Origin of the sequence: Acidocella sp. (genome assembly GCF_036489515.1) — a bacterium.
In the GTDB taxonomy this organism is placed as follows: Bacteria; Pseudomonadota; Alphaproteobacteria; order Acetobacterales; family Acetobacteraceae; genus Acidocella.
Window position 1 is genome coordinate 1 of record NZ_DASXFO010000048.1, and the last position, 57,671, is coordinate 57,671.

Annotated in this window: 47 protein-coding genes and 1 pseudogene (1 of these 48 running past the window's edge); 31 read left to right on the forward strand and 17 right to left on the reverse strand. The window is 63.0% G+C overall.

The features are described from left to right. Positions 1-241 precede the first annotated feature (241 nt). Positions 242-661 (reverse strand): DoxX family protein, encoded by a 420-nt coding sequence (locus VGG47_RS07340; RefSeq protein ID WP_331536996.1) that lies wholly within the window; start codon positions 659-661, stop codon positions 242-244. Between the two features lie 470 nt (positions 662-1,131). On the opposite strand from VGG47_RS07340, the gene VGG47_RS07345 reads away from it, so the two are divergent. From VGG47_RS07345 to VGG47_RS07355, 3 genes are read left to right on the forward strand one after another with little or no spacing between them, the layout of a single operon-like run. Then, on the forward strand, positions 1,132-1,875 hold the full coding sequence (locus VGG47_RS07345; RefSeq protein ID WP_331536998.1) for a gluconate 2-dehydrogenase subunit 3 family protein: 744 nt from the start codon (positions 1,132-1,134) through the stop codon (positions 1,873-1,875). Between the two features lie 21 nt (positions 1,876-1,896). Further along, positions 1,897-3,663 (forward strand): GMC family oxidoreductase, encoded by a 1,767-nt coding sequence (locus VGG47_RS07350; protein WP_331537000.1) that lies wholly within the window; start codon positions 1,897-1,899, stop codon positions 3,661-3,663. A gap of 11 nt (positions 3,664-3,674) precedes the next feature. Next, positions 3,675-4,457, forward strand: coding sequence for a c-type cytochrome (locus VGG47_RS07355; RefSeq protein ID WP_331537002.1), 783 nt, complete (start codon positions 3,675-3,677; stop codon positions 4,455-4,457). Between the two features lie 307 nt (positions 4,458-4,764). On the opposite strand, the gene VGG47_RS07360 is transcribed toward VGG47_RS07355, so the two are convergent. Together VGG47_RS07360 and VGG47_RS07365 are read right to left on the reverse strand one after the other, a co-directional pair. Beyond that, positions 4,765-5,109: a hypothetical protein gene (locus VGG47_RS07360; RefSeq protein ID WP_331537004.1), complete on the reverse strand. Its 345-nt coding sequence runs from the start codon at positions 5,107-5,109 to the stop codon at positions 4,765-4,767. A gap of 100 nt (positions 5,110-5,209) precedes the next feature. Next, positions 5,210-5,506: pseudogene (locus VGG47_RS07365) on the reverse strand (type II secretion system F family protein); the annotation flags it as partial. Between VGG47_RS07365 and VGG47_RS07370 the strand changes: the two are divergent. The 6 genes from VGG47_RS07370 (at position 5,468) to VGG47_RS07395 (ending at position 8,120) form a co-directional block, all read left to right on the forward strand. Further along, positions 5,468-6,160, forward strand: coding sequence for an alkaline phosphatase family protein (locus VGG47_RS07370; protein WP_331537097.1), 693 nt, complete (start codon positions 5,468-5,470; stop codon positions 6,158-6,160). The pseudogene VGG47_RS07365 and the gene VGG47_RS07370 overlap by 39 nt on opposite strands. Further along, on the forward strand, positions 6,093-6,569 hold the full coding sequence (locus VGG47_RS07375) for an alkaline phosphatase family protein (protein WP_331537006.1): 477 nt from the start codon (positions 6,093-6,095) through the stop codon (positions 6,567-6,569). Before VGG47_RS07370 ends, VGG47_RS07375 begins: the two co-directional genes overlap by 68 nt. 35 nt (positions 6,570-6,604) lie before the next feature. Then, complete coding sequence (locus VGG47_RS07380; RefSeq protein ID WP_331537007.1) at positions 6,605-7,195, forward strand: cytochrome c peroxidase; 591 nt, start codon at positions 6,605-6,607, stop codon at positions 7,193-7,195. Continuing rightward, the gene (locus VGG47_RS07385) at positions 7,183-7,347 is read left to right on the forward strand and encodes a hypothetical protein (protein WP_331537009.1); all 165 of its coding nucleotides are present in this window, start codon (positions 7,183-7,185) and stop codon (positions 7,345-7,347) included. The genes VGG47_RS07380 and VGG47_RS07385 overlap by 13 nt, the downstream gene beginning before the upstream one ends. Before the next feature lie 191 nt (positions 7,348-7,538). After that, positions 7,539-7,769: a hypothetical protein gene (locus VGG47_RS07390; protein ID WP_331537011.1), complete on the forward strand. Its 231-nt coding sequence runs from the start codon at positions 7,539-7,541 to the stop codon at positions 7,767-7,769. A gap of 27 nt (positions 7,770-7,796) precedes the next feature. Continuing rightward, on the forward strand, positions 7,797-8,120 hold the full coding sequence (locus VGG47_RS07395) for a hypothetical protein (protein ID WP_331537013.1): 324 nt from the start codon (positions 7,797-7,799) through the stop codon (positions 8,118-8,120). A 153-nt stretch (positions 8,121-8,273) separates the two neighbouring features. Here VGG47_RS07395 and VGG47_RS07400 read toward each other — a convergent pair whose 3' ends face one another. After that, on the reverse strand, positions 8,274-8,681 hold the full coding sequence (locus VGG47_RS07400; protein ID WP_331537015.1) for an OmpA family protein: 408 nt from the start codon (positions 8,679-8,681) through the stop codon (positions 8,274-8,276). 357 nt (positions 8,682-9,038) lie between these two features. Continuing rightward, on the reverse strand, positions 9,039-9,635 hold the full coding sequence (locus VGG47_RS07405) for a LysE family translocator (RefSeq protein ID WP_331537017.1): 597 nt from the start codon (positions 9,633-9,635) through the stop codon (positions 9,039-9,041). Positions 9,636-9,948: 313 nt separating this feature from the next. Here VGG47_RS07405 and VGG47_RS07410 point away from each other — a divergent pair, with 313 nt between their 5' ends. Next, positions 9,949-11,367 (forward strand): PLP-dependent aminotransferase family protein, encoded by a 1,419-nt coding sequence (locus VGG47_RS07410; protein WP_331537019.1) that lies wholly within the window; start codon positions 9,949-9,951, stop codon positions 11,365-11,367. Here the strand turns inward: VGG47_RS07410 and VGG47_RS07415 are convergent. Together VGG47_RS07415 and VGG47_RS07420 are read right to left on the reverse strand one after the other, a co-directional pair. Continuing rightward, entirely contained in the window at positions 11,351-11,599 is a 249-nt protein-coding gene (locus tag VGG47_RS07415) for a hypothetical protein (protein ID WP_331537022.1), read from the reverse strand. The two genes, VGG47_RS07410 and VGG47_RS07415, sit on opposite strands and share 17 nt — an antisense overlap. Further along, complete coding sequence (locus tag VGG47_RS07420) at positions 11,583-12,245, reverse strand: sulfatase-like hydrolase/transferase (RefSeq protein ID WP_331537099.1); 663 nt, start codon at positions 12,243-12,245, stop codon at positions 11,583-11,585. The genes VGG47_RS07415 and VGG47_RS07420 overlap by 17 nt, the downstream gene beginning before the upstream one ends. Here VGG47_RS07420 and VGG47_RS07425 point away from each other — a divergent pair. From VGG47_RS07425 to aqpZ, 3 genes are all read left to right on the forward strand, one after another. Then, positions 12,221-12,394, forward strand: coding sequence for a hypothetical protein (locus tag VGG47_RS07425; RefSeq protein ID WP_331537024.1), 174 nt, complete (start codon positions 12,221-12,223; stop codon positions 12,392-12,394). The two genes, VGG47_RS07420 and VGG47_RS07425, sit on opposite strands and share 25 nt — an antisense overlap. Before the next feature lie 380 nt (positions 12,395-12,774). Next, positions 12,775-14,037: a sulfotransferase family protein gene (locus tag VGG47_RS07430; RefSeq protein WP_331537026.1), complete on the forward strand. Its 1,263-nt coding sequence runs from the start codon at positions 12,775-12,777 to the stop codon at positions 14,035-14,037. Between the two features lie 628 nt (positions 14,038-14,665). Continuing rightward, positions 14,666-15,409 (forward strand): aquaporin Z, encoded by a 744-nt coding sequence (gene aqpZ / locus VGG47_RS07435; protein ID WP_331537028.1) that lies wholly within the window; start codon positions 14,666-14,668, stop codon positions 15,407-15,409. A gap of 68 nt (positions 15,410-15,477) precedes the next feature. On the opposite strand, the gene VGG47_RS07440 is transcribed toward aqpZ, so the two are convergent. Then, positions 15,478-16,266: a GntR family transcriptional regulator gene (locus VGG47_RS07440; protein ID WP_331537030.1), complete on the reverse strand. Its 789-nt coding sequence runs from the start codon at positions 16,264-16,266 to the stop codon at positions 15,478-15,480. A 174-nt stretch (positions 16,267-16,440) separates the two neighbouring features. On the opposite strand from VGG47_RS07440, the gene pcaB reads away from it, so the two are divergent. The 7 genes from pcaB (at position 16,441) to VGG47_RS07475 (ending at position 23,048) form a co-directional block, all read left to right on the forward strand. After that, a complete protein-coding gene (gene pcaB / locus VGG47_RS07445; RefSeq protein ID WP_331537032.1) occupies positions 16,441-17,784 on the forward strand; it encodes a 3-carboxy-cis,cis-muconate cycloisomerase in 1,344 nt (447 codons plus the stop codon). Next, entirely contained in the window at positions 17,784-18,164 is a 381-nt protein-coding gene (locus VGG47_RS07450) for a Zn-ribbon domain-containing OB-fold protein (protein WP_331537034.1), read from the forward strand. Before pcaB ends, VGG47_RS07450 begins: the two co-directional genes overlap by 1 nt. Further along, on the forward strand, positions 18,161-19,315 hold the full coding sequence (locus VGG47_RS07455) for a thiolase (RefSeq protein ID WP_331537036.1): 1,155 nt from the start codon (positions 18,161-18,163) through the stop codon (positions 19,313-19,315). Before VGG47_RS07450 ends, VGG47_RS07455 begins: the two co-directional genes overlap by 4 nt. Positions 19,316-19,418: 103 nt before the next feature. Then, complete coding sequence (locus VGG47_RS07460) at positions 19,419-20,756, forward strand: MFS transporter (RefSeq protein ID WP_331537038.1); 1,338 nt, start codon at positions 19,419-19,421, stop codon at positions 20,754-20,756. 13 nt (positions 20,757-20,769) lie between these two features. Further along, the gene (locus VGG47_RS07465; protein ID WP_331537040.1) at positions 20,770-21,681 is read left to right on the forward strand and encodes an SDR family NAD(P)-dependent oxidoreductase; all 912 of its coding nucleotides are present in this window, start codon (positions 20,770-20,772) and stop codon (positions 21,679-21,681) included. A gap of 22 nt (positions 21,682-21,703) precedes the next feature. Beyond that, positions 21,704-22,369 carry a 3-oxoacid CoA-transferase subunit A gene (locus VGG47_RS07470; protein ID WP_331537042.1) on the forward strand — a complete coding sequence of 222 codons (666 nt, stop codon included), beginning with the start codon at positions 21,704-21,706 and terminating at the stop codon, positions 22,367-22,369. A gap of 1 nt (position 22,370) precedes the next feature. After that, positions 22,371-23,048 (forward strand): 3-oxoacid CoA-transferase subunit B, encoded by a 678-nt coding sequence (locus tag VGG47_RS07475; RefSeq protein WP_331537044.1) that lies wholly within the window; start codon positions 22,371-22,373, stop codon positions 23,046-23,048. 83 nt (positions 23,049-23,131) lie between these two features. Here VGG47_RS07475 and VGG47_RS07480 read toward each other — a convergent pair whose 3' ends face one another. Together VGG47_RS07480 and VGG47_RS07485 are read right to left on the reverse strand one after the other, a co-directional pair. Further along, on the reverse strand, positions 23,132-23,821 hold the full coding sequence (locus tag VGG47_RS07480) for a helix-turn-helix domain-containing protein (RefSeq protein ID WP_331537046.1): 690 nt from the start codon (positions 23,819-23,821) through the stop codon (positions 23,132-23,134). A gap of 16 nt (positions 23,822-23,837) precedes the next feature. Next, positions 23,838-24,128 (reverse strand): hypothetical protein, encoded by a 291-nt coding sequence (locus VGG47_RS07485; RefSeq protein ID WP_331537049.1) that lies wholly within the window; start codon positions 24,126-24,128, stop codon positions 23,838-23,840. A 415-nt stretch (positions 24,129-24,543) separates the two neighbouring features. Here VGG47_RS07485 and VGG47_RS07490 point away from each other — a divergent pair, with 415 nt between their 5' ends. Both VGG47_RS07490 and VGG47_RS07495 read left to right on the forward strand, forming a co-directional pair. After that, the gene (locus VGG47_RS07490; protein WP_331537051.1) at positions 24,544-38,160 is read left to right on the forward strand and encodes a hypothetical protein; all 13,617 of its coding nucleotides are present in this window, start codon (positions 24,544-24,546) and stop codon (positions 38,158-38,160) included. A 37-nt stretch (positions 38,161-38,197) separates the two neighbouring features. Further along, positions 38,198-38,833 carry a hypothetical protein gene (locus VGG47_RS07495; RefSeq protein ID WP_331537053.1) on the forward strand — a complete coding sequence of 212 codons (636 nt, stop codon included), beginning with the start codon at positions 38,198-38,200 and terminating at the stop codon, positions 38,831-38,833. 427 nt (positions 38,834-39,260) lie between these two features. On the opposite strand, the gene VGG47_RS07500 is transcribed toward VGG47_RS07495, so the two are convergent. The 4 genes from VGG47_RS07500 to VGG47_RS07515 all read right to left on the reverse strand — a co-directional run bounded on the left by VGG47_RS07500 (position 39,261) and on the right by VGG47_RS07515 (position 47,390). After that, the gene (locus VGG47_RS07500; protein ID WP_331537055.1) at positions 39,261-40,397 is read right to left on the reverse strand and encodes a M23 family metallopeptidase; all 1,137 of its coding nucleotides are present in this window, start codon (positions 40,395-40,397) and stop codon (positions 39,261-39,263) included. A 246-nt stretch (positions 40,398-40,643) separates the two neighbouring features. Then, positions 40,644-43,280 (reverse strand): AMP-binding protein, encoded by a 2,637-nt coding sequence (locus tag VGG47_RS07505; protein ID WP_331537057.1) that lies wholly within the window; start codon positions 43,278-43,280, stop codon positions 40,644-40,646. Positions 43,281-43,369: 89 nt separating this feature from the next. Beyond that, complete coding sequence (locus VGG47_RS07510) at positions 43,370-46,084, reverse strand: hypothetical protein (protein WP_331537059.1); 2,715 nt, start codon at positions 46,082-46,084, stop codon at positions 43,370-43,372. 25 nt (positions 46,085-46,109) lie between these two features. After that, a complete protein-coding gene (locus VGG47_RS07515) occupies positions 46,110-47,390 on the reverse strand; it encodes an ATP citrate lyase citrate-binding domain-containing protein (RefSeq protein WP_331537061.1) in 1,281 nt (426 codons plus the stop codon). 182 nt (positions 47,391-47,572) lie between these two features. Between VGG47_RS07515 and VGG47_RS07520 the strand changes: the two genes are divergently transcribed. Continuing rightward, positions 47,573-48,232 (forward strand): DNA-3-methyladenine glycosylase, encoded by a 660-nt coding sequence (locus VGG47_RS07520; RefSeq protein ID WP_331537063.1) that lies wholly within the window; start codon positions 47,573-47,575, stop codon positions 48,230-48,232. Here VGG47_RS07520 and VGG47_RS07525 read toward each other — a convergent pair. Beyond that, on the reverse strand, positions 48,181-49,176 hold the full coding sequence (locus VGG47_RS07525; RefSeq protein ID WP_331537065.1) for a LysR substrate-binding domain-containing protein: 996 nt from the start codon (positions 49,174-49,176) through the stop codon (positions 48,181-48,183). The two genes, VGG47_RS07520 and VGG47_RS07525, sit on opposite strands and share 52 nt — an antisense overlap. A gap of 147 nt (positions 49,177-49,323) precedes the next feature. Between VGG47_RS07525 and VGG47_RS07530 the strand changes: the two genes are divergently transcribed. The 7 genes from VGG47_RS07530 to VGG47_RS07560 all read left to right on the forward strand — a co-directional run bounded on the left by VGG47_RS07530 (position 49,324) and on the right by VGG47_RS07560 (position 55,655). After that, positions 49,324-50,070: an SDR family NAD(P)-dependent oxidoreductase gene (locus VGG47_RS07530; RefSeq protein ID WP_331537067.1), complete on the forward strand. Its 747-nt coding sequence runs from the start codon at positions 49,324-49,326 to the stop codon at positions 50,068-50,070. Positions 50,071-50,090: 20 nt separating this feature from the next. Next, the gene (locus VGG47_RS07535; protein WP_331537069.1) at positions 50,091-50,273 is read left to right on the forward strand and encodes an alpha/beta fold hydrolase; all 183 of its coding nucleotides are present in this window, start codon (positions 50,091-50,093) and stop codon (positions 50,271-50,273) included. Positions 50,274-50,311: 38 nt separating this feature from the next. Next, positions 50,312-51,052 (forward strand): 3-oxoacyl-ACP reductase family protein, encoded by a 741-nt coding sequence (locus VGG47_RS07540; RefSeq protein WP_331537071.1) that lies wholly within the window; start codon positions 50,312-50,314, stop codon positions 51,050-51,052. Between the two features lie 11 nt (positions 51,053-51,063). Beyond that, entirely contained in the window at positions 51,064-51,810 is a 747-nt protein-coding gene (locus VGG47_RS07545) for an SDR family NAD(P)-dependent oxidoreductase (protein WP_331537073.1), read from the forward strand. Next, positions 51,807-52,298: a DUF3237 domain-containing protein gene (locus VGG47_RS07550; protein ID WP_331537075.1), complete on the forward strand. Its 492-nt coding sequence runs from the start codon at positions 51,807-51,809 to the stop codon at positions 52,296-52,298. Before VGG47_RS07545 ends, VGG47_RS07550 begins: the two co-directional genes overlap by 4 nt. A gap of 632 nt (positions 52,299-52,930) precedes the next feature. Beyond that, the gene (gene tcuC, locus VGG47_RS07555; RefSeq protein ID WP_331537077.1) at positions 52,931-54,244 is read left to right on the forward strand and encodes a tricarballylate/proton symporter TcuC; all 1,314 of its coding nucleotides are present in this window, start codon (positions 52,931-52,933) and stop codon (positions 54,242-54,244) included. Positions 54,245-54,431: 187 nt separating this feature from the next. Then, entirely contained in the window at positions 54,432-55,655 is a 1,224-nt protein-coding gene (locus VGG47_RS07560; RefSeq protein WP_331537079.1) for a serine hydrolase domain-containing protein, read from the forward strand. A gap of 5 nt (positions 55,656-55,660) precedes the next feature. Here the strand turns inward: VGG47_RS07560 and VGG47_RS07565 are convergent, their stop codons facing one another. Then, positions 55,661-56,872: an NAD(P)/FAD-dependent oxidoreductase gene (locus tag VGG47_RS07565; protein WP_331537081.1), complete on the reverse strand. Its 1,212-nt coding sequence runs from the start codon at positions 56,870-56,872 to the stop codon at positions 55,661-55,663. Positions 56,873-56,951: 79 nt separating this feature from the next. On the opposite strand from VGG47_RS07565, the gene VGG47_RS07570 reads away from it, so the two are divergent. Continuing rightward, entirely contained in the window at positions 56,952-57,272 is a 321-nt protein-coding gene (locus tag VGG47_RS07570; RefSeq protein WP_331537083.1) for a non-heme iron oxygenase ferredoxin subunit, read from the forward strand. A 79-nt stretch (positions 57,273-57,351) separates the two neighbouring features. Here the strand turns inward: VGG47_RS07570 and VGG47_RS07575 are convergent, their stop codons facing one another. Next, positions 57,352-57,671, reverse strand: partial view of a Rieske (2Fe-2S) protein gene (locus VGG47_RS07575; RefSeq protein WP_331537085.1) — the 3' portion only. It continues 94 nt past the right edge of the window; 320 of the gene's 414 nt are visible here — the last part of the coding sequence; its start codon lies off the right edge, out of view — the gene reads right to left on this strand; the stop codon is at positions 57,352-57,354.

Genomic DNA, 57,671 nt, shown 5'->3' on the forward strand with positions numbered 1-57,671 from the left:
CGCTTGGACAACGCTAACGCGTTGCCCACATACCCACAGCCACAACAGCAGCAAGCAGCTTAATTTTTATGAAAGATGGAACGGCACCGACCCCACCTTAATCCCAGTCGGAAGTGGTCCTCACTACGGGGGCCAGCTCTCGGTTCAGGGTGATCGCGAGGTCGGTCCACCCGACACCAACGAACAGTAAATCCATCATGGTCCATCTCATTCGATGTCTCCTTCGATTGCCCCGCACGGGTCATGGCGCGGCGATTCTGAACAATGCATCGATCGAATATTTTCCCGCACCAGTAATGTACAACAACAAGAAGCCTCCCATGATGCTGAGGTTTTTGTAAAAGCCCTCCATGCTGTCGAGTTGATCCGCGCCTGTCACTGTCCAATAGCGATGCTCAATAAGCGAAGTTCCCAGCGTGTATAAAACCAGGAGTACAGCCAAAGGACGTGTGAACGCGCCAACAGCGACCGCGAACGCCACCGGAAGCTCCATGAAGATCGCTGCAACAGTAGCAAGTACCGGCATCGGAACGCCATCCTGCACCATCTGACTTACCGTGCCCGAATAGTCCCTCAGCTTTCTCCAGCCGAAGATCAGAAACAGTGTCGCGAGAAAAAAACGGGCCGCGAGAATGACCACATCGTTGATGTCGTTCATCATAACGCTACCGTCGCTCCCTTTTTTGTTGTCGTTGCGCGTGTAAACCAGAAGGTGATTTAAATCTGCCCGTTAGAGCGTCTTCCATCTTATGAGCACCCCAGTGCGCTCCAACCGCCGGATTTCCTTAAGCGCTGCTACCACCTTGGCGGGAAATGGGTGTGAACTTCTTGGATCGAGAACATCCTTTGGAGAGGTGTTTACGTGAAGCTGCTGTCTTTCCATATTACCACATAGGCAATATCGGCATATAAATACGAAAAATATGGGTGTAATGATGGGCCCTGATTTTGATCCCCGCGTGTTCGTCGGTGTCGTTTCGCACAAATTCCAGGTGAGCGATAAGCAACGGTTGGCGGTAGAACCTTGCATGCTGCGGAATGTGATGTCGTTTCGAGGTGCAGATACGCGCTTGACTCTGCCGGTTCAAGAGGCGCAAAGATTCCGCGTGCATAAAATGTCGGGGGTCACGAATGGTCGGAAAACCTATCGGTCGGCGTCACCTTCTTATATCCACAGCCTCTTTCGCCTCGTTGATCGCCGTGCGGGCGTCGGCTGACACCTATAGCGGCTTCCTACCATGGCAGGCAAACAGGAATAATCTTCCTCCACAGGTGAAGCCTGGGGCGTGGATATATTTCACGCCCGAAGAAGCGGCTGCTGTCGAAGCCTTGGTTGACCGGCTTATCCCGGCCGACGAGCTTTCCCCTGGTGGCAAGGATGCGGGCATCGCCGTTTATATCGATGCACAGCTCGCGGGGGATTTTGGCAAGGATGCGGGCCTTTATATGCAGCCGCCTTTTGCGGACGGTTTGCCTGGCCAGGGGCCGCAAAGCCCGCTCACACCAGCGGAGCGTTATCGCAAAAGCCTTGCAGCGCTCGACCAGTATTGTCATTCGGCTTACCTTAACAAAGCGTTTGCCGATATTCCGGCCAGCGAGCAGGACAAGCTTATCTCCAGGATGGAGGCCGGCACTCTGCAATTCCAGGGCGGTGTGAACAGCAAGGCGTTTTTCCTGCTTCTTTGGCAGAACACCAAGGAAGGTTTTTTCGCGGACCCGATCTATGGCGGGAATCGCGATATGGTGGGCTGGAAGATGATCGGCTTCCCCGGTGCGCGCTACGACTACCGGAATTGGATCGACAAGCACGACCAGCCCTATCCTTATCCGCCCGTTGGCTTGGCGGACCATCCGAACTGGACACGTCCGGCGTAACTTACAAAGTTAGAGGAAACTATGGCACAGAAACTTCCGGGCAAGGATGTCGTGATCATTGGCCTCGGCTGGACGGGGTCGATTCTTGCGTATGAACTGACAGGCGCAGGGTTGGATGTCGTGGCGATCGAGCGTGGCGCGTGGCGCGACACGTCGACGGATTTTCCGCCCTCCACCGCGCCGGATGAATTGCGCTATGGCGTCCGGTTGGATTTGTTCCAGCGCCCGGAGCAAAGCACGCTGACGTTGAGAAATAAAATGAGCCAGACGGCGTTGCCGATCCGGCAATTCGGGTCGTTTTTACCGGGCAATGGGGTGGGCGGCGCAGGCGTGCACTGGAATGGGTATACCTATCGATTTTCTGAATCCGATTACAAAGCCTATTCACATAATGTCGCGCGGTACGGAAAATCCGTGATCCCGGAAGGCATGACCTTGCAGGATTATCCAGTGTCTTATGCCGATCTTGAACCGCATTTTGATAAGTTCGAAAAACTTCTTGGCATCTGTGGCACGGCAGGTAATCTCAACGGAAAAATCCAACCGGGCGGAGACCCTTTCGAGGGTCCGCGTATGTCGGAATATCCGAATCCACCGGATCAGATGCCCCTGGGACCAACCTTGTTTACGAAAGGGGCCAAAGAGCTAGGCTTCCACCCGTTCCCAGTGCCCTCAGCAAACATGTCGCGCGCCTATACCAACCCTCTCGGTGTTACCTTGGGCCAGTGCAGTTTCTGTGGCTTCTGTGAACGGTACGGTTGCGGGAATTATGCCAAGTCCAGCCCCCAGACTTGCGTGTTGCCGGCATTAATGCCGCGCAAAAATTTCGAGTTGCGCACGCTTTGCAATGTCACGAAGATCAATCTCGACAGCACGGGCAAAAAAGCGACCGGTGTCACCTATGTGGATGGCAAGGGAAACCAGTTCGAACAGCCGGCGAATCTCGTGCTGGTGTGTTCTTTCTCGTTCAACGTCGTTCATCTTATGTTGCTTTCCGGGATCGGCGAGCCATACGACCCGGTGAGCGGCAAAGGCGTTGTCGGACGCAATTTTGCGTATCAGTGTACATCGGGTGTCCAGGTGAAGCTGGACAACAGGATATTGAATCCATTTATAGCGAATGGCGTCGGCGGCATGGCGCTGAACGATTTCAATGGAGATAATTTCGATCATACCGGGCTGGGCTTCATCGGCGGTGCGGTTCTGCAGGCCACACAAAGCGGCGGCCGTCCGATCCAGCAGATTAACGGCTTCTCTGACGATCCAAAATGGGGCAGCGGCTGGAAGAAAGCAACGAAAGAAAACTACCAGACGATTTATGCGCTTGGGACGCAGGGCAGCGTTTACCCGTATAAAGATGCTTATCTGGATCTCGACCCGACCTATAAAGATCCTTATGGCAGCCCGCTCTTGCGGCTGACGTTTGATTGGCATGAAAACGAACTAAAAATGTCAGCTTTTGTCACGGATAAGCTGGCCAAGGTCGGCAAGGCGATGGGCGGAGCCCGCATCCAGGCTTCGCCGCGCACAGGGCCTTACACGGTGGTGCCGTACCAGACCACGCACACCACGGGTGGCGCCGTTATGGGAGACAGCCGAGAAACCAGTGTTGTGAATAAATATGGACAGAGCTGGGATGTTTCGAACGTGTTTGTGTACGGCAGTGGACTGTTTCCGCAAAATGCCGGCATGAACCCGACGGGGACAGTCGGCGCGCTGACGTATTTTTCGGTCGAAGCGGTTAAAAATCAGTATTTGAAAAACCCTGGTCCTTTGGTTCCGGTTTAGGAGGATTGCCCATGCGTCGTACCTTATCCCGAAGCCTGGCCGGCGTAACGATTATTTCGGCGTCCATATACATGGGTGTTTTTCTGAAAGGTGCTGCGGCACAAACCACCGCGTCTCCGACCGACCAGCAGATGATTGCGGATGGCAAGAAACTTGTCGACGCGAATGGGTGCGCGGCTTGCCACACGGCACCGAATGCGGCGCCGTTTTCAGGGAATGTTCTGGGAGCCTGGAATGCACCACCCTTGCTCAATAATGTGCATGACGGAATTGGCTCATGGTCCGTTGACGATATCGCGACTTATCTCCTAACCGGGCATAACGCCTTTGCCGAGGCTTCCGGCCCGATGGGCGATGTCATAACCAATACGACATCAAAGCTATCGGCGGCAGATGCCGGGGCGATCGGTGCTTTTCTTAAATCGTTAAAAGGCGATGGCGCTGTCGCGCGCGAGCCGATCGCGAAGACGAATCCGCAGATGGTATTTGGCGCGCGCATTTACGCCAATGAATGTTCCGCCTGCCATACGCAGGAAGGCACGGGCGCGCCCAATCTGTTTCCGTCATTGAAGGCAAGTCCCGTGGTGGAAGCGGATAATCCTGTGACATTGATGCAGGTTGTCTTGCACGGAGCGCAGAGTGTCGGCACCGCATCGGCCGCAGCCGTTGCGATGCCAGCCTTTGGCGGGCAGCTGAGCGACGAACAGATCGCCGATGTGCTTACCTATATTCGCAATAGCTGGGGTAACGCGGCCCCCGCCGTAACGGCCGAGACGATAAAAGCGGCGCGGTAAGGCGCTGCTTTTTTGGGGCCCGTTGGTGGCAAGCCTCCGATGTTGCCTATTCGAGGGCAACTGCAAGATCCGACGGGCGCGCCGCGTCTGGCTTCATTTCGCCCTTACCTCAAGGGCGATTCGGGGCTGATCTGCAACCAATAAAGCAAGACAAGGAAGGCTACTTTTTGTGAACAAAAAGTAGCAAAAAAACTTTGTTAATCTGGGCCTGAGGCGTTGTCGCCGACACCGCCGTGACCCAGCATCGCCAAAAGTTTTTGCGCCGCTTTTTCCAAAAAGCGGCCACTTCCTTACTTTTCTTCCCGCTCTAACCGCCGCCGAACTGCATCACGCTGTAAGGGTGTGGGCTGTCCGTGCCGGCCAGGCTGAACACGCCATGCCGGCGGATCATCGCCCGCCCGGGCCCGGCCGCCTCCGCCTCGATCTCCGCGGTGGGAAAGCTGCCCTGGTAGCCGTCATGCAGCGCGCCGGGGGCATTCACCAGTTCCAGCGCCCGGCACACCAGCGGGCTGGAGAGGGCAGGGTCCGGGTCATCGGTCTGGTACAGGCTCATATAAGGCAGCATGGCGTGCAACAGCCCGGGCGTCATGCCGAGCACGTCCTGGAGCTCGGCGAGATCGGAAAACGCCGTCCCCGGCGGAGAAAATTCCAACCCGGCGCGGCCCGTTCTCGGCAAAAAGCGGCACGAATTGCGGCAGCACCTGGGTGAGCAGCAGCACGATGGCGCCGATGGCGGCGAGCAGCAAAATGGCGGGATAGACCATGGCCGTCTGCACGGCGGCGATAAGGCTGCGGCTTCGTTCCAGCTGCTCGGCCAGCCGTTCCAGTGTCCCGGCCAGATCGCCCCCCGCCTCACCCGCGCGAACCAGGCCGCGTCCTTCCGCCCGCTCATCCTGGGCGGTGACATCCGCGAGAGCGCGCTGGACAATCTGTCGAACAACCACCTGCTGACCAACAACCCGAACGACACCAACGCCGCCAATGGTGCGGGTGCTGCCAACCCGTTCTGTCTGGATCGCTCCCAGGCGGCCACGTCTGACCAGAACCACGCCTATCAGAACGAGCCGGAGGCCTATGACGCCGGCAAGATGGGCCTGTTTTCCAAATACACCGGTACTGCTTCTGCCGGCGGCGTGGGCGCTTTCGGCACCACCGGTCAGGTGATGGGCTATTACGACGGCAACACCGTTACCGCGATGTGGAACTATGCCCAGAATTACGCGATGAGCGACAATGACTGGACGGACACCTACGGCCCCTCCACCCCGGGCGCGTTGGGGGTTGTCTCCGGTCAGACCAACGGCGCTGTCCCGGTGCTGGGAACCTCCTCCTCTGAGATGCCTGATGGTCAGGGTGGCTACACGCAGGATGGCGACGTCGACCCGGCCTACGATTCCTGCTCCAGCACCAGCACCACTGTGAAAATGAGCGGGCAGAATATCGGCGATCTGCTGAATGCCGCGGATATCACCTGGGGCGGCTTCATGGGCGGCTTCGATCTGGGCTTGGCCAATGCCGACGGCACGACCGGTTGCGGGCGTTCCACAGTCTCTACCACCGTGAACGAGACGGTTGCGGACTATGTCCCGCACCATAACTGGTTCCAGTACTACGCCTCCACCGCCAACTACACGCATGCCCGCCCGGCGGCCATCAACGATATCGGCTTCTCCCTCCACCGCCATCATCATCACCTACGATGACTCCGACGGCTGGTACGACCATGCGTTTGTGAAGCCCACCGCCTCTTCCTACGGCGCGCTGGATGCGCTGGACGGCGCCAAAGTCTGCGGCACCGGCACCGAGCCGGATGGCCTGGACGGCAAGCCGGTGCATGGCCTCTGCGGTCCCGGCACGCGTACGCCCTTCATGGCGATCTCGCCGTTCGCCAATCAGGACTTTGTCTCTCACACCCTGATCAACCAGGCTTCCGTGGTGCGGTTCATCGAGAATAACTGGCTGCACGGCCAGCGCATCGACGGCGGCTCCTTTGACGCCACGACCGGCTCGATCATGGACATGTTCAACTTCTTTCACGCCGACGCTTCGGGCGTGATCCTGGATCCGACCACCGGCGAGATCGACCGGCCGGATCCGCATCATTTCTTCTAAATTCTGATCCAGACTGAAAAAAAGCTGCAGACGCCATGCGTATTCTGACCAGCCTTGTTCTTATCGTGACGCTTGGCGTCTGTGCCGCCGGGGGGTGGGTTCTGCAAAGCCCCATTCCCCTGGCGGACTGGGTCTCCAACCCCGTGGCGAGTTTCCAGCTCGCCCAGGGCGAAAATCCGGCTCCTGTTCAGCTTGTCCGCCCGGTGCCGCCGGCGCAGTTTTCGGCGGTCGCCGAAGTCGGCCAACAGATTTTCTTCGACACCAGCCTGTCGGGTTCCGGCAAGCTGGCTTGCGCGTCCTGCCATGAGCCCGCCGACCATTACGGCCCGCCGACCGGCAGTGCCGTCGTTTATGGCGGCCCCGACATGCACAGCCCCGGCGTGCGCGCGGTGCCGAGCCTGGCCTATCTGAGTTTCCAGGCGAATTTCTGTATCGGCCCGGACCCGGCCGGCGACAGTGAGGTGATGCCGGCGTTGCCGCAGCTGGCCCAGGCCGCGCAAGGTGCGGCCCGCACCGTGAAAACGGCGCTCAGCACGGCACAGAGTTCCGCTAACATGTGCCCGCCGGCGGGTTGTTCTGGGACGGCCGCGCTGACACGCTGCAGCAGCAGGCGATGTTCCCGCTGACCAGCCCCTTTGAGATGGATGGCGGCGGCGTGCAGGTCATTGCCGCCAAGCTGCAGGCCGCCCCTTATGTCGGCACTCTGAAGCAGCTTTTCGGCGATGCTCTTTTCAGCGATCCGTCCATCGCCGTGGCGCGTTACCAGATCGAGGATTAGGACTTCCATGCTTACACCAGCAAGTACGATTATTGGCTGGAGGGCAGGGCACGCTTGAGCGCGACCGAGATGCGCGGTTATATCCTGTTCAATGATCCCGCCAAGGGCGATTGCGGGCCTGCCATCTTGACCAGCCGACGCCTGATCATCGCCCGCCGCAATTCACCGACACTCAGTATGAGGCGTTGGGCGTGCCGCGTAATCCGGACGTTCCGGCCAACCAGGACCCGCATTATTGCGATCTAGGCATATGCGGTCCGTATCGCACGGATTTGCAGACTCAAGCGCAATATTGCGGCATGTTCCTGACCCCCACGCTGTGCAACGCGGCCACGCGGATGGTGTTCTGCCATAACGGTGTCGACCATAATTTGCGCGATGTGGTGGAGTTCTATAATCTGCGCGATGTCGAGCTGGGCTAGATCTATCCCACCGGGCCGTACGGCAAGGTGGAAAAATTCAACGATCTGCCGAAGAAATATTGGGCCAATATCGACAATACCGATCCGTCGCTGGACCGCCACCTGGGTGACAAACCCGCCCTCACCGATGCGGAGGTGAGTGATCTCGTTGCCTTCCTGAAAACGCTGTCTGCCGCCGAGGCCTGGACGGGATTGGCGGCCGTTCCAATGATCGTGCTGGCGGCTGGGCTGCTGGGGCTGGCGATGGCGCTGCCCCTGGCGTTGCGGCGCGGCCAGGGCGGGCAGACCATGATCCCCTTCGGCCCAGCTTTGGCGCTGGCCTGTTTCGGCATGGTGCTGCTGGGTGGCTGAGACTTAACGCCGCCCGCCGCAGTCCTCGCTGTTTATGCCCGTGGCATCTTCCTAGGTCTGCGGAGGCGCCTGAATCGGCCGGAGAGAAGATCTTTCATGGGGTGTCATATACCGGACAGCAGCCAGCTGAAAATTTACAACAGATCCACTGCCTTAATCACTGACCTGGATCAGCGTCCGCCGGCTGAATTGCGCATACGAGCCTGGCCGCGCATCCGGTGCGCTGGTTGCGCCAATCGCCTTGACCTCAATCCGTGACGCCACGACCCCATCGGCCGCCAAAGCATCCGATACAACCTGAGCCCGGGTTTCCGACATGTATCTGTTCGCAAGCGAGCTGCCCACGGTATCGGCGGCGCCGGTTACGATCACCGGCGTTGAAGGATCGGCTAATGCCGCCCGGGCCGCCGCGGCGATCGTCTGAGACGCCGTCTTGCTAATGGCGGCGGACCAAGGTTGGAAAAACACTGGAAACACTTTTGTGTCCGCCTTCGCAGCCGGTACAGATGCGGCCCAGATGGCGATGGTGGCGAATGACATAACGGCAGCAATCCGGTGCATGATTTACTCCCTGGTCGATTGTTTCGGAATCGAGTGCAGCACAACATCCGGGTCATTGGCAAATGCTCGGGAGTCGATGTCGTCCATTTGCCTGCCGGCGACAGAGATGGGCGCAGAGCGGAACGGCTGGTTTTCGACAGAGAGCGTGGAAAGTTGCCATTTGGTTAAGCAGCTTCAGGCGACAGCTCGCGGCCAGACCCCGCCGTTGGCCGCCTTTAGGCGAGCGTCTGCACTGGAGAGAACCAGACGTTCTCCACGAACGCGGTAGGTTCGGCAGGATGCGCTAAACATTGCCGTTTACCAGACCTGCTGACCGGCCCGAAAGCCGTCATTGAGCAGGACCGGCAATTCTAAGAATTAAGAGTTTTGCACAAGCAGTGACCCGATAAGAAGGACTGCCATGAGCCGATTGAACCATCGCAGGTGGCGAGGATCATCGAAAAAATTGCGTAAGGACACACCTAGTGCCGCCCATAGCAAGACGCAGGGCCAATTGAGCAACGCGAATACAAGGGCGACAATGGCGATCGAAACAAAGGGCTTTTGCGCGTCAGCGTAAAGGGCCATGCCAGTTAGCGCCATAAACCAGGCTTTCGGATTGATCCACTGGAACATGGCTGCTTGGAACAAGGTCATTGGTTTCTTGTCAGGGGCGTGCGCGCCAGAAACCGAGCCTCTCGTGGCAATGCGGTAGGCGAGATAGATGAGGTAGATCTCTCCGAAAATGCCGAGCCCGTGTTGAGCCATCGGATAGGCTGTCAGCAGCGCGCCCAGCCCGAAGCCGGTCGCGAGGAGCAGAACGAAGAAACCGAGCGAGATGCCAATCGTGTGCGGCAGGCTGCGACGAAAGCCAAAACTGACGCCGGAGGCGAGCAGCATCAGGTTGTTCGGGCCTGGTGTCACGGACGTGACGATCGAGAAGGCACATAAGGAAGCAAGAAGCGGTCCCGTCATGAGTTTCTGGGCTCGCTAACGTTGAAGGTCATGCTGATGCTTTTTTAAAGCGCGCGAGTTAGCTTTCAGCTCCACCTTCACATGGCGGGTTGCAGCGGATGGCGCGGCATCGGTTTGGACCGCCCGAGGCATGTCCCAAAACGGCCGCGATGCTTCGTACTCGGCCGCGCTGGCACAAATGCCGAGATCTGCCAACATCGCGCGGTCCAACCCTGCCATCGCGCGGCGTGAGCGCCATATGGCAATCGCCAGACACGGCCATGACCAAGGTTGCGTTATCGCGCGATACAGAGTAGCGTTACTGTGTATTCTCATGAAAATAGATAGCAGCGAGCTTCGCGTTACGCAACATATCCGCGCTTTGGCGGCCAGCGCGGCCGTCGGGATGCGGCTTCCCTCGGTGCGGGCACTGATGCGCGACCTCGGCGTCAGTCCCGTTACAGTGCAGTTGGCGTTGGATCGGCTTACCCGAGAGGGCGTGATCGAAACGCGGCCCGGTCACGGCACCTTCGTGGCTCCCCAGCCCCAGGAAGCCGCCACCGCCAGGGCTGATTTTTCGTGGCAGACTGCCGCCCTTGGTCCAGCACGGTTTTCGCTTCGTGGCCTCGCCGGGCTGATGGCGCCAGCCCCTGCCGGCGCGGTACCGCTCAATAAAGGCTATTTGCCCCCGGCATTGCAGGCCGGCACTTTGCTGGCTGCGGCTGGTGCGCGGGCCTTGCGAAGACCTGGAATCTGGGAGCCGATGCCTGCGGACGGTTTGGCCGCCTTGCGCAACTGGTTTGCCCAGGAAGTTTTTGGCGCCTTCCAGGCGCAGGATGTGATCATTTGCCCCGGCACCCAGGCCGCGATCGCCACCGCCTTCCGCGCTCTGGCCGCCCCGGGGGAGCCGGTCTTGTTTGAAAGTCCGACCTATACGGGCGGCATGGCCGCCGCCGAAGTCGCCGGGCTGCAGATCGTACCGGTGCCGGTGGATGAGCGGGGCGTGCGGCCAGATATTCTGGAAGATGCGTTTCGCCGTAGTGGTGCCAAATTATTCTATTGCCAACCCAATCACGCCAATCCCAGCGGCGCCGTGCTGGCCGATGATCGCCGTGACGAGGTGTTGGCCATCACCCGGCGCTACGGCGCTTTTCTGATCGAGGATGACTGGGCGCATGATTTTCATATCGACAGTGCCGCCCCGCTGCCGCCCCTCGCCACAAGGGACCGCAACGGTCATGTCATTTACGTGCGCTCGCTGACCAAATGTGCCGCCCCGTCTTTGCGGATCGGCGCGATCTGCGCCCGAGGCCCGGCCTTTGAGCGGCTGCGCCAAGCCCGGTTGAGCGATGATTTTTTCGTCCCGGGCCTGTTGCAGGAAACCGCCCTGCAGTTGGTTACCGCCACCACCTGGCCGAAACACTTAAAAACCCTGCGCTCCGCACTCAAAGACCGGCGCAACGCCCTCGCCAGTGCGGTGCTCCGACATTTCGGTCCAGACGCCCTGCCGGAAGCCTTACCAGGCGGGCTGCATCTCTGGGTCAGGCTGCAGGATGGCGTAGACGAGGACGAACTCACCCGCTTGGCTGCCGCCCAAAATATTTTGGCAAGCAGCGGTAAGCACTGGTTCCCCGCCGAACCACCCGCGCCCTATGTGAGGTTGAGTTTTGCCGCGATCGAACCAGATCAGGCCGAACCCGCCATCGCGACCATCCGCAAACTCGCCGATCAGATGCTCATCGCTGCAGCCTGACCCGCGACCACGGTTTGATGCTAACGCGTCGAGCCTCCTGCCGTGCCATGGCGATGCGAATGGCTTCCTCCGGTGACACCTTGTGGTCCGCAGCCTCTGCGGCATCGGTGATCGCGATCTGCACGCCCTTGACGCGGCCGGTGAATGCATTGCCATGCGGGCCATAGTCGGGCGAGACGGGGGCGCCGTTGTCCTCGCCGACATCGCATCCATCGTCACAGAAGAAGACCATCGCCAACGTCATGGTGCCGTTCCGCCGCCTTGGAGTCGTCGAAGGCGTACAGCATGCTGACGCCCTTGATGGGCTTCTGCTGCACGCCGTTCACTGAGAGTGGCTCGGGCAGCCCCGCCGCTTCAAGGATGGTTGGGGCGATGTCGATGACATGGTGGAATTGCGAGCGGATCTCGCCCTGCGCTTCGATGCCTTTCGGCCAGTGGATGATGGCGCCGTTGCGCGTTCCGCCCCAGCGGGAGGCGACTTGCTTGGTCCACTGATAAGGCGTGTTCATCGCGTGCGCCCAGCCGACGGCGTAGTGGTTGTAGGCGTCGGTACCGCCGAACTTGTCGATGCGGTTCATGAGGAATTCAGGGGTTTCGAGCGCCCCCATCCCATTGAAGTTCAGCATCTCGTTGTACGTGCCGTTCAGCGTCCCTTCCGCGGAGGCGCCGTTATCGCCGATGATGTAATGGACAAGGGTATCGTCGAGGATGTTCAGGCGCTCGAGCGAGTCCAGAAGCCGGCCGATGTGGTGATCCGGGTATTCAAGGAAGCCGGCATAGACCTCCATCTGCCGGCGCAACACCGGCTTGAGCGCATCGGGCATCTCGTCCCAGGCGGGGATCTCCTTGTGGCGTGACCGACGCCGATGTTGTTGTATTTTATGTTTCTGTTTTCGCTCTTGCCGTGCCTAAACGTGCATGCATGTCGGGCGATCGATCGTGGCAAAGTCAACGGTTACGGTTTCAAAACCACAGTAAAGAGAAAATCGCCCGTAAAAATCAAATCGCTTTGGTGATTTTCAAGTAAAAATGCTTGCCATTATGCAGATGCGCCAAATCGGCCATCAGTCGCGGTGTTCCACTAAGACGGGAAATAAACGGGAGAATTTCAACTCGACTCATCAAAAATGCTCACTCTATCTCCCTCATCTCCGCTTTGTTCATTGCGATACTGTGACCGTCCCGCATCGTAATATTGACCTTTCTCACTGAAACCCGAAAAAGCCGCCGGGAACATTTCAGGTGCGGCAATGTGCCGATTATCGCGTCAAGCCAGTCTGTCCGAACCGAAATCCTTGCCTGCGCTCCCGAACAAGACTACCGGTATGTCAACAAAAACAAACGGTTTTATCCTGGTCGTCGCGCTGCAGCTGGCCGCTTAACGAGAAGACAGGGAGACAAAATGGCATGGGAGACGAGGTCCCTTCCGACCTGGCCGGACAGACAACCGACGACGCCAACCGGCAGTCGATCGGCTTCCGCACCGCCTTCGCGGCGATGGAGGTCGGCGCTCGGCTCGGTGTCCTGCGGTCTCCCGGCTCACTGGATACGCGCGCGCTCGGCCCGGCGCCCTCGACCGAGGCCGGCCGTACGGGACTGCGGCAGCTGCTCGACGCACTCGATCACGAATCGCGCCTCACCGGCTTCGGCAAGCTTTCCGTCAGCTGGGACCTCAAGCGCCTCTTGCGTAACGCGGCGTATGCGGAGCGGGTCGCGGCCGAGGCGGCATCCGCCGGCACGGACCAGATCGAGGCGCCGCTTTTCATTCTCGGGCTTCCACGTAGCGGCACGACCTTCCTCCATGCGCTGCTTGCTGCCGATCCGGACAACCTCGTACCCCGCGTGTGGCAGACCATCGAGCCAGTGCCACGGCCAGTGGATTTCAATCCCCGACAGGACAAGGCGGTGCGCGCGGTCAACAGGCAGCTCCGGATGTTCGCGGGTTTCACCCCGGAATTTAGTGCCATGCACCCGATCGATGCGGATTCGCCGCAGGAATGCAGCGAGATCACCGCGCATGTGTTCCAGAGCCTGCGCTTCGATACGACCTTCCGGGTGCCGTCCTACCTGAACTGGCTGGAGCGGCATGGGCATGATGATGCCTTCGCCTTCCACCGTAAGTTCCTGATCTGCCTCCAGCAGGGCCTCGCCGCGCGGCGCTGGGTGCTGAAATGCCCGGATCACACTTTCTCTCTGCCGGAAATCTTGCGTGCCTATCCGGATGCGCGCTTCGTCATCGTCCATCGCGATCCAATCCGCGTCTTCGCCTCGGTCGCACACCTGACCGAGGTGCTTCGCCGGCCATTCCTGCACGACATCGACCCGGTTGAGATCGGCCGGCAGGTGGTGGAGCGCTGGATCGAAGGCGCGCACCGGCTGGTCGCGTTTGACCGGGAGGCTTCGGTGCCCGAGAGCCGCAAGATCAATCTCCGCTACGAGGATCTCACGGCCGATCCGCTCGGGACGATCCGGCGCGTCTACGGGCATTTCGACATTCCGTTCAGCGCAGCGGCGCAGCAAGCCATTCGCGGTGAGATCGAGGCCAAGCCGCGCGGGGGCTACCCCGAGCACCAGCGCTACATGCTCGGCCGTTTTGGAATCCAAATGGACATGTTGACCGACGGATTCCGCCCGTATCTCGACCATTTCGGTATCGCGCTGGCAGGGTAACTCCGCCACCGGGATGTCTGAAATGCCTTCATCCCGGTCGTTTCCGCGCACCCCGAAAACAGAGGACGTACGCAGCCTCAGGCTACCTGATCTCGGGTCTGGAATTAAGCTGGTGAAAGGATCAAGAACTCTTCTGGAAAATAGCAAATACAGACCAGGGGCAGAGGGAAACATACTCGCCCAAGCGCAGACGGGATCTGATGGTCGATTCACAATCGGCAGCGATCAGTCGATCGGCGATGAAGCGCCGAGGACGTCGTTGCGGGAGGCACCATGAGCGAGCACGTTTCAGGCAAGGCGCCGGTGCACGGAAAGGCCGTTGAGGAATTCAGGGCGCTCGTAGATCTTTCGGCCTACCTCTTAAGTTTGTCTCGGTGCCGTGGTTTTGTTGTCGATTGGTGAGAACGGAGGCGGTCGTAGGTCACATGTCCTCGGCCCGTGGCATGATGTCCACGCCACCAGAGCGCCTGTCGACGATAAGATACACATGCGCCATGGCTAAGATGCCTGTTGTCGCTTCCTGATTCGATCACATTTTTCTTCGCGTTTTTGCGTGTGGCGTGAAAACGATCGCAATTTTGCGTGTATAATGTGCTTCGATATTCCGTGCAAAAATAAGGAGGTCCTTATGAAGGCGTATATTGCGGAAGCGGTGGGTACCTTTGTTCTGGTCCTGGGTGGGGTCGGAAGCGCGGTACTCGCCGGGAGTCATATCGGATTCATGGGCATAGCCTTTGCGTTTGGCCTGTCATTGCTCGCAATGGTTTATACCATCGGTCCAATTTCCGGTTGTCACGTGAACCCTGCGGTCACTTTTGGGTTGTACCTTAGTGGAAAGTTTCCCGCCGCGCGGGTCCCGGGCTATTGGCTTTCACAAATCATAGGTGGAATGATCGCCGCCGCCATATTGTTTTTAATCGCCAGCGGTCAGCCGCATTTCAGCGCCGTGGGGAGCGGCTTCGGCAGCAATGGATACGGCATCCGTTCGCCTGACCAATTCAGCATGGAGGCGGCATTTCTTTGTGAAGTGATCATGACGGCTTTCCTCGTCATCACGGTTCTCGGTGTGACCGACGTGCAGGCGCCGGTTGGCTTTGCCGGCTTGGCGATCGGCCTCGTCCTGACGCTGATCCACCTGGTCTCGATTCCCGTCGACAATACTTCCGTCAATCCGGCGCGAAGCATTGGGCCGGCACTGTTTGCGGGTAGTGCCGCGATTGCCCAGCTATGGTTGTTCATCGTGGCTCCCCTGGTTGGGGGCGCCCTAGCAGCCGGTATTTATGCCATCATCAGAGCGGACAAGCCGGTGATTACGGCAAAAATCGCCGAACAGGCATTGCCATCGGAACAGATGGAACGCCACAGTCGCTAACGTGGTGGCGGCGTGATGTGCAGGTCGCGTGGCCGGGATCGTGCCCAAAAATGCGCGCTGCGGTCGGACTAATTTACTGGGTCACTGCCCGGGGGCTTGCCGGTCGCGTAGACGCCATTCGCGGGTGACTGCCGCTGGAGACGCGTTTCATAGGAAAACCGCCCCGCCGGATGGACGCTCCGGCTGAGGATGAAGACACGCTCCTTCGCATCGAGATAGGCGCGGGTGATCTCCAGCGCATGCGCGTCGGGCTTGGTTGCCAGCGGTCCGGCCAGATGTTTGGGTACGCCGATCGCGGTGATGCGCTGGCGGATCTCCGCCGTCCGGTGGCCGGCGAATTCCTCGATCAACGTGCTGACGAGACCCGGATAGGAGCCGATCCGCTCGCGCACCAAGGGGGCGAAGATCGGAGCGACATAGACATCGGTCCAGCAGAGGGGCGGCGCGGCCTGGCCCGGCGTGGTGCGGAGGCTGGAGACGCGCAGCCAGCTCTGGCCGATGGGGCAGCAGAGCAGGGCGGCGAGCCGGTCGTCGACGATCTCGGTCGCGATCTCCTGCACCTGCCGGTTGGTCTGCGCGCCGAATTGCACGACGTCCTCGATCGTCGCGATGGTCTGGTTGTAGCTCTCCGGGCCGCGCAGCGGGTGGGGGGATTCGACCCGGGTGCCGGCATTGCGCCGGCGCGAGATCATGCCGGACTGTTGCAACTCCCGGAGTGCCGCGCGTACGGTCGAGCGGCTGACGCCGAATTGTTCGGCAAGATCCGTTTCGTTGGGAAGCACGGTTCCGACCGGATACGCGCCCTGAATGATGCGCTGCGCCAGCAGCTTCGCGATGATGGCCCAGCGCGTCTGCAACTCAGCTTCCCCGTAATATCTCGATGCAAAATACACCCTTAAGCAAGCGCGCGAAGAATTTCAATGACAATAAGTACGAACATATGCACTTGAACGGATGTATTGGTTTATATATAGGTACGAACAAATAGAGGCGGTGGCGTGTTGGCCGACCGTTGGGAGAAGAGGGAAACCATGCCAAGCACCGTGACCGAGTCACTGATTTTCCGCGACATGTTCGGCACCGAGGCGATGCGGAGCGTATTCTCGGACGAGACGCTGGTCCGCCGCTATCTCGAGGTCGAGGTGGCGCTGGCGCTGGCGGAGGCGGATGTCGGGGTGATCCCGGCGGAGGCCGCGGCCAAGATCGAGGCCGCCGCGCGCGCCATGAAGGTCGATTTCGACCGGCTGCGCCACCAGACCGAGATCACCGGCTATCCGATCCTGGCGATCGTCCATCAGCTGTCCGAGGCGGCCGGCGACGCCGGCGGCTATGTGCATTGGGGGGCGACCACCCAGGACATCATGGATAGTGCGACCGTGCTGCAATTGCGCGCGGCGTTCGACCTGATCGAGGCCGAGCTCGCTGCGCTGCGTACGGCTTTGACCGACCTCGCGCGTCGCCACCGCGACACGCCGATGGCCGGGCGCACCCATTTGCAGCAGGCGCTGCCAGTGACTTTCGGCTACAAGGCCGCGGTCTGGCTTTCGATGATCGAGCGGCACAGCGAGCGGCTCGCGCAGTTGCGCCCGCGCGTGCTGGTTGGCCAGCTCGCCGGCGCCGCCGGCACACTGGCCTCGCTCGGTGCCGACGGGTTCGCGGTGCAGGCGGCGTTCTGCGACCGACTCGGCCTCTGTCATCCGTCGGCCACCTGGCATGTCGCCCGCGACGGCTTCGCCGAGGCGGTCGGCTTTCTCGGCCTGGTCACCGGCAGCCTCGGCAAGATCGCGACCGACGTGATGCTGATGGCGACCACCGAATTCGCCGAACTGGCCGAGCCCTTCGTGAAGGGACGCGGCGCCTCCTCGACCATGCCGCAGAAACGCAACCCCATCTCCTCCGAGCTGATGCTCGCCGCCGCCAAGGCCGTGCGCCAGCATGTCGCGCTGATGCTCGACGGCATGATCCACGATCTGGAGCGCGCGACCGGCCCCTGGCATGCCGAGTGGATCGCGATCCCCGAGAGTTTCATCCTCACCTCCGGGGCGCTCGCCCAGGCCAATTTCATGCTGCCCGGCCTGGTCGTCGATGCGCCGCGCATGCGCGCCAATCTGGACATCAGCGGCGGGCTGATCGTCGCCGAGGCGGTGATGATGGCGGCCGCGCCCAAGCTTGGCCGCCAGCACGCCCACGACGTGATCTACGACGCCTGCCGTATCGCCGCGACCGAGCAGCTTCAGCTCGCCGACGTGCTGGCCGGCGTGCCGGAGATTTGCGACGCGCTCGGCGGGGTCGAGGCAATCCGCCAACATTGCGATCCGGCGCGCTATCTAGGCCTCGCGCCGCAGATGGTCGACCGTATGTTGGAAGCGCGCTGATGGCCGTTCCCGCCGCACCGCTCGCGCTCTATCGCGACCATCTTGAGCAGGGCGTGCTCGCCTTCCAGCGCGCGCCGGATGGCACACCGGTGTTCTTCCCGCGCGTGGCGGCGCCCGGCTCGGGGGCGGCGCTCTCCTGGGAGGTCTCGGCCGGGCTCGGCACCGTCTACACGGCGACCACGGTGCATCCGAAGGATGCACCCGCCTACAATGTCTCGCTGATCGACATGGATGAGGGCTTCCGGCTGATGAGCCGGGTTGAGGGCATCGACCCCGCTGCGGTCGCGATCGGCTTGCGCGTGCGCGTGCGCATCGCGCGGGACGCCGCGGGCACGCCGTTTCCGGTCTTCGACAGACTGCCGCCGGAGGACGCACGATGAGCGCGTTCGCGCGCGGCGCGGCCGCGGTGGTCGGCGTCGCGGAATCCGATCTCGGCATCGTCGGGCCGGCGATGAGTCCGGTGGATCTGATGGCGCAGGCGACGATCCGCGCGCTCGAGGATTGCGGGCTCGCGCTCAGTGATATTGACGGCGTGTTCGCGGCGAGCGCGCAGGTGCGTTTCGCGCCGATGATGCTGGCCGAATATCTCGGTCTCAACCCGCGCTATATTGACGGCACGCAGATCGGCGGTTCGTCCTTCATGTCGCATCTCGCGCATGCCGTGGCGGCGATCGAGCGCGGCCTCTGCTCGGTCGCGCTGATCGCCTATGGCAGCACGCAGCGCTCGGTGTCGCGCGCGATGGCCTCGCCCACCGATTTCAATCCCTACGAGGCGCCGTTCCGGCCGCTGATGCCGGCCAGCGCCTATGCGCTCGCGGCGGCGCGGCACATGCATCAATACGGCACCACGCGCGAACAACTCGCCGATGTCGCGGTGGCGGCGCGCCAATGGGCGCTGCTCAACCCGGTGGCCTGGGAGAAGACGCCGCTCACCCGCGCGGAGGTGCTCTCCGCCCGCATGGTCTCCGACCCGCTGACCGTGCGCGATTGTTGTCTGGTGCTCGATGGCGGCGGCGCGATGATCGTCACCTCGGCCGCGCGTGCGCAGGATTGCCGGCGGATGCCGGTGCATGTGCTCGGCACCGGCGAGGCGATCGGGCACGGCTCGATTTCCGGCATGGCGGATCTCACCGCAACCGCGGCGCGGGTCTCCGGACCGCGCGCCTTTGCCGCGGCCGGGCTCGGCCCCAGCGATGTCGATGTCGCGCTGCTCTACGACGCCTTCACCATCACGCCGATCCTGTTCCTTGAGGACCTTGGCTTCTGCGCCAAGGGCGAGGGCGGGCCGTTCGTGCAGGATGGCGGCATCGCGCCGGGTGGCCGGCTCGCGGTCAACACCAATGGCGGCGGCCTCTCCTATTGCCATCCGGGCATGTACGGGCTGCTCGCCATGATTGAATGCATCCGCCAACTGCGCGGCGAATGCGGCGCGCGCCAGGTCACCAAGCATGACATCGCGCTCGCCCACGGCAATGGCGGCGTGTTGTCGAGCCAGTGCACGGCGATCTTCGGAACACCGGCGACGCTCTAAAGCATGATGGTTTTACTACAGTCATGCGCCAGCCTTGCTGGCGCGACTCGCTTTCAAGCCATGCCGCTTTAGCAACCAATAATCGAACGAAGGGGAAACCAAGATGCAATGGATCGAAAAGGAGAAGGCGGCCGGCATGGCGGTTTCCGCGGAGATGGGAACGGTCTACCGCAAAGTGCTATGGCGGACCGTGCCCTTCCTGTTCCTGTGCTACGTGCTGAACTATATGGACCGGGTGAATATCAGCTTCGCTGCTTTGCAGTTCCGCCAGGACCTGCACATCAGCGTCGCCTCCTACGGTTTCGGCATCGGCATTTTCTTCATCGGCTACGTGCTGTTCGAGGTGCCGAGCAATCTGCTGATGCAGCGCATCGGCGCGCGCCGCACGATGATGCGCATCATGGTGCTGTGGGGGCTGGTCTCGATCTCCACGCTGTTCGTCCGCGACGCGACCCAGCTCTATATCGTGCGTGTGCTGCTCGGCATCGCGGAAGCGGGCTTTTTCCCCGGCGTGGTGTTTTACCTGACTCTTTGGTTTCCCTCGGCGCTGCGCGCGCGGATCATGTCGATGTTCATCCTGGCGATCGCGGTCTCCGGCATCGTCGGCGGTCCGGTCTCCGGGCTGGTGATGACCAAGCTCTCCGGTTTCGCCGGGCTGCATGGCTGGCAATGGCTGTTCCTGATCGAGGGCATCCCGCCGGTGATCGTCGGCATCGCCGCCTTCTTTTGCCTGAGCGACGGGCCGGAGCAGGCCGACTGGTTGACAGAAGCAGAGAAGCGGCTGGTGATCGAGAATCTTGCGATCGAGACGACCGCTCGGCAGAGCACCAAGCATAGCTCCTTCCTGCGTGCCGCCGGCGATCCGCGCCTCTATGCCGCGGCCGCCGCATGGTTCGTGCTGGCCTGGTGCGGCTCGGTGATGAACTACTGGTCGCCCACCATCATCCGCAATTCCGGCATTTCCGACACGCTGACCGTCGGGCTGCTCTCCGCGGTGCCCTATGCGGTGGGCGCGGTCGGCATGATCCTGATCGGCCGGCATTCCGATCTCAAGCTGGAGCGACGCTGGCATTTCGGGCTCGGCGTGTTTGCCGCGGCGGCGGCGATCGCGCTGCTGCCCTCGGTCGCGCATAACTGGCTGCTTGCGCTGCTGCTGCTCGGTGTGCTGTCGATCGGCTATCTCTCCGGCGTCGCTCTGTTCTGGTCGATCCCCACCGCCTATCTGTCGAAATCCGCTTCGGCCGGCGCCATCGCACTGATCAGCAGCATTGGTCAGATCGGCGGTCTGGTGGCGCCCAACATCATCGGCTGGACACGCCAGGTGACCGGCAGTTTCGATGTGGGCTTCTATACCGTAGCATTGGGCATGGTGATCGGCACCACGATCATGCTGATCGGCCTGCCGTCGCGCCTGTTGCGCGAGCGGTATATCTCGCAATGAGGGGGGCGCACCGATGATGTTGCAGGACAAGGTGGCGGTGGTGACCGGTGCGGGCGGCGGCATCGGGCGGGAGATTGCCTGCGCCATGGCTGCGGCCGGCGCCCGTGTGGTCGTCAACGATGTCGGCGCGAGCCTGTCCGGCGCGGGGGCGGGGTCCGCAGCACCAGGCGCGCAGACCGTGGCGCTGATCGAGGCGGCAGGCGGTGCGGCGGCGCTCAGCACCGACAGCGTCGCATCCTGGGAGTCGGCGCAGCGCATCGTCGCCTGCGCGCTCGACCATTTCGGCCGCATCGACATCGTGGTGAACAATGCCGGCATCCTGCGCGACCAGATCTTCCATAAGATGGCGCCGGAAGACTGGCTCTCGGTCGTCGACGTGCATCTGAACGGTTCGTTCTTCGTCGCGCGTGCGGCGGCCCCGTATTTCCGCGCGCAGCAATCCGGTGCCTATGTGCACATGACCTCGACTTCCGGACTGATCGGCAATTTCGGCCAGGCCAATTACGCCGCGGCCAAGCTCGGCATCGCCGGGCTGTCGAAATCGATCGCCCTCGACATGCACCGTTTCGGCGTGCGTTCGAACTGCATCGCCCCCTTCGCCTGGAGCCGGATGACCGAAGCCATCCCGGCCGAGACGCCAGAGCAGCAGGCGCGGGTCGAAAATCTGCGACGGATGACGCCGGAGAAAAACGCGCCGCTCGCAGTGTTTCTCACTTCTGACCGGGCGCGCGACGTCACGGGCCAGATCTTCGGCAGCCGCGGTAATGAACTGTTCCTGTTCTCGCAGCCGCGGCCGGTGCGCAGCGTGCATCGCGATGGCGGCTGGACGCCGGAGGCCATCGCCGACCAGGCACTGCCGGCGCTCAGCGCGCAGTTCGTCCCCCACGACCGTTCCGAGGACGTGTTTTCCTGGGATCCCTTATGACCGCACCGAGTGAGGTACCGACATGATCAACAAGATAGCTCCAACCCTACGCGACGCCGTCGCGCCCATCACCGACGGCGCGTCGGTGATGATCAGCGGCTTCGGCGATTCCGGCCTGCCGCGCGAACTGATCGACGCGCTCATCGCGCACGGCGCCGGCGACCTCACGGTGATCAGCAATAATGCCGGCACCGGCGAGACCGGCCTCGCCCGGCTGCTGGCGCTCGGCCGGGTGCGCCGGATGGTCTGCTCCTATCCGAAATCCTCCGGCTCGGTGGTGTTCGCCGAACTCTACCGCGCCGGAAGGATCGAGCTGGAGCTGATCCCCCAGGGCACCATGCTGGAGCGCATGCGCGCGGCCGGCGCCGGGCTCGGCCCTTTCTTCACGCCGACCGGCTACGGCACCAGCGTCGCCGAGGGCAAGGAGCAGCGCATTTACGACGGCAAGGGGTTTGTGCTGGAAGAGCCGCTGGCCGCCGATTTCGCGCTGGTCAAGGGCTACCACGCGGATCGCTGGGGGAACCTGACCTATCGCCTGGCCGGGCGCGGCTTCGGCCCGGTGATGTGCATGGCGGCGAAAACCGCGATCGTGCAGGTCGACGACATCGTGCCGCTCGGCCTGATCCCGCCCGAATCCGTCGTCACCCCTGGAATTTTCATCAGCCGCGTCGTGCGGAAGGATGCCTGACATGACCGTCCCCCCGAAACTGAGCCGCGACCGCGTCGCCCAACTGACCGCGGCGGATATCGCCCCCGGCAGCTATATCAATATCGGCCTCGGCATCCCCACTTTGGTCGCCAAATATCTCGACCCCGCGAAGGAGATCGTTCTCCACAGCGAGAACGGCATATTGGGCCTTGAGGGCCTGGCCGAGGGCGACGAGGGCGACGAGGATCTCATCAATGCCAGCAAGCAGCGGCTGCAGCTGGTCCGCGGCTCCTCGATCGTGGAGCAGGCGCTTTCCTTCGCAATGATGCGCGGCGGCCATCTGGACGCAACCATTCTGGGGGCCTTCCAGGTCGCGATGAACGGCGATATCGCGAGCTGGTCGACCGGTGCCGAGGACGACATTCCGGGCATCGGCGGTGCGATGGACCTGGTGGTGGGCGCGCGCCGGGTGATCGTGGTGATGGAGCACCTCGCCCGGGACGGCAGGCCGAAACTGCTGAGCGCCTGCACCTATCCGCTCACCGGCAAGGGGGTGGTGACCAATATCTACACCGACATGGCGATCATCGATGTGGTGCCGGGGCGCGGCTTCGTGGTCCGCGGCATTGCCGAGGGCCTGAGCCGGGAGGCGCTGCAGGCGGCGACCGACGCGCCGCTCGCCTATGCGGACGAGGTCGCCGTGCTCAGCGCACGCTGACAACAGCGCGGCCTGCGCGGGCGAGACCAGTGGCCGTTTTGGTAAAAAGCCCGCCAGGCCGGCGGGCTTTTTATTTGTGCGCTTTAGCGGGTTTGGCGCATTTCGCCGGGGGGCAGGCCATAGGTTCGCTTGAACATGCGGTTAAAAGTTGACTGATCCGTAAAACCACTCAGAAACGCGATCTCACTAACCCGCAGATTAAGGTAATCGGAAGACAATAGCATGGACTTCGCGCGGGCGACTCGCGCGGCCCAGATCATCTCGGCGATACTCTGCCCCTGGTCAGCGAACGCGCGGTATAACCCGGCACGCGAACACCCCAAAGCACTGGCGACGCGCTGCGGCGTCAAATTGGGGTCGTTGCATTCTCGATCGATCAATAGTTTCGCGGCCTGACAAATGCCCGTGGCAAATTGCGCGATATCATTTCTCCCCTGCATTTCAACCTGCAGGATGGACAGTGCCATCTCGGTTGCCATGTTCACGGCCATAACGCGCTGTGCGGGTTGCAGCCGATGCGCCTGATCCATGGTCGCCCGCATATGCGACCGCAGCATAGCCGCAAGCCCGTTAGGAGCCAGCTGCAAACCCGCCAGGCCGGCGGGATCGCCGATCACGGCCTGCACGCGGTTCCGTGGTAGAAAGAGACTGATCATCTGGTGTCTGGTGCGGTGCATTTGCACGGGCTGGGCGAGGTCCATAACAATCATATCGCCCGCATTCATCCGTCGCGCGCCTGCATGGCTGAGGGAGGCGCGAGTCGAGATGGCCATGAAGTCGATGCAGATATCATCGCATGAGTCGGTTCGGCAGCGCCGCGCGTCGCGCATCCAAAGAGTCGGCACTGTGCTGCAACAACTCCGTACCGTCACCCAAGAGCCGGGTGAGGCGGGCATTGAATGGCGTCTTCTCGTCAAGCAGGCGGACCGCATCCAAACGGCGGTGGAGAATTTGATCGTACCAGTAATCGGCGCGCTGGGCAGCAGGGACAGAGTCAGTCGAGTAGGAGGCCAGCGTCCCCTGCGCCACAGTTTCCTGATGGCGCGCGGCGGTAAGATGAGGTGCCTGTTGAACGGCCATGGTCAATTCCAATTCGAAGTCATTATTAATTGCGATGCGTCATATTTACTTGCTTGGCAACGGCCACTTACGTCCAAGGCGGGAGGCGGTTTTCAGGTGAGACGTTCAGTCTAGAAATTTATTATGAACCTGAGACGCGCAGCCTAACACGTCCGTTAGGGTTTATCTAGACATTGCAAAATCGAAAGTACGTGCATCGGCTTTAAGGGTGCGCAACCAAGGGAATTTTTGCGCGATGGCTAAGACTACCTGTGATTGCGATACGGATCCGGTGACGTGTTGGCAAGGGTCAGATCCCGTCTGGCTATCGCGTTTAGCGTAACGATCTATGAACGGCATCCTGGCGTTTGCCACGGCGGTCCTGCGACCGCGGTCCCTTCGGCTGACATTGCTTTTTTGGGCCGCGTTTCCCGCCATGGCCTGGGCTCAGACAACCCCGCCGCCGGTACCGGCGATTCCGGTTTATACGGTCGGTGAAGGCATCACCAACCCAGACACAGGACAAGCAGAGACCGTTACGCAGCTGGTTGGCAACTATGCGGTTGTCACCAATGACGGGAATTATATTCTGCTGGCAACCTCGGTTGGCCAGACATTTACGAGTGTCGATGCCTCGGGCAATTCGGCGGTGTACACCGTTACGGCGGTGACCCTGAGTACCGGCACGCCGCCAGTGGTGACCGGCGTTACACTCACCAACCTGAGCAATGTCACCTCGGCCCAGAACGTGGTGGTCAACGATACGGCAGCGCTGAATGCCGCCGGGACAACGCCGGCGGCGGGGAGCAACGGATCGGGCACGTCGTCTTTCAGTTTCCCGGCGGCCAGCGGCGATGTGAATAATGTGGTTGATTCGAGCGTCGGCAATAATGGTTCGAACGGGAGTGACGGCGGCGGCATCAGCGTATGTATACCGCTTTTGGGCTGTGCCACCATTGGCTACAGCCCCAGCTCGGGCGGAAATGGCAGCAATGGCGGGCCCGTCAGCGATACAGTCTATGCCGGCTCGGGACCCATTTCGACGGTTTCGGCCAGCCTGCCTGGGATCGTTTTTTCAAGCGTGGGCGGCAATGGCGGCTCCGGCGGCAACGGGTACGGCATTAATATAACCGGCGCGAACGGCGGCGCCGCGGGCGTCGGCGGCACCGTCGATGGCACATCCTACGCCACAATCATCACCACAGGGGCCAATTCCGACGGCATATTCGCGCAAAGCCGCAGTGGCCAGAGCGGGTCTGGCGGCACTGGCTATGTCTATTCAACTGGCGGCAGCGGCGGGGCGGCTCCTGGTCAAGGCGGTTCGGTCACAGTCACCAATTACGGGAACATCCAGACCAGCGGCGACGGGGGCAACGGCATTCTCGCCCAGAGCCTGGGCGGTGGGTCAGGGTCTGGCGGCGGCAGCTACGGTATCGTCGGCGATCCTGGCGATGGCTCGGTCGGTGGCGATGCCGGCGATGTCACCGTTACCAATAGCGGGATTATTGCGACCCAGCAGAACGCGGCCGATGGCATCCTGGCACAGTCGATCGGCGGCACTGGCGGCAGTGGCGGGGCTGGTGGTGGCCTGGTCGCTCTCGGCGCCAGCGGCGGCGGGGGCGGCGACGCGGCGGATGTGGCGGTGACGAATACCGCGACGGGTTCGATCAGCACCTTGGGGACTGATTCCAACGGCATTCTCGCCCAATCCATCGGCGGCGGCGGCGGCGATGGTGGCAACAGCACCGGCATCGCGGCCATGGGATCGTCTGGCGCGGGCGGTGGCGATGGCGGCGGGGTTCAGGTCACGAATGCAGGGATCATCGGCACCTCGGGTGCCGATTCAGATGGGATCCTGGCGCAATCCATTGGCGGCGGCGGCGGTAATGGCGGCAGCAGCACGGGCCTCGTCGCGCTGGGCGCCAGTGGCAGTGGTGGCGGCAGCAGCGGCGAGGTGCAGGTTGACAATTCCGGGGACGTGACCGTCTCGGGCGCCGGGTCAGACGCGATTGTCGCGCAATCCATCGGCGGCGGCGGCGGCAACGGTTCCAATTCTTCGGGGCTGATCGCGCTGGGCGGCACCGGCTCTGGCACCACGACCGGCGGTGTGGTGCAGGTGACCAATACGGGCATTTTGCAGGCAACCGGTGCCGGGGGTGTCGGGATCCTGGCGCAATCCATTGGCGGCGGTGGCGGCAATGGTGGTGAAAGTAGCGGACTGTTTGCCGTGGGCGGCAGCGGTGGCAGCGGCGCGGATGGCGAGGCGGTGACCGTCACCAATGGCGGCAACATCGCCACCGGCGCCGATGCCAGCTCGAATAATTCCATCGGCATTCTGGCGGAATCGATCGGCGGCGGCGGCGGCAATGGCGGCAACGCGATTGGCGCCGGGCTGGGTTTTAGTGCCGCCTTGGGGGGCAGCGGTTCGACCGGCGGGAATGGCGGCAATGTCGCGGTGCTGCTGGATAATACCGATGCCGCGCTGGCGGACGGCTATAACATCACCACCCTGGGCAATAATGCCACCGCGGTCGTCGCGGAATCGATCGGCGGTGGCGGTGGCAATGGCGGCTTTGCTGCCTCTGCCGCGGTGGGCCCCATCGGGTTTGCATTGGGCAGCGGCGGTTCTGGCGGTTCCGGTGGGACGGCCGGAACGGTGACGGTGGATACCAAAGGTTCGCTGGATACCTCGGGCAACAGCTCCGATGGGATTCTGGCGCAATCCATTGGCGGTGGCGGTGGCAATGGCGGGTCGACCCTCACGGCGTCGGCCGGTCTCGCCGCTGTCTCGGTTGGGCTGGGCGGCACGGGCGGCGATGGCGGGGCTGCGGATACTGTCACCGTGGGGAGCCTGAGCAACATCTCGACGTCCGGGGATAATTCCGACGGCATTTTGGCGCAGAGCATTGGCGGCGGTGGCGGCAATGGCGGCTTCGCCATCGCCGCCGGGGTTGGCGGCGGCAGCGTGGCCATGACGTTGGGCGGAGCGGGCGCCGACGGTGGCAGCGGCGATGACGTGGCCGTGGTCAGTTCGGGGTCGATTCTGACATCGGGCGACAATTCGGCGGGCATTCTGGCGCAGTCGGTGGGCGGCGGCGGCGGCAATGGCGGCTTCGCGGTCTCCGGCAGTGCCGGCGTGGTTTCGGGTGCGGTGGCACTCGGCGGGTCTGGCGGCAGTGGGCAGGAGGCCGGTGCCGTTTCGGTGACGGCTGATGGCGGTGGGGCCTCAAGCACGGTCACCGGCTATGGCAGCGAATGGAATACGGTGACGTACGGCGCGAATTCCGGTGGGATCGAGGCGCAATCCATCGGTGGCGGTGGCGGCGATGGCGGGCTTTCGGGCACGATTGATCTGGCCGGTGCTTTGGGCGCCGGGGTCTCGCTCGGCGGTTCCGGGAGTGGCGGCGGAGATGCGGGCAGCGTCACGGTCACCAGCGGTGATAGCAGCTACGCCAACAATATCCTGACCGAAGGGGCCTCATCGGCAGGTATCCTGGCGCAATCCATCGGCGGCGGCGGCGGCGATGGTGGGTTCTCGGGCGCATTGACGTTGAGCGCCGGCGACGCGGTGGGGGCAGCCATCGGCGGTAATGGGTCTGGCGGCGGCAATGCCGGGCTGGTGACGGTCGACAGCATCGGCGACATCGTGACATTGGGCAGCAATTCAGACGGAATTCTCGCGCAATCCATCGGCGGTGGCGGCGGCAATGGCGGCTTCAGCGCGGCGGCGTCGGGCGCGGACGGGGGAGCGCTGGCTCTGAGCCTGGGCGGTGCGGGCGGCGGCGGCGGCCAAGCGGGCGCGGTCAATGTCACTGATTCCGGGGCGATTTTAACCGCGGGCAGCAATTCGGATGGAATTCTCGCGCAGAGCATCGGCGGCGGTGGCGGCAATGGCGGCTTTGCGGTCTCCGGCGCGCTGAGTTTGGCATCGGGCGCCGTGTCGCTGGGGGGGAATGGTGGCAGTGGCCAGGATGCTGCGAGCGTGACGGTGACGGCCGATGGGGGCGGCGATTCCACGAGTGTTGCCGGCTATGGGGCGGGCTGGAATACCGTGACCGGGGGCGCTGAGTCTGACGGGATTGCCGCGCAGAGCATCGGCGGCGGCGGTGGCAATGGCGGGTTCTCCGGTACCTTGGTGGTCTCGGCAGTGGCCGGAGCCGGGGTGACGCTGGGGGGGAGCGGTGCCAGCGCCGGGTCGGGGGCAAGTGTCGCCGTGACCAGCGGCAACAGCACTGACGCCAATAACATTCTCACCGAGGGCGCGTCCTCCGCCGGGATTCTGGCGCAGAGCATTGGCGGCAGTGGCGGCAATGGCGGGTTTTCCGGCGCGCTGACGGTGAGCAGCGAGGCGGCGGTTGGCGTCGCACTTGGTGGTGATGCGGGCGCCGGTAGCGATGCCGGGGCGGTTACGGTCGACAGCATCGGCAATATCGTGACGCTGGGCGACGATGCGGATGGGATACTGGCGCAATCCGTTGGCGGTGGCGGCGGCAATGGCGGTTTTAGCGTGGCGGCGTCCGGCTCTGCTGGTGGCGCGCTGACGGTCGGCCTTGGCGGGTCGGGCGGCGGCGGCGGTACCGGCAATGTGGTGACAGTGGCCGATTCCGGGTCGGTTTTAACGGCGGGCAACGATTCAGACGGCATTCTGGCGCAGAGCATCGGCGGCGGCGGCGGTAATGGCGGGTTCGCGCTATCCGGCAGCCTAGGGGTGACGTCGGGCGCGCTGACCCTGGGTGGCCAGGGCGGCAGCGGCCAGGATGCAGGCGATGTTTCCGTGACCGCCGATGGCGGCGGCACGTCGCTCAGCGTGACGAATGTTGGCGGCAGCTGGAACACTGTGACCGAGGGTGATGATTCAGACGGGATCGCCGCCCAGAGCGTTGGCGGCGGCGGCGGCAATGGCGGGGTCTCCGGCAGCCTGGTGGTCTCGGCGTCGGCGGGTGCCGAGGCCACGCTGGGCGGCGCGGGCAGTAGCAGCGGTGCCGGTGGCAATGTCACGGTGACCAGCGGTGACAGTCTTTATGCCAATAATATCCTCACGGAGGGGGCGTCCTCTGCCGGGATCCTGGCGCAGAGCATTGGCGGCAGTGGCGGCAATGGCGGGTTTTCCGGCGCCCTGACGGTGGGTGGCGAAGCGGCGATCGGCCTTGGCCTCGGCGGTGATGGCGGGGCGGCGAGCGATGCCGGGACAGTTACGGTCGGCAGTACTGGTAACATAGCGACCTTGGGCGATGATTCAGATGGGATACTGGCGCAATCCATTGGCGGCGGTGGCGGCAATGGCGGTTTTGCCGTGGCGATATCCGGCTCCCAGGGGAGCGCGCTGGCCGTGTCCCTCGGCGGACTGGGCGGCGGCGGCGGTACTGGCAATGCGGTCAGCGTGTCGGATACAGGTTCTATTTTAACCGAAGGCGATAACGCTGACGGCATTCTGGCGCAGAGCATCGGCGGCGGCGGCGGTAATGGCGGCTTTGCGGCAAGTGGCACGCTGGGGCTTTCGTCCGGCAGCATAACGATTGGCGGCGACGGCGGGGCAGGGCAGGACGCCGGCACGGTGGACATCGCCGAAAATGGCGGCGGGGCGACGATCAGCGTGGCCGATTATGGCAGCGGCTGGAACACCGTGACGATGGGGAACAATTCCACTGGCATCGATGCGCAGAGCCTTGGCGGTGGCGGTGGCAATGGCGGGCTCGCGGGCAGCGTGTCTTTGGGCGCCGGGGGCACCATCGGCGTTGCCCTGGGTGGTACCGGCGGTGACGGCGGTGACGGCGGTGCGGTGACCGTGGAGAGCGGTGATTCGACCTATGCCGATAACATTCTGACGGAAGGCGATTCTTCGGCCGGCATCCTGGCCCAGAGCATCGGCGGCGGCGGCGGCAATGGCGGGTTTTCGGGTGATCTCTCCTTAGGGGGCTTGGCCGCGATTGATGTTTCGGTTGGCGGCGGCGGCGGTGCCGCGAGTGATGGCGCCGCGGTCAGTGTCGCCAGCATCGGCGACATCGTCACGCTGGGGAATAATTCCGACGGCATTTCGGCGCAGAGCATCGGCGGCGGCGGCGGTAATGGCGGTGATTCGGTTGTTCTGGCCGGGTCGGGTTCGTTCGAGGCTCTGGGTGGGGCGGCGGCGGTCGCGGTTGGAGGGTCCGGGGCTGGCGGCGGTAATGCCGGGGTGGTGACGGTCACGTCGACGGGGTCCGTGGCGACAGCGGGGGATTATGCAGACGGGATCGCCGCGCAATCGATCGGCGGTGGTGGCGGCAATGGCGGTTTCGCGGTTTCCGGCGCTCTCACGACGGGGGCTGCCAGCCTTGCGGTTGCGGTTGGTGGTTCAGGCGCGGCAGGTGGTGATGCCAGCGCGGTCACGGTCACCAGCGATGCCGTTCCAACCGTGGATGCGCTGCCCACGGCGGACACGCTGATGACCGAAGGCTACGCCGCCAATGGGATCGATGCGCAATCGATTGGCGGCGGCGGCGGCAATGGCGGTTTCGCGGGCAGCCTCGGCGTGGCGTTTCAGGGTGGCGCGTTCGGTGTTTCGGTTGGCGGGTCCGGGGCGGGCGGCGGGAATGCCGGTTCGGTCACGGTGGCCAGCTATAATAACATCCAAACGGAAGGCGACCTGTCTGACGCCATTTTGGCCCAGAGCATCGGCGGCGGCGGCGGCAATGGGGGATTTTCCGTTGCCGTGGCTGGCGGGTCGGAACTGGCCGGTACGGTCAGTGTGGGCGGTTCTGGTGGCACTGGCGGCGATGCCGCAGCGGTGTCGGTCAGCTCGACCGGGCTGATTCAGACGGCGGGTGACTATGCGGATGGCATTGCCGCGCAGAGCATCGGCGGTGGTGGTGGCAATGGCGGCTTCTCCCTGTCCGGGAGCCTGGCGCTGGACGGTGGCGCGCTGGGCGTCTCGGTTGGAGGCTCCGGCAATGGCGGCGGGAGTGCCGGGGCGGTGACGCTCGATAGTTACGGCGTTGCTTTGGGCGATTTACCCGACAGCGCGACATTGGTGACCTCAGGCTATGATTCCGATGGTCTCCTGGCCCAATCCATCGGCGGTGGCGGCGGCAATGGCGGCTTTGCCGGTGCGCTGGGTGCGGATCTCGAAGGTGGCAGTTTCAGCGTTGCGGTTGGCGGCGCGGGTGCGGGTGGCGGTGACGCGGATACCGTGACGGTGGCCAGCCTGAACAACATCGCGACGACGGGCGATCTGTCCGATGGCATTCTGGCGCAGAGCATCGGCGGCGGTGGCGGCAATGGCGGTTTTTCGATCGGCGTGGCTGGCGGATCGGAATTGGCCGGTTCGGTCAGCGTTGGCGGTGCTGGCGGCACCGGGGGCGATGCCGAAGCGGTGTCGGTCAGCTCGACCGGGCTGATCCAGACGGCGGGTGATTATGCGGATGGCGTTGCCGCGCAGAGCATCGGCGGCGGCGGCGGCAATGGCGGCTTCTCCTTGTCCGGGAGCCTGGCGCTGGAGGGGGGCGATCTGGGCGTCTCGGTTGGCGGCTTCGGCAATGGCGGCGGAAGTGCCGGGGCGGTGACGCTCGATAGTTACGGCGTTGCTTCGGGCGATTTACCCGACAGCGCGACATTGGTGACCTCAGGCTATGAGTCCGATGGTCTCCTGGCCCAATCGATCGGCGGCGGTGGCGGCAATGGCGGCTTTGCCGGTACGCTGGGCGCCGATCTGGAAGGTGGCACGCTCGCCCTCACGGTCGGCGGTTTTGGCGCGGGCGGTGGAGCGTCGGGCGATGTCGCCGTGAGCAGTGACAACAATATCTCCACGACGGGCGATCTCTCGAATGGAATCGAGGCGCAGTCGATCGGCGGCGGCGGCGGCAATGGCGGTTTCACCATCGGCCTGTCGGGCGCTGACGACGGCGCAGGTTCGCTGACGGTCGGTGGCGCGGCGCTGAGCGGCGGCGGCGATGCCGGGACGGTTTCGGTCGCCAGCACGGGGGCGATCGCTACATCCGGTGAGAATGCCGATGCGATTCTGGCGCAGTCGATCGGCGGCGGCGGCGGCGATGGCGGTTTCGCTTTGTCCGGCTCGTTCACCCTGGGCAGTACCGGCCTGTCGGTGGGGGTTGGCGGCTTGGGCAGCAATGGCGGGACCGGCGCTGATGTGACGGTTGACAGCAATCTCGGCAGCACGCTGTCCACGGCTGCGACCATTGAGACCACCGGGAGCAGCGCCAATGGCATCGAGGCGCAGAGCATCGGTGGTGGTGGTGGCAATGGCGGGTTTTCCGGCTCTTTCACGGCGACGGTTGATGCCGAAGCTTCCGTGGGCTTGAGCGTCGGCGGATTTGGCGGTGCGGGCAGCAGCGCGGGCGATGTGGCCGTCGATAGCGTGGATAACATCCTGACCGAAGGCACGGGCTCCAGCGCTATTCTCGCACAAAGCATCGGCGGCGGCGGCGGTTATGGCGGCTTCAGCTTCGCCGGGACTCTTGCGGACGAGGGTGAAGAAGGCGTCAACCTGTCGGCCTCCCTGGGGGGCTTAGGCGGCTCGGGGGCTGATGCCGGCGCGGTTGCGGTCTCTTCAACCGGCACGCTTGTGACCGAAGGCGCCGACGCCGATGCGGTGATCGCGCAATCGATCGGCGGTGGCGGTGGCAATGGCGGGTTGAGCGTTTCCGCTTCGATCAACGCATGCGACGCGTGCTCCGGTAGTCTCCCGGTGATTTCCGCCTCGGTGGGCGGCATCGGTGGTGCCGGCGGCGAGGGCGGCGATGTCTCGGTCACCCGCACGGGTGATATTTTCACCGCGGGCGACCAGTCGGTGGGCATCCTGGCGCAGAGCATCGGCGGTGGCGGCGGCAATGGCGGCATAAGCGTTGCGGGTTCGATCGGCGGGACCGACGCGCAGCAGATTGCCGCGTCTGTTGGTGGGTTCGGCGGCCCCGGCAGCAGTGCCGGCACAGTGACGGTGAACAACACAGGCGATATCACCACCGGCACGGTCACGCCGGAGACTGAAACGGTCGTCGATATGTCGAGCGGTAGCCCGGTGCTGACGACGCAGACGGTAAATGTCGTCACCGGCATGAATTCGGATGGCATCGAGGCACAGAGCATCGGCGGCGGCGGCGGCAATGGCGGCCTCGCGGTTTCCGGCGCCATCGGGTTGGTGGGCGAAGCCACCAATGTGAATGTCGGCCTCACCCTTGGCGGCCTCGGCGGCTCCGGCGGCACGGCGTCCGATGTGAATGTCACGAATAGCGGGGCGCTCACGACCTATGGCGCCAATGCGGACGGCATCTCCGCGCAGAGCATCGGCGGCGGCGGCGGCAGTGGCGGCGGCGCCATCACCGGCCTGCTCGGCGCCGGCACTTCGGCGACCGGCAAGGCCGTCAACCTCGCGGTCTCGGTCGGCGGCTTGGGCGGTTCGGGCAATCTAGCCGGTGATGTCATGGTCGGTCAGGCCGGCAGCATTTCCACCTCCGGTTCGGGGTCTGTGGGCATTCTGGCGCAGTCCGTGGGCGGCGGCGGCGGCACCGGCGGCAATGCCAATACGATCTCCCTTCAGCTTGCCGTGCCCTGCACTGGAGACGACTGCCAAAAGCAGCAAAACCCCAGCGTCAATGTGCAGGCGAGCGTGGGCGGCGAAGGCGGAACCGGCAACGATGCCGGCACGGTGCAGGTCACCAACACCGGCACCATCGTCACCACCGGCGATGCCGCCGAAGGCATTTTTGCGCAGAGTGTGGGCGGCGGCGGCGGGATCGGCGGCAATGGGGTCATTGGCGTAAACGACCTGTTTTCGTCGCAGATCGCGACCGGCACCGGCGCTGCGCTCACGGCGGTAAAGGCGGCGGCCGGCACGTCCAGCACGCTCACATCCCTGGGCAAATTCTCCGTCGGCGGTTTTGGCGGCGAGGGCGGCAATGGCGCGGCGGTGGGCGTGACGAATAGCGGGGCGATGGAAACCACGGGCGTGAGTTCCGATGGCATCCTGGCGCAGTCCGTGGGCGGCGGCGGCGGCCAGGGCGGTCTGGCCAATTCCGGCATTACCGGCCTGGCCAGCCTGGGCGGCTTTGGCGGCGCGGCGGGCGATGCCGGCGATGTGACCATCGCCGACAGTACCGGCGGAAACATTCTCACCACGGGCGATCTCTCCGATGCGATTGCCGCACAATCGGTTGGCGGCGGCGGCGGCGATGGCGGCGGTGCCGGCGCCTTGCTGGCGGTGGGTGGCTTTGGCGGCGCCTCAGGTAGCGCTGGCACCGTGACGGTGACCAACGATGCCATGCTGGAGACCGAAGGCGGATTTTCTGACGCGATTTTCGCGCAATCGGTTGGCGGTGGTGGTGGCAATGGCGGCGGCATTTCGCTTTCCGGCCTTGCCCTTGGTGGCTACGGCGCGGCGAGCGGCAGCGGCAATGCCGTTACCGTGGACAATGCCGCCACCGGCACGATCGATACGACGGGTCTGGGGTCGGATGGCGTTCTGGCACAATCGATCGGTGGTGGTGGCGGCAATGGCGGGAATGTCGGCAGCGACAGCAGCACATTATCGACCCTGAGCAATCTCGTGATCGGTGGTGGCGGCGGCGCTGGCGGCGCCTCGGGCGATGGCGGCCTGGTCACGATCGACAATGCAGCGCTCATCGTCACGCAAGGGGACGATGCTGATGGGGTGTTCGGGCAAAGCGTCGGCGGCTCCGGTGGCACGGGCGGCAGCGTCTATCTGGGGGCGATTTCTGTCGGTGGCGCCGGTGGCGACAATGGCGATGGGGGCGAGGTCGATATTTCGAACACCGGGGAGATCGCCACGTCAGGGGCTGCGGCGGATGCGATCGCCGCGCAGAGCGTGGGCGGCGGCGGTGGCACGGCCGCGGGCGGCGGCAGCGCCGCGGGGCTGGTCGCCATCGGTGGCGCCAGTGCCAGTTCTGGCAATGGCGGGACCGTCAACGTCGCTAACGATAGTGACCTCCTCACCGCAGGTGTCGCGGCGGATGGCATTTACGCGCAATCCGTGGGCGGCGGCGGCGGTAACGGTGGATCGGCGCAAGGTTTCTACGCCATTGGCGGATCGGGCGGCAGCAGCGGCAATGGCGGCGCCGTTTCCGTCACCAACCAGGCCGCCGGAACGATCCTCCTGACAGGCGACCTGTCCAGCGGCATTTTCGCGCAATCCGTGGGTGGCGGCGGCGGCAGTGGCGGCGGGGAGGCGACGACGGCGTCGGAGCTGATTTCATCCGTCATTGGCAGTAACGATACATCCGGTGCCGGCGGAAGCGGCGGCGATGGCGCCGCGGTCACGGTCGATAATTTTGGTGAGATCGAAACCCAGGGCCTCGAATCCCAGGCGATTTTCGCGCAGTCGGTGGGCGGCGGCGGCGGCAATGGCGGCGCTGCGGATGCGAGCGACATCACGGTGGGCGGCAATGGCGGCACGGGCGGCAATGGCGGCGCTGTAACGGTCACCAATGAGACGGGGGCTCTTCTGGTGGCAACCGGCGCCGAATCCACGGCGATTTTCGCGCAGTCGGTGGGCGGCGGTGGCGGTAATGGCGGCGCGGCGCTGGCCGTCGCCGACGGTGCTGCGACCTCCATCACGCTCGGCGGCTCGGGTGCGGCTGCGGGCGATGCCGGCGCCGTTACGGTCACGAACAACGCCACCATCGACATCACCGGCGACAATTCCTTGGCCATCCTCGCGCAATCGGTGGGTGGCGGCGGTGGCACGGCGGGCTCGGTGGGCGGCGGGGGAACCGTCACGCTGGGCGGTTCCGGAGGTGCCATCGGCAATGGCGGCAATGTCCAGGTCACCAATACCGGGCTCATCGAAATCCAGGGCAACAATTCCGTCGGTATTTTTGCACAATCGGTTGGCGGCGGCGGCGGCCTCGTAACCCCGGGCAGCGGCGATACCACGCTCGCCCTGAACAGCGATAACACCGGCAATGGCGGCACCGTCACTGTCGATAACAGCGCCGGTGCCATCGTCATGACCGGGGATAACGACATCGCCCTCTACAGCCAGAGCGTCGGCGGCGGCGGCGGCGCGGTCGGCTTGCAGACTGACCCGGCCGGCCAGGTTGGCGCGTTTCTGTTCAGTGGCACTGCCCAGGGTGCCGGCACCGCGGCCGCCACGGAAATCAACCAGACGGGTGACCTGATCGCCTCCGGCGCGAACTCCATCGCTGTGCTGGGACAAAGTGCGGCCACTGGCGGTGCCGGCGATATTACCATCAACATTATCAACCCCTCCGCAAGCACGTACAGCGTGATCGAAGGCGGCAGCGCGCAGGGTGCTGCCGTTGAAATTCTGGGCGGTGACAACAATACGCTGAACAATGCGGGCATCATCACAAGCGTTCTGGGCATCGACGGCTACGCTGTGCGGGCGAGCGGCGGCAATAACACGGTGAACAACGACAACCTGATGGTCGGTTCGGTGGATTTGGAGGGCGGCACCAACGCGTTGAACAACGCGGCCGGCGCGCTGTTCGATGCTGGTGTTACGGTTGATCTTGGCAGTGACGGCACTTTCACCAATGCCGGGCTGCTGTCGACGGGTGTTTACGAGAATGTGGCGACGACCGACCTCACCGGTAATTTCGTGCAAGTGGCGTCCGGCGTCGCGGGCGTCGATCTCGACCTGCTCAGCGAAACCTCCGATGAGTTGACGGCCACAGGGACCGCCAATGTCTCCGGCACGGAGATCATCAACGTGCTCAATCCGGGTGACGCACAGACCGGCTCGCACGATGCGGTGCTGGTGGATGCGGCACAGGGCATCACCGGCCATGCGGGCCTGAGCCTCGATGCGCTGCCATCTGCTGTGGCGACCTATACGCTGATCTACCCGAATGCCGACGACGTCGATCTGAACTATGTCATCAACTATTCCCCCGCAGGGCTGAACCGCAACGAGAACTCGGTCGGCACCGCCATTAACGAGATTGAAACGGACCGTATCTCGCCGGCATTCGTGCCCATCGCGGCGGCCTTGTTCTATCAGCCGAATGTTAGGGATCTGGCGTCGGTTTACGATCAATTGTCCGGCGAGGGTACGGCGGCTGCCGAGCAGGTTGCATTTGACGCGGATGGCGAACTCATCTCCTCGATCGGCGCGCAGCTGAGCACCGAGATGTCGGACAATGATGCCGATGGGGGGCCGTCACAGAACACGTCCCCCTGGTCGCCCCATGTGCATTTCTGGTCTTCGGGTTACAGCTCCAGCTCCTTCGTCGCCGGGCAGGCCTCGACGGGTTCGGCAGGTGTCCAATCTGACAGTTCGGCGGCGATTGTCGGCATGGATAAGTGGTTCACGCCGCACGTTGTCATCGGCATGGCTCTGGCGGGCGGTACCTCGTCCTATACGGTGGCGGACCGCCTCACCACAGGCAGGGTGTATACGACCAATATCGCCGGATACGCCGCCTGGGCGGGGGAGCACGCCTATGTCGAAACAACCCTGGATTTTGGCACCTATGGCGATAACGAATATCGCAGCGCCGCCATTCCGGGTAGCACGCCGCCCCCGCTCAGCGGCACGCCGGTCCCCGCGATTCCAGGCTTTTCAGAAAAATTGAATGCGCAATATGCAAGCAATTCGGTAGGCGGACAAATTGAAACCGGCTGGCGGATGCACAGTGGGGTGCTCGGCTTCACGCCGTTCGCGGCCCTACGCGTCACATCGCTGAACACGAACCCGTATACGGAAACCCAGAGCAATGGCACGCCGAGCCAGATTGGCCTGAGCTTCGCCTCGCGCGATGTTTTCTCGGTTCCGACCTTCCTGGGCGGCCAGTTCGATATCGCAACGCCGGTGGGGAATGTCGGCGGGCTGGGCGCCTGGGTACGCCTCGCCTGGATGCATGATTTCTCCCCCTATCGCACGGTCAACGCGTCGTTCATCTCTGCGCCGGGTTATGATTTCACTGATCTGGGAGCAACGCCGCCGCGCGATTCCGGGCAGTTCGACGCGGGGGTGAATTTGGAGCTCGGCACGCATGTTCTGCTGTATTCAAAATTTTCGAGCGATGTCGCCGGCGCCGATACGTCTTACACAGGAAGCGGGGGCCTCCGGCTAAGCTGGTAAGTTTGACCATTCATATGACACTGGGAAGTTTTCTTAAATGCTGATTCACAAACGTCTCCTGATGCTCGGTTTTATGCTGTCGGCCATGCCATTGGCGGCGACGGCCAAATCCGCTCCGCAACCCTTTGCGGTTGATGGCTTCCGCTCCGCGCATTTCGGCATGAGTGAAGCCGACACGCTCAACGCCATTAAAACAGATTTTAACATCGTGGGATCTGCGGTGGTTCATCAGACCAACCCGATTCTAAACACCCAGTCATTAAGAGTTATACCCCAGGCTTTACTGACGAATAGCGGCCAGGCCGTGGTGACTTATGTGTTCGGCTATAAAAGCAAAAGCCTGGTTGAAATTGATATCACGTGGGCCGCCAGTGCCCCGGGAAACTCGCCGATGGGTCTATTTCAAACTGGGGCGACGCTGCAGAATTACTTTGTGAGTGAGGCGTTTTCGCCGCATAGCGTCAGCGGTAATTCGCTTTTGAACAACGGAGATCTTTTGCTGTTTCGTGGTTCTGATGCGGCAGGACATGCCGTGGCGCTCGTTATCAGCGGGTCAGCGACCCATGATAACAAAGACAATAAAACAAACATTACACCAGCACTGTTGACGCTGGCATATGTCGAGGATCCGGCGCACCCGGATACGTTCAAAATCAAGCCCGGAACATTTTAAGAGGTCGAGCGCCGGCGTGCGGGGCATAGATGAGGCCGGGGGATTTTCTTTCATCGCCTTGACCTGCCACCAGCCTGCCACCGTGCTCAATCTCGTCAAGGACGCTAACGCGCCGCTGCGCGGTGGCCTCTAAGTGAGGCCATCCCTGACAAGATTTCCGCGCGGCGGCATACTGATGGCAGGTCGGGACGAAGGAACAGGCGCTTTGCAGATCGAACCAAGGAACATTTGACGATGAGGTGACGCACGGACCACCAAAACCGTCCGGCTAAGGAAAGCGGCCGCTTTTTAAAAAAAGCGGCGCAAAAATTTTTGTTATGCTGGGGCATGGGCGTTGTCGCGGACAACGCCCATGCCCCAGCATAACAAAGTTTTTTGCTACTTTTTGTTCACAAAAAGTAGCCTTCGCTTACGGTTGGTCGCGGGCTCATTTCTCGTTGTAGGTGAACACTTGCCCCTCGATTGGCATGAGATTCGATTGCGGCGACTTGGCGGACCGCATTGAGACATCGATCGAGGCACCGGATTCATATGCGTGATCGGCTTCATTGGCGGTACCGCCAACCTGGCCTTCCAGGAGCTGACGGTCGAACACGAATGGCAGCCCGGTCGCGTCCAGCACCGAAGGGCTGTCCATTACCTGGAAATGCAGATGTGGTGCAGTTGAACTGCCGGTGTTGCCAATCTCGCCGATCTTCTCGCCGCGTTTCAACGCGGTGCCGACAACGATGCCGGCTGGGATGCTGCCGGTTCGCAAATGCGCGTACAGGACGTAGCGGCCGTTGCCGATCGCCTCGATGATATGATTGCCCCCAGCATTCTGCACATTGATGCCCTTTACCTCGCCAGGGACTTGCTCAGGCATGCCATCAACCTTTTCGACGACCAGGCCGTCGGCAACCGCGAGGACAGGCGCTCCGAAGAAGGGCCAGGATTTGAGATCCTTCGTCGGGCCGGTGCAGCATCCATCCTTCGCATTGATCTGGACATAGTCGATCGCGAATTGCTCGGGCAGCTTGATCGTGCCGTTGATTGGCAGCGTCGCCCCGCGATGCGGGCTGATCACCTCGCAGCACCCGTTGGCATCCCACCAGCGCGGCCCGATCAAAGGCGGGGAAATTACCACCGGAGACTGGCACCCCACCGGGACCGGATTGATGAGCTCGTTGACCTCCTTGCCGCCCGGCAATCGAACCACCAGCCGGTGCGACAGAAAGCCAGGAACATCCTTCATCTTGGTAAAACGCACATCGAAAAAAGCGATGCCGGAGGCACCGCCCTGCAACTGCCTGGCATCCACGGTGCGGGCCGCATCATCCCCCGGTCGTGCCGGGTTGAACGGTCGCACCGTGCCGCTGATGTTGTTGCCGTCCGCGTCCATCACGCCGCTCGATCCCACGGCCGCAAAATCGTGCAGCGGATCGACCGGGGCGATGGTTTCGAGCTCGGCGACGCCGCGGTCTAAGTTTGTCAGTTGCGCGGCATAAGCCAAGTGGATGAAGCCATCGGTACCAGGGACGGGGATCAGGTCTGCCTGCAGGATTTGCATGGTTACGGGAGTCAACTGAACCGCAAGCCTGCTGGCGCCGGCTGGTGGAAAGGATCGACAGGTCTGCGCCGATGCGGCGAAGCTCATGAGGCAAGCCGCGCCTAAGACGGCGAGCCGGGAACACGATGTCCACATGGAGCTTTTCCCAATGGCGAATGTGCTGCGGGCTATTCAATACCGTTGACGCTGCTGTCACAACAAATTTCTCGGCCACTTGTCTGCTGGAGTCTCAATTGCGATCCCGGAATAGACCAGTCGCGATCAGCTCTCATGGCCGTGGCTCGAAGCTTTGGTTGGGCTCAGGGCGGCGACGGCCGCCCGGATGGCCTCGGCGATCGCTTGCTGGTGTGCCCGCCCGGTAGCGTCCGGCGCGGCAGCTTTCGGGTCAAGGGGGGCGCCGAACCGGACGGCGATTTGACGCAAGCGGGGTAGTCGCTTGCCGGGCGGCAGGGCCGCCGCGGTGCCCGAGATGTAGGCCGGCACCACGGGGACGGGGTGTTGTTCCAGCACAAGGCCGATGCCGGGCTGGAACGGCTGCAGCGACCCATCGGGACTGAGGCCGCCTTCGGGAAACCAGACCAGGGTTCGGCCCCGTGACAGGACCGCCGAGCCGAGTGCGATGCCGGCGGCCGCGGCACGATCGGGATCGATGGGAATCACCTGGGCGGCTCGGCTGAACAAGCGCCGAAGCCGTGAGGCGGCGAGCAGGCCGGTCCAACCCGCCCAGTAGGTCGATTGCAGTTTTCGGTGCGGCAGGGCCGCCGCCAGGGCGAACGCATCCAGATAGCTCACATGGTTCGGACAGACCAGAAACGGCGAGGGCGGCAGGTTCTGGCGCCCGTCGACATGAAGCCTGAAGAAGATTCCCATGATCCCGCGCAGGAATGCTTCTCCGGCGAACCGTGCGGCCCGAACGCCTGGGCCGTAGGGCGTCAGCCAGATATTTTGCGATGCAAGGAGGCCGGGGGGCTCCGCCTGGGAAGGTGCTGCCGTGACGACTTCCCGCAGCAGATCGCGCAGGGTGACGATCCGGGCGCTCTGCTGCTCGGTGAGGGCAATGCCGAATTCATGCTCGAGCGTCAAAGTCAGGTCGAGCCAACCGAGCGAGTCGACGCCGAGGTCGAGTTGGGGGCTGGTGTCGAGCGCGATCGCCTGATCCGGGTAGCGCGTATGGATCCAGTGCCACACCGCGGCGGCGAGGGGTTGGGCAAGCAATGCGGTGTCCGCCTCGGAGAGAACGGCCTCTTGCGCCGCCCCTCGGGCGGCATGGGCGCTTTCATACAAAGCGGGGAGCAGATGGCGGCGGAGCTTGCCAAGTTGCGTGCGCGGGAGGGCAAGGCGTGTGACGGCGAATCCGGTGAGGCGGAGATGAGGTGGAAGCGTGCGGGCCCGCATGTTGAGCGCGTCGTGGACCAGCCCCCGTATCCGCAACGCGCCGGCCTTGCGCACGGCCTCGTCGTTTGGGACGATCAGCGCGGCGAGACCGGCGGCGCGGGGCAAAACGGCGATCTCGCGGATCAGGGGATCCGCTGCGTAGGCCTTTTCAATGGATTCCGAGTCGATTTTCTTCCCGCTCGGCAGGACGATCGTTTCCCTGGCCCGGGCCAGGATGAACAGATATCCGCCGGCATCGAGGCGGCCGAGATCGTCGGTGCGGAACCAGCCATCTGCGGTAAAGGCGTTTCTGGTCGCGGCGTCGTCGTGGCGATATCCGGTGAAGACCGAACGCCCCGAGGCTTCGATTTCCCCGGCCCCTTCCGCATCCGGGGTGGCGATCCGAAGCCTGACCCCGGGCAGTGCCTGGCCCGAGGCACCGATACGGGATCTTCCCGGCCGGTTGAACGCCAGGATCGGCGATGTTTCGGTAAGTCCGTAGCCCGTCAGCACGCGCCAGCCGAGCCCGATGAGGGTCGTTTCGACCTCGGCGGAAAGTGCGGCGCCGCCGCTGACCATGAGCCGAAGCGTTGGCCCGATCCGGGTGTGCAGTGAGCCAAACGCCCAGCGTCCGGCTGGGATCCCGGAATGCCGGTGGATCAGGCTGGATGTGGCCAGAGCCAAGGGAAAGAGCCGTTGTACAGGCCGGGATTGGCGCGCGACCTCGGCCCGGATGTTCGCGAGCAGCGCATCATAGAGCCGAGGGACGCCAAGGAGCGCGGTCGCGTGCCCCTCCCGGATGGCTTCGACCAACTGCGGACCGCTGAGGCCGGCGGGCAGGACGATGGTCGCACCGCTCGCCAGCACGGTCAGAATGCCCACCGTGAGCGGATAGGCATGATGAAACGGCAGCGGTACGAGGGCGCGGTCATGCGGGCCGATAATGCCTTCCACGACCAGCGCCTCGACATTCGACATCAGGTTCGCATGGCTGAGCGGCACCGCTTTCGGCGTTCCGGTCGTGCCGGAGGTGAAGGCGAGGACCGCGACATCATGCGGATCGGTTGGCGGAAGAAGGATGCCGGGAACCGCGTCGGGCGGTTCTGGTTGCGGCATCGCCAGGATGGCATCGAGATCCACCGCCTGGCATGAAAGCGAGACATTTCGCAGCCGGTCGATCTGCCCGGCACCGGCCAACACCAGCCGGCATTCGCCGATGGCCAGCATGCGTTGGAGGTCTTCATCGGAGGTCTGCACGTCGATTGGCATCGCGATAGCGCCGGCGGCCACGATGCCAAAAAAGGCCTCGATCCATGCAAGGCTGTTGGGGGCCATGAGGCCGATGGTGTGGGCGCCCTCCAGGTCGCGCGAGGCGATGGCTTTTGCAAATTGTTGGGACGCGTCGAAGAGTTCCGCGAAAGAGAGCGTGCTTGCGTCGTCGCGGCCGGTGGCGATGATCGCCAGGGTGCTGCCATACGCGCGTAAACTCAGGAGCAGTTCCTGAAGCGTCCTTGGATGGGTCATTGGTCAGTACCCTCCATCGGCATGGGCATGTCCCGATCGCATGCCCTATGCGTTTCGGAACAAAGCTTCCCGTTTCCTGCCGGTCCGGTTCAGACGACGAAGCGGCAGCGTTCCTGCGGCGTGCGCATGTCCATGTTGCGGCCGCGATTGAGATGGTCGTCGATCTCGGCCGCGGCGCCGATCATGCGGCCGTAGAGGAACACGTTGAAAGCCGCGGTCTCGAGGTCCTTCGCCGTGAGAATGCCGGTGCGGAACTCCCGCCACACCAAAGCGAGCAGCAGTGCTGCGATCACCGCGTCGACATTCACGCAGAACACATAAGGCGAGGCGCCGGTATCGTAGAGCGCCTGGACCAGCTCGCGATAGAAGGCGTGGAAGATGTTATAGTCCCCGTGTTCCTCGAGGTAGCGGGCGATGAAGCGCTCGCGCGGGTCGTAGTTGACTGGCTTGCCCCTGAAGACCGGATGATGCACGCCGGGCAAAGCGCGCTGCTCGGCAGTGCCGGTCTCGCGGGACTGGATTTTTTGCGCGCGATAGGAATTGGCGAACGACGTCGCCATGGCCGCGAGATCGATGCCGTGATTTGGGTCGGCCGGGTCGTCGAGACCGGTGCCTTCGAAGCGTTCGAGCAGGAAGGCCATGCCCTCATAGCCGTTGCCGCCATGGCTGAAGCCGCAATGGCTCAGGCAGCCGAGCATCGCCTTGTTGATGTGCACGCGCGCGGGCGTCTGCGGGCCGTCGGCCGAGACTGCGCCCTTGGCGCCCATCGCGGTGATCGAGCCGGGGCCATTGGAGATCAGCAGGCCCGTCAGGATCTGCAGCGGGCGCGCCTCGCGCTCGGTCGGCTTCCGGCCGATCAGCGCGAGGCAGAGGAAGTCGGCCATGGTCCACTGGCCGAAGCGTTCCTCGCGCGAAATGCCGCACAGGCTGCCATGCTGGTGATGCGCGCCCGGGATCGAGGCGCCGATCATGACGCCGTAGAGCCTGAGATACCAAGGCAGTGTCTCCGCCGTCAGCCGTGAGATGCGCTTGCGCATCAGCGGGCACCAGGCGATCGTCGTGGCGATGGCGGCGAGGACCGCGTCGCGCGACACGCGCGCGCCGAGCCCGCCGAGGAAGTCAAGAAACACGGACCGGCCGCCGCGCGCGCCGACGGCGGCCAGCATGGCTTCGGGCCGCGGGTCGTTGGCGTCGGCTTCGGTCGCGAGAAACAGAGCGCGCGTTGCGTCGTCGATCGGGATGGTGGAGAGCGGGAAGCCCTCCTCGCGCGGGTCGGCAAGCCCGGAACTGGCGAAAAGATCGATCAAGGCCTTGGTGCAGGCGAGCGTGCGCTCGACGCGGCGGGGGCCGATCAGCGCAGCGGCCGCGGCCATCACCGTGTTGGGCGAATTGCCGGCGTCCCGCGCGGCGTCGGCGGCCGCGATTGCCGGGTCGCCGACGAGGTTCATCTCGGAGGCGATGGCGATATCGAGCATCGCGCGGTCGTTCGCGTTTGCGATCTCGTGGACAAGCGGCAGGGCGAAATTGGCCTCGAGCGGCTCGAGCGCGAGGTCGAGGACCGAATGGCCGTGCAGGTAGGTCACCTGCGTTGCCGGATCCATGAACGAGGCGCCTGAGGCGTCCTTCATGCCCTGGCGCGGGATGACCGCGCCGACCTGCCGGGCGAGCGCCTGGATTTGCGCGTTATAGGGTGCTGGCGCCTCGACTCTCTGCAGCGCGATCCGGGGCGGCAGCGCAAGTCCCTGATCATTGACCATCCACGGCTTGAGCGCGAGCGTGCCGCGCGGCGGGAAATCCGGCTCGATGCCGTTCAGGCGCATGACCGCGGTAAGTGCCGCGGGAATATGGGCGATGTTGGTGACGACGGCGCCCCGCGCGGAGGCGACCGGCCGCTCAGGCGTGTAGAGGCCGTCTACCTCGAAGCGCTCCATGAACCAGCGTTCCTTGTCCTCCGCGGTATCGCCGGAGCCGGCCATGGCGCCGGCATGGCCGACGGCGCGCGTCAGGCGCGATTTCCAGCGCCCGACGACGCAGGCGACGACGGGCTTTCCGGCATCGAAGCTCCGCTCGTAATAGCCGCCCGGCTCGCAATACAGCACCGCGGCCTTGGAGCGCGGATCGTTGCGCAACGCGTAGGCGAAGTCCGGCGCCGCGTAATGGATATAAATATCTTTGCCGGAGGAGATCAGCGTGGTGGTGCCCCAACCGGCGGTCGCGAGATATTGGGCGATGGTGGTGGTGAAATTGCCGGAATTGGAGAACAGCGCGATCGACCCCTTGATCAGCGATTCACCAGGATTGTCGCCGCCAAGCGCACCGCCGATCCGCACGCGGTTCCAGGAATCGGCGACGCCGAGCGAGTTCGCGCCCAGGATGTCGATGCCGTAATTCTGGCCGATTGTCCTGATCTCCCGCGCATCATGGACGGCGATCTTCTCGGTGACGATGACGATCTTCCTAAGATCCGGATTGACACGGACGAGCTCGGCCACGCCGTCACGCGCCCCCGATGGCGGCAGATAGACGACACCGGTCATGAAATTGTGGCCGGCATCAAGGCCGGCGCGGACATTGTCGAACACCGGGATATCGCCGATCGGCGTGGCGAGCACCTGCCCGTACCGTCCCGGCGAGGTGCCGAAGACGATATTGCCGCCGGAGAAGGCGTGGCTGACCGGCGTGACCTGCCGGGATTCGCTGCCGAGGATGTTGAGCACGACGACCCGATCGGCGCGCGTCGCGATATCGGCGAGCGAGGCGATGCCGAGATAGTAGGGAAAGCCTGTGATGCCCTTCTGGAACATTCGATCCTCCCACGTTTTTTCCTGATCAGGCCACGCTCTTCAGGCCGAGCCGGGCGGCGATTGCGGCACGGCCGCCCGCGTGCATCCACTGATCGACGTCCTTGGCGTAGTTCACAACCTCGGAGATCGCGCTGTCGAAGCCGAAGAAGCGATAGGGCAGGCCGATATTCTCGCAGGTCTCGGCGAGCGCGCCCATGCCGCGGACGAGGTTGGGCCCGCCGCGGCCGACCACGACATAGAGCGGCGTCGCGCCATGGCGGCTCGCATGCTCGCGCAGCGCGTCCGCCATCGCGCGAAAGGTCTCGTAGATGTCGGTGTTGTTGGATTTGCCGCCGATGATGAACAGCACGTTCGTCTGGGCGAGCCAGTGCTTGAAGCAAATAGCGGCGACGGCCTTCATCTTCTCATAGGGCGGATTGCCGCCGAAATCCGAGGAGATGATCGCCGCCTCGCCAAGCACCTCGGTGACCAGCGAGTTGGCGCCGCCGCCGAATGTTGGGGCCAGGATCGTGCCCTTCGGGTTGATCACGTAGACATCGGACTGCCCCTGATGGGTGCGCAGCTGATTGACCTCGAGCTCGAAGGCCGAGGTGTCGGCCGTGAAAAGATCGTCAGGGAGGTCGAGACGCTGCCAGCGCGGGTCGTCTCGATCGAAGCTGCCCTTGAAGTCACAGGCGACAGGCGTCAGGCGGCCTTCGCGCGCCTGGGACATGCGGATCGGGTTCAGCTCGAGCGTGGTCATGCCGTAATGGTGGAAGAGTTCCCACAGCTTCGGGAGGTGCTGAACGAGCGGCGAGACGATCTCCTTCGGTGCGCCGATATCGGAGAGCGCATTGGCCACGACGAAGGCCTTGAGGCCGGTGAGCGCCTCGAAGGGCACGTTGGCGAGATGCTGCTTGTCGAGTTCCTCGATGTCGACGCCGCCCATATGGGTAAGCGTCATTGTCGGGGCGCGGAACAGCGTGGCATCGGAGATCGAGAAATAGACCTCATGCTCTGCGGGAATACCGGCTTCGAAGGTGACCCCGTTGGCCTTGGCGGTGATATTGCCGTGCCGGTGTTCGGCGAAGAAGAGGCGCTCCTTTTCGGCGAGCGCCGTTCGCAGGTCCGACGCTTTGCCGATCAGCCCCGCTTTGCCCTTCTTGCCGACGCCGCCTTTGAACACCGGCTTGATGAAGATGAGCTTGTGGCGGTCGATCAGCCGTTGGATCTCCGCCTCCGTCGCCGCCGGGCCGAGCACTTCGGTGACTGGGAAATCGACATGCCGGAGCAGGCGTGCGCCGTAGAGAAGGCCGGTGAGTTCCATCTCGACATTTCCTCCGAATAGCTTCTGCCGCCGGCCGGGAAGGTGTCGCCGTTTTCTTGTCGCAACAGAAGTTGCCGGCACATGTTATCACCAAGACTGCGGAACTGGCGACAGGTTGCGTTGACTGCCCTAAACCGAAACATAGCGCGCGTGATCGACGGCGATGGTCAAGGAGATTTGACATGGAAGACCGAGAGAGCCGAGCGGCTCAGGATCGCCACGGGGGCGCCTCCGATGCGAACGATTTCGAAGGGGAGCGCCTCGCGCGCTCGGAACTGCCGATTGATACGGCCTCTCTCGCCCGCTACCTCGTTGGCAAAATATTGGTGCGGGCGTTGCCTGAAGGCACCGTCAGCGGCCGTATTGTTGAGAGCGAGGCCTATGTCGTCGGCGATGCCGCTGGGCACGCCTACGGGGGGATGACCCGGCGCAATCGCTCGCTGTTTCTCGAGCATGGGCACGCTTATGTTTATTTGGCCTACGGTACCTCATACATGCTGAATGTCTCGAGCGAGATGCCCGGGATCGGGGCTGGTGTTTTGATCAGGGCGCTCGAGCCGCTCGAGGGTATCTCGATCATGCGACGAAATCGCGGCATCGAGCGCTTGGGCGACCTGGCGCGAGGACCAGGAAGGCTCGCTGCGGCGTTGCGGGTTGATCGCTCCCTCGATGGGCTCGATCTGTGCGGAGAAGGCCCTCTGTGGCTCGGACGCGGTGACCGCGAACCCGGCGAAATCGGGCAGAGCATGAGGATCGGCATTTCGCGGGACGCGCACCGCCTCCTGCGATTTTATCTTCGGGGCAGTCCGTTCGTCAGCGGTCCACGATCGCTCAAGGAATAAGAGACCTCCCTGTCCTGCGCGTGGGCGATAAGCTCATCCAAGCGCGAAAGGAACAGCGCAAGCGCCGGTGACGTATTCGTTTGGTGATAAGCGGCGACCAGGTCGATGCTTGGTGCATCGCCCGCCAACGGTCGGCTGGTGACCGACCAAGGCATGAAATTCCTCGCATAGGCCGGCAGCAAAGCCACACTGCGCGTCGAGGCGATTAACGACATCGCCATGGCCAGATTATCGACCCGGTGGGCCGGATGCAGATCCAGCCCGACTTTGCTGAGATACGCGTCAATCACACGCTGCAAGTTGGGCGCGGTGTCCGACATGCCGAGGAATGTTTCCGCCGCCAGCTCCTCAGGGCGGATGTTCGCCTGCGCCGTCAGGCGGTGATCGCTCGGCATCGCCACCAGTAGCGGCTCCGAAACGATCGTCCGGTACACCAGCTCTGGCCGCCCCGTCTCACGTCGCATCAGGGCAAGGTCGAGCTCGCCGGCAACGAGCGCTTCGGCAAGCTGGGGCGAATACTGGCTGGAAACAGTCACGTCGATGCTGGGCAGCTGGTCTTTCAGCAGCGCCATGGCTTGCGGCAGCCAGTCCATCTCCTGGCCCGTGAGAAAGCCCAGCGCGAAACTGGGTTTGGCCGGTTTGCCCGCCTGCCGTGCTGCCCTGACCGCAGCCTCCATCTGGGTGAGAACCAGCCGCGACTGGTCGAGAAATACCTGCCCAGCCTTGGTCAGTTCCACACCGCGGGCGCTGCGAATGAGCAACGTCACACCGAGCTCATATTCCAGGTCGCGTATCTGCCGGCTGAGCGATGGTTGCGCCGTGTGCAGGCGCTTTTCCGCGGCCAGGGTCAGGCTGCCTTCCTCCGCCACGGCGATGAAATATTTCAGGTGCCGCAATTCCATCACGCTTTCCCTCACGCCAGCATAGTCATGCTTTTGAAGCATGATAATCGGACCAACAAAGTCTTTCCATAAGAAACAAGCGGTCGGTATTCATCTGCCTGGGGGCTGATCCTGGTAGAGGATTCTTCCAGGTTTCCCCACTTCCCGGCGGCCTGACGCCCCGGAACATATGCTTAAGGAGTATCGTCCATGACGTCCCCTGTTGTGCTCATCACGGGCGCGCTGAGCGGCATCGGCCGCGCCACCGCCCTCGCTTACGCCAAGCAAGGCGCCCGCCTCGTTGTTTCCGGCCGCCGTGCTGCCGAGGGTGAGGCGCTTTCCACCGAACTGCACGCGATCGGCGCCGAAGCCGTCTTCTTCCAGGCCGATGTCCGCCATGAAGCCGAGGTGAGCGCCCTTTTCACGCAAACCCTGGCCCGCTTCGGCGGGGTGGACATCGTGGTGAACAATGCGGGCACTGAAGGTCGCACCGCACCGCTCACCGAGATTACGCCGGAGGACTACGAAGCGGTCTTCGAGACCAATGTGCGCGGCACACTACTTGGCACCAAGCATGCGCTGCGCGCCATGCAGGCGCAGGGCGCGGGGAGCATCGTCAACATCTCTTCCACCATGGGCTCGCGCGGTGCCGCCAACATGGCGCTCTACACGGCCAGCAAACATGCGGTGGAAGGCCTCACCAAATCGGCCGCCATCGAGGCCGCCGCCTATGGCGTGCGCGTCAACGCCGTGGCCCCGGGGCCCACCGAGACGGCGATGCTCGACCGCCTCACGGGCGGGACTGAACGCAAGGCGGCCTTCGCCGCCGGCCTGCCCATGAAGCGCCTGGGCACGGCTGAAGAGGTCGCGGCAGCAATCCTGTTCGTCGCTTCCGAACAAGCCGGCTTCATCACCGGCGAGATCATTCACGTGAACGGCGGCAAGACCGCCAGCTAGTCCGCGAGCCCGCGCTGATCGTGCAGGGCAGAAACGACGTCATCATCCCGGCCTCCAATTCTGTTAAGATGCAGCAGTTGCTCCCGAACGCGCAGCTCATCCTCTACCCTGCCTCCAACCACGGCTCCTTCTTCCAGTATCCGGAGCTGTTCGTGGCGCAGGCGAGCCAGTTTCTCAGCTGGCAGGGTGCGCCGGCGGCCTGAGTCCTCCCTCTCAACACAAACGCGAAAGGAATTTTCTTATGGCAAACTTGACCAACAAGATCGCGCTCGTCACCGGCGGTTCCCGCGGCATCGGCGCCGGCATCGCCAAGCGGCTGGCCGCCGATGGCGCCAGCGTGGCGATTACCTACACACGCGGCGCGGATGCGGCTGCCCAGGTGGTGAAAGAGATCGAACAAGCCGGCGGCAAGGCCATCGCGATTCAGGCCGACGCGGTAGACGCCAAGGCGGTTACGGCAGCGGTGGAAAAGACCGTGGCCACCTTCGGCAAGCTTGATGTCCTGGTGAATAATGCCGGCACCGCGATCCCCAAGCTGTTTGAGGAGACCACGCCGGATGACATCGATACGATGATCGGTATCAACGTGCGCGGTGTGTTCATCGCCACCCAGGCGGCGCTGAAGCACCTGCAGGACGGCGGGCGGATCATCAACATCGGCTCCTGCGTGGGCGAGCGCATGATGACGCCGGGTCTCGTGGTCTACGCCGCGACCAAGGGGGCTGTGAAAATGTTCACGCAGGGTCTGGCGCGCGAGGTCGGGCCGCGCGGTATCACCGTCAACAACATCCAGCCCGGGCCGATCGATACCGACCTGAACCCTGCCGCCGGCGATTGGGCGACGCCGCAGATCGCCGCCACGGCGCTGGGGCGCTACGGCCATGTCGATGATATCGCCGCCATGGTGGCGTTCGTCGCTGGCCCGGAGGCCAGCTACATCACCGGTGCCAATCTCACCGTCGATGGCGGCACCAACGCGTAAGGAGCGAAATCATGTCTTCACTTGCAGGAAAAACTGCGCTCGTGACCGGCGCCTCGCGTGGTATTGGCCGGGCTACAGCACTGGCGCTGGCCCAAAAAGGCGCGCAGGTGCTGGTGCATTACAGCAGCGCCGCTGCCGAGGCCGAAGCGGTGGTGAACGAGATCCGCGCTTTGGGCGGCCGCGCCCAGGCGATCTCCGCCGATCTCTCAGCCGCCGATGCCCCGCACAAGCTCGCCGCCCGGGTGGTTGAGATCGTCGGCGGCCGGCTGGATATTCTCGTCGCGAATGCCGGCATTTCCAAGGCAGCGCCCATCGAGGAGACGAGCGTCGAGGATTTCGACCGGCTCTTTGCCGTGAACGTCCGCGCGCCCTTCTTCCTCGTGCAACAGCTTCTGCCCATACTGGGCGAGGGCAGCAGCGTGGTGCTGCTTTCCTCGCTGGCGGCGCATGCGGCGGTCGGCACACTTTACGCCTATGCCATGACCAAGGGCGCCATCGACACCATGGTCAAGCATTTTGCGGCGGCGCTTGGGCCGCGCGGCATCCGCGTCAACGCCGTCGCCCCAGGCGTGGTCGAAACCGACATGTCGAACTTTGCCAAAACGGATGCGGGGCGCGATTTCGCCCTCGGCATTCAGGCGCTCAAGCGCATCGCCCAACCGGACGACATCGCCGGCACGATCGCCTTTCTCGCCTCCGATGAAGCCCGCTGGGTGACCGGCGACACCATCCATGTCGACGGGGGATCGAAGCTATGAGCGGCTTGTCTGAAACTCTGCCCGGCGCGCTGAGGGAGATCCGCACGCGCCCCTTGCTGACGATGAAACTCGCCGTGCGGCCGCTGCTCGTCATCGGCGAGACGCCGCTGACGACAAGGCGGATCGGCATCGTCTTTGGCGGCAAGTTCGAGGGCGAACGGCTCTCGGGTGAGGTCCTGGATGGCGGCAGCGACTGGCAATCTGTCCGCAAGGATGGCAGCACGCTGCTCGACGTACGCCTCATTCTCAAGACCGATGACGACGCGCTGATCACAGTGACATACAAAGGGATTCGTCAGGGTCCGCCCGAAATTCTCGCAAGACTGGAGCGCGGCGAGGTGGTGGACCCAGAGAGCTATTATTTCCGGATCAACCCAATGTTCGAGACCGCATCGGAGACATATGCCTGGCTTAATAATATGCTGGCCATTGGCACGGGCCACCGCTTTGTCGACGGCCCTGTCTATAGTCTCTTCGAGGTGCTGTGACATGAGCGCTTTCCGCAGGCGCTTACTGTGGACAAACGCTGCGCCGGCTATAGCCGAGCGGGTCGCCTTCGGCCATGCTTCACGGTGACGTGCGATGGGGGCAGGACTTCTTGCGGCAGATGCAGCAATTGCGCCTCTCACATATCAGGATATTTGCTGGAAGACTTGCGTTTTAAAGATAGAACTATTGTCGTTAAGAATTATATTCTAACATTCATGCTAGAAATGGATTGATTGATACTCACTCGAGCATTGATGCCGGTGGCGGGTTCTGATTACGCTTCTCCCGCATTAGAGCCATGCTTGCGCGCCAATAAAATATAAGTTTGTGCTCCTGGAGGAGCTGTTCAGCAGGGGAAAAATCCATGTTCGGCAAGGCCGCCGTGGTAACCGGAACGGGTAATTGAATTGGGCGGGCGACCGCGCTCCACCTATTGAAAGTAGGGTCCTACATTGGCCTTGTCGGCCAGAGCTGGCGCAACGTCTGATACGTTGCGGCGCACGGGCTCGACGCATGCAATGTGCTCCTCAAATCACGCCCAAGACCCGGATCGGTCGATCATTTATTCAATCGCCTATTCCGTTCCAGATGTGAGTTTCTGGAACGCAAAAACAATATCCGGAGAAAACGAATGTTGCTGCAAGATGCCAAAACCTTAGAAGTGGCTGAGGTCAAGCCTTTTAACGTCAAGCCGATCGTGCAGGTCGCGGCGGGAAATGCGCTGGAAATCTATGACCTCATGATCTATGGCTATTATGCAAGATACATCGCGCATTCGTTCTTTCCGAGCGGTAATGGGTACGTCTCCCTGATGTTGGCGCTGATGACGTTTGCCGTCGGCTTTCTCGCCCGGCCGTTCGGCGCCATTGTGCTTGGCGCCTACACGGACCGCCATGGACGGCGCAAGGGGCTGCTGCTGTCGCTGACGCTGATGTGCCTGGGCATCCTCTCGCTCGCCTGCACGCCGTCCTATACCACGATCGGTCTTGCGGCGCCTCTCATCGTGGTGGCCGGCCGCCTGCTCCAGGGTTTTTCAGCGGGGGCCGAACTCGGTGGCACCGTGGTTTATCTTGCTGAAATGGCGCCGCCAAACCGGCGCGCTTTCTATATGTGCTGGCAGCTCGGCAGCCAGCAATTCGCCGTGATGGCAACCGCGCTTATTGGCCTCGTTTTGCTCTACACACTGACACCAGATCAACTCCAGATCTGGGGATGGCGCATCCCGCTGTTACTGGGCTGCGTCGTGATGCCTGTTATGTTCTGGTTGCGCGCGAACCTGACGGAGACGGAAGTTTTCGCTCGCAGGCAAACCGCGCCCACGTTCGGTGAGGTTTTTGGCGGCTTGACCAGCCATTGGCGGGTCATCCTGCTCGCCATGAGCACCTACACCTTCGCAGTCGTATCATCGCAAATCATCCAGACCTACGCCCCAACCTTCGTCGCCAGCCTACACCTCGGCGCCCAGACTGGATTCGTGACGTTATTCTTTGTCGGCCTGACCACGCTGGTGTGCCTGCCGATGATGGCCCTGGTGGCCGACCGCGTGAACCGGCGCAACATGCTGATCGTGGTGTCTTTGGTGGCGGCCGTTACCGCCTATCCGTTGCTGGCCTGGCTGGCTGCGGCGCCGAGCGTGTTCAGATTCGTGACCTTCGAGCTGTGGTTCTCATTCATGTTTGCCGCCTACAGTGCGGCTTTGTCCGCCACAATCATTGAACTCGTGCCGGCGCAAGCCCGCACCGCGAGCATGTCGTTCGCGCAAGCCGTGGCGGCCGCCGTGTTCGGTGGGTTCACGCCGGCGATCCTGACCTGGCTGAACCACAGCTTCAATAACAACGCGATGGGGGGCGCCTGGCTCGCGGCGAGCGCCGTTATTGGCGTGATCGCGGCACTGGTCATGGACAAGCGGAAGATCGCGGTCGCGCAACGCGTCAAACTTCAGTGATGCGGGCCGTTATGAAGGCCGCACCATCGACGGAATTCCCATATCCGAGGGCTAGCTCATCCCCATCAACGTCACGGCCCTGAATTCATATGTCCCGTGATTTAGTCCCTATACGTCTTGTGAGATTTTTACTTCGTTCTAATATTATCTCACCCTATAAGCTAACATGATACGAAGGAAACAACGAATGACTGAGATTTCGCTTGTTAATCCAGAAACCGTCGGATTGTCGTCGGTCCGTCTACAGACATTAGACCGCTGGGCCGAACGCCTTGTCGATTCAGGCAAGTTGCCCGGCGTGTTGACGATGGTGATGCGTCGTGGGCAGATCGCTCATCTCTCTGTCTACGGAGAGGCTGATGTCGAGCGAAGCGTACCGCTGCGTTCCGATACAATCTTTCGGATCTACTCGATGACGAAGCCTCTTACTTCAACGGCAATCATGATGCTGTACGAGGACGGAAATTTCCAGCTTGACGATCCCATCACGCAGTTCCTCCCTTGCTTTCGTAATATGCGTGTCTTTGCGGGAGGAGCGCGGGGGAAATGGGAGAGTGTACCGGCGGAAAGAGACATCACTTTCCGGGATCTTCTAACGCATACGGCTGGATTTACGATGGCCAGCATGGCCGCGACGCAGGTTGATGCACTTTATCGGGATGCCAACGTCGATTTCACGTTTGGTGAATGCAGTCTCGGAGACATGGTAGAACGCCTCTCGGAGATGCCTCTGCTCGCTCAGCCGGGCGCCGCGTGGAACTATAGTGCGGCGACAGACGTTCTTGGCCATCTTGTCTCAGTGATCTCAGGGCAGCCTTTCGATGAATTTTTAGAGCAGCGCATTATCGAGCCTTTAGGAATGGCAGATACGGGATTCGCGGTTCCCCCGTCGAAGCTTGCGCGCCTTGCCGCCAACTATCGTCCGGGCGACGGCGGCCGCCTCGAAGTTATCGATGATCCTGCCAACAGCCGCTACGCGAAGAAGCGGCCGATCGCCTCAGGAGGTAGCGGTCTTGTTTCCACCGCGAGCGATTATATGCGGTTTTGTGACATGATGCTCCGGAAAGGCGAGCTGGACGGTGTCCGTTTGTTGGGCCGTAAAACCGTCGAACTCATGACCTCCAATCACCTGAGGGGCGATATGGGAGATATGGGGCAGCCGCGCTTCAGTGAATCAACCTATCAAGGAATTGGCTTCGGCCTCGGTTTTTCTGTCATGTTAGATCCGGCAAAAGCCCAGATCCTGGGAACCCCTGGTGAATATGCGTGGGGCGGTGCTGCAAGCACTGCGTTTTGGATCGATCCGGTAGAAGATATGGCGGTGCTACTTCTAACGCAGCTGATGCCGTCATCGACCTACCCAATTCGCCGAGAAGCACGCGTTCTGACGTATATGTCGATCGTCGATTAGATCGTTTACGACCCGGCTCTCGACAGAAGTTGAGCCGATACGGACGTATCGGCCAGAAGGGCGGGATCGACGGGCCGCCTTGTTCGAAGCAATGTCTGGCCTGCACGCACGTCGCGTGGGGCATCAATGCCGACGACGCCGATCAGTTGCCCGGCGGCGTTGAGGTGCCAGGCGGAAAACGGAGTGACGCCGACGGCGCCGCGGATGACGGTGGAGGCGACGCCTTCCACCGTGCCCGCCATCTGCAGGTTGACGCCGTGCTGATCGGTCCAGAACCACGGGGTTTCATCATAGGGCGTCACCTGTCCCGCGATGACGCGGCCGATGGCGGCGCCGTGGTCCTGAGCATGACGCCAGGTCTCGAGCAGTATCCGCCGACCTAGACGCGGCATCCAGAAGGCGGCGACGTCCCCGGCCGCGTAGATTCCGGGCGCGCTGGTGCGGCCGAATTCGTCAACAACAATGCCGCCTTCCACTTCCAGGCCGCTGGCCTCCGCAAGTTCCGTATTGCGTTCCATGCCGATACCGGCAATCACGGCATCGGCCTCGACCCACGCCCCGTCCGTGCACAGCACGGCCTCGGCCGTCACCTCACTGACACCGATGCCAAAGCGCAAAGTGACGCCATTTTCCCTGTGCCGCGCGGCGAGCCATGAAGCGATTTCGGGCGCCAGCGAACGCCCCATCGCCTGGGGACCGGGCTCGATCACCGTCACAATGCAGCCACGTGCTACGGCTGAGGAGGCGATCTCCAGCCCGATCACACCAGCACCGATACACACGATGCGCGCGCCTGGGCGAAATTTTGAGCGGAGACGGCGCGCATCCTCCAGCGTACGCAGATACAACACATGCTCGCTACCGGGCACCGACAACCGGCGTGCCCGGCCGCCTGTTGTCAGCAGCAGGTTCGTATAGGGCAGCACCTCGCCATTGTTGAGGGATACAGTACGCCCCGCGGGATCGATCGCGATCGCCTTCGTGCCGCGCAGCAGCGCGATGCCGCGTTCGTCATACCGTGCGGCGGCATGAAAATGCGGAACCTGGGGCTCGTCCGCCGCCGTTAACATGTGTTTGGAAAGTGGCGGCCGCTCATAGGGCAGTTCGCTCTCGTCGCCAATCAGCGTGATGGTGCCAGAGTACCCGGCATCGCGCATGGCCAGGGCCGCATGACTACCAGCCTGACCGGCGCCAATGATCAGGGTGGTTTCCGGCATGGCCATGTGCTTTTTCATGGAGACACGGCCTCTGTCATTGGATAGTCTTGCTCAACGTCTGATAACAGGAAAATTTGGAATGGATCTTTCGACCGACTGGCTGCGTATCGCCTCCACCTCCGACGTTCCAGAAGGAGAGGCATACGCAATCGAAATCATGGGGCTCAGCCTGGCGCTTTATCATGTCGGAGAGGCCTGGTTCTGCACGGATAACATCTGCACCCATGCGCTGGCATTGCTCACGGATGGCTGGCTAGAGGGACATATCATCGAATGCCCGTTGCATGGCGGCCAGTTCGATATCCGCACGGGCAAGGGGCAGGGCGCGCCGATCGACATCGATCTCAAAACTTTTCCCGTTCGGATCGATGGCGGGGACGTCCTGATCTCGTTGTCCTGAAGCACGGCCCCGTTTTGGTTTCGCCGAAGCGGCCGGCTGGCTCCCGCATGTTCGGGAGCCAGCCGGCGTCCGGTGGTTATTATACGTCGACAATGATATAGTTTTCCTCGACCTGCAGGGGCACGGTCTCGGCGACATAGGGGCCCTCGATGACTGTCGCGCCCGATGCGGTATCGACCGGGTAAGCCTTCGTGCGGATGCGCTCAGGATCGCAATAGGACTGCCCGGTGCGGATGTCGAACTCCCAACCGTGCCAGGGGCAGCGGATGATTTCGCCTTTGCGCGCATAAGTATATTCGCCCGGATTGGAAGAGAGCACGAGACCCGTCACGACGCCCTCGCAAAGGCTGCCGCCCTGATGGGGACAGCGGTTCAGCATGCCGAAGAAATCGCCCTCGA

Bases quoted from the DNA above. Each gene is read 5' to 3' on its own strand.
- VGG47_RS07540 (WP_331537071.1), top strand. From the start codon at position 50,312: ATGGCAAACTTGACCAACAAGATCGCGCTCGTCACCGGCGGTTCCCGC.
- VGG47_RS07485 (WP_331537049.1), bottom strand. From the start codon at position 24,128: ATGGCCGTTCAACAGGCACCTCATCTTACCGCCGCGCGCCATCAGGAA.
- VGG47_RS07560 (WP_331537079.1), top strand. From the start codon at position 54,432: ATGACTGAGATTTCGCTTGTTAATCCAGAAACCGTCGGATTGTCGTCG.
- VGG47_RS07520 (WP_331537063.1), top strand. From the start codon at position 47,573: ATGGAAGACCGAGAGAGCCGAGCGGCTCAGGATCGCCACGGGGGCGCC.
- VGG47_RS07455 (WP_331537036.1), top strand. From the start codon at position 18,161: ATGAGCGCGTTCGCGCGCGGCGCGGCCGCGGTGGTCGGCGTCGCGGAA.
- VGG47_RS07475 (WP_331537044.1), top strand. From the start codon at position 22,371: ATGACCGTCCCCCCGAAACTGAGCCGCGACCGCGTCGCCCAACTGACC.
- VGG47_RS07400 (WP_331537015.1), bottom strand. From the start codon at position 8,681: ATGCACCGGATTGCTGCCGTTATGTCATTCGCCACCATCGCCATCTGG.
- VGG47_RS07515 (WP_331537061.1), bottom strand. From the start codon at position 47,390: ATGGAACTCACCGGCCTTCTCTACGGCGCACGCCTGCTCCGGCATGTC.
- VGG47_RS07345 (WP_331536998.1), top strand. From the start codon at position 1,132: ATGGTCGGAAAACCTATCGGTCGGCGTCACCTTCTTATATCCACAGCC.
- VGG47_RS07470 (WP_331537042.1), top strand. From the start codon at position 21,704: ATGATCAACAAGATAGCTCCAACCCTACGCGACGCCGTCGCGCCCATC.
- VGG47_RS07550 (WP_331537075.1), top strand. From the start codon at position 51,807: ATGAGCGGCTTGTCTGAAACTCTGCCCGGCGCGCTGAGGGAGATCCGC.
- VGG47_RS07375 (WP_331537006.1), top strand. From the start codon at position 6,093: ATGCCCGCCCGGCGGCCATCAACGATATCGGCTTCTCCCTCCACCGCC.
- aqpZ (WP_331537028.1), top strand. From the start codon at position 14,666: ATGAAGGCGTATATTGCGGAAGCGGTGGGTACCTTTGTTCTGGTCCTG.
- VGG47_RS07380 (WP_331537007.1), top strand. From the start codon at position 6,605: ATGCGTATTCTGACCAGCCTTGTTCTTATCGTGACGCTTGGCGTCTGT.
- VGG47_RS07405 (WP_331537017.1), bottom strand. From the start codon at position 9,635: ATGACGGGACCGCTTCTTGCTTCCTTATGTGCCTTCTCGATCGTCACG.
- VGG47_RS07465 (WP_331537040.1), top strand. From the start codon at position 20,770: ATGATGTTGCAGGACAAGGTGGCGGTGGTGACCGGTGCGGGCGGCGGC.
- VGG47_RS07570 (WP_331537083.1), top strand. From the start codon at position 56,952: ATGGATCTTTCGACCGACTGGCTGCGTATCGCCTCCACCTCCGACGTT.
- VGG47_RS07480 (WP_331537046.1), bottom strand. From the start codon at position 23,821: ATGGCCATCTCGACTCGCGCCTCCCTCAGCCATGCAGGCGCGCGACGG.
- VGG47_RS07490 (WP_331537051.1), top strand. From the start codon at position 24,544: ATGGCCTGGGCTCAGACAACCCCGCCGCCGGTACCGGCGATTCCGGTT.
- VGG47_RS07565 (WP_331537081.1), bottom strand. From the start codon at position 56,872: ATGCCGGAAACCACCCTGATCATTGGCGCCGGTCAGGCTGGTAGTCAT.
- VGG47_RS07510 (WP_331537059.1), bottom strand. From the start codon at position 46,084: ATGTTCCAGAAGGGCATCACAGGCTTTCCCTACTATCTCGGCATCGCC.
- VGG47_RS07355 (WP_331537002.1), top strand. From the start codon at position 3,675: ATGCGTCGTACCTTATCCCGAAGCCTGGCCGGCGTAACGATTATTTCG.
- pcaB (WP_331537032.1), top strand. From the start codon at position 16,441: ATGCCAAGCACCGTGACCGAGTCACTGATTTTCCGCGACATGTTCGGC.
- VGG47_RS07545 (WP_331537073.1), top strand. From the start codon at position 51,064: ATGTCTTCACTTGCAGGAAAAACTGCGCTCGTGACCGGCGCCTCGCGT.
- VGG47_RS07495 (WP_331537053.1), top strand. From the start codon at position 38,198: ATGCTGATTCACAAACGTCTCCTGATGCTCGGTTTTATGCTGTCGGCC.
- VGG47_RS07525 (WP_331537065.1), bottom strand. From the start codon at position 49,176: ATGCTTCAAAAGCATGACTATGCTGGCGTGAGGGAAAGCGTGATGGAA.
- tcuC (WP_331537077.1), top strand. From the start codon at position 52,931: ATGTTGCTGCAAGATGCCAAAACCTTAGAAGTGGCTGAGGTCAAGCCT.
- VGG47_RS07410 (WP_331537019.1), top strand. From the start codon at position 9,949: ATGAAAATAGATAGCAGCGAGCTTCGCGTTACGCAACATATCCGCGCT.
- VGG47_RS07430 (WP_331537026.1), top strand. From the start codon at position 12,775: ATGGGAGACGAGGTCCCTTCCGACCTGGCCGGACAGACAACCGACGAC.
- VGG47_RS07530 (WP_331537067.1), top strand. From the start codon at position 49,324: ATGACGTCCCCTGTTGTGCTCATCACGGGCGCGCTGAGCGGCATCGGC.
- VGG47_RS07450 (WP_331537034.1), top strand. From the start codon at position 17,784: ATGGCCGTTCCCGCCGCACCGCTCGCGCTCTATCGCGACCATCTTGAG.
- VGG47_RS07460 (WP_331537038.1), top strand. From the start codon at position 19,419: ATGCAATGGATCGAAAAGGAGAAGGCGGCCGGCATGGCGGTTTCCGCG.
- VGG47_RS07385 (WP_331537009.1), top strand. From the start codon at position 7,183: ATGTTCCCGCTGACCAGCCCCTTTGAGATGGATGGCGGCGGCGTGCAG.
- VGG47_RS07505 (WP_331537057.1), bottom strand. From the start codon at position 43,280: ATGACCCATCCAAGGACGCTTCAGGAACTGCTCCTGAGTTTACGCGCG.
- VGG47_RS07340 (WP_331536996.1), bottom strand. From the start codon at position 661: ATGATGAACGACATCAACGATGTGGTCATTCTCGCGGCCCGTTTTTTT.
- VGG47_RS07415 (WP_331537022.1), bottom strand. From the start codon at position 11,599: ATGGTCTTCTTCTGTGACGATGGATGCGATGTCGGCGAGGACAACGGC.
- VGG47_RS07350 (WP_331537000.1), top strand. From the start codon at position 1,897: ATGGCACAGAAACTTCCGGGCAAGGATGTCGTGATCATTGGCCTCGGC.